Annotated in this window: 46 protein-coding genes, 1 tRNA gene and 3 pseudogenes (1 of these 50 only partly in view); 35 read left to right on the forward strand and 15 right to left on the reverse strand. The window is 64.6% G+C overall.

Annotated elements, in window-relative coordinates:
• Window positions 1–753: the 5' portion of a membrane dipeptidase gene (locus KZZ07_RS05260; RefSeq protein WP_219512696.1), read on the reverse strand. It extends 228 nt beyond the left edge of the window; only the first 753 of its 981 coding nucleotides appear in the window; the start codon lies at window positions 751–753; its stop codon lies off the left edge, out of view.
• A gap of 356 nt (window positions 754–1,109) precedes the next feature.
• Between KZZ07_RS05260 and KZZ07_RS05265 the strand changes: the two genes are divergently transcribed.
• From KZZ07_RS05265 to argF, 3 genes are all read left to right on the forward strand, one after another.
• Window positions 1,110–1,865 (forward strand): acyl-CoA desaturase, encoded by a 756-nt coding sequence (locus KZZ07_RS05265; protein ID WP_255564160.1) that lies wholly within the window; start codon window positions 1,110–1,112, stop codon window positions 1,863–1,865.
• Window positions 1,866–2,084: 219 nt separating this feature from the next.
• Window positions 2,085–3,266 (forward strand): aspartate aminotransferase family protein, encoded by a 1,182-nt coding sequence (locus tag KZZ07_RS05270; RefSeq protein WP_219512698.1) that lies wholly within the window; start codon window positions 2,085–2,087, stop codon window positions 3,264–3,266.
• A gap of 72 nt (window positions 3,267–3,338) precedes the next feature.
• Window positions 3,339–4,265, forward strand: a complete 927-nt coding sequence (argF, locus tag KZZ07_RS05275) for an ornithine carbamoyltransferase (protein WP_219512700.1) — start codon at window positions 3,339–3,341, stop codon at window positions 4,263–4,265.
• A gap of 68 nt (window positions 4,266–4,333) precedes the next feature.
• Here argF and hrpB read toward each other — a convergent pair whose 3' ends face one another.
• Window positions 4,334–6,793 carry an ATP-dependent helicase HrpB gene (gene hrpB, locus KZZ07_RS05280; protein ID WP_219512702.1) on the reverse strand — a complete coding sequence of 820 codons (2,460 nt, stop codon included), beginning with the start codon at window positions 6,791–6,793 and terminating at the stop codon, window positions 4,334–4,336.
• 111 nt (window positions 6,794–6,904) lie between these two features.
• Here hrpB and meaB point away from each other — a divergent pair, with 111 nt between their 5' ends.
• The 4 genes from meaB to KZZ07_RS05300 all read left to right on the forward strand — a co-directional run bounded on the left by meaB (window position 6,905) and on the right by KZZ07_RS05300 (window position 9,374).
• Window positions 6,905–7,885 carry a methylmalonyl Co-A mutase-associated GTPase MeaB gene (gene meaB, locus KZZ07_RS05285; protein WP_219512703.1) on the forward strand — a complete coding sequence of 327 codons (981 nt, stop codon included), beginning with the start codon at window positions 6,905–6,907 and terminating at the stop codon, window positions 7,883–7,885.
• Between the two features lie 213 nt (window positions 7,886–8,098).
• Window positions 8,099–8,386, forward strand: a complete 288-nt coding sequence (gene rpmB / locus KZZ07_RS05290; RefSeq protein ID WP_043136807.1) for a 50S ribosomal protein L28 — start codon at window positions 8,099–8,101, stop codon at window positions 8,384–8,386.
• 105 nt (window positions 8,387–8,491) lie between these two features.
• Complete coding sequence (locus tag KZZ07_RS05295; protein WP_219512704.1) at window positions 8,492–8,839, forward strand: hypothetical protein; 348 nt, start codon at window positions 8,492–8,494, stop codon at window positions 8,837–8,839.
• 43 nt (window positions 8,840–8,882) lie between these two features.
• Window positions 8,883–9,374 carry a copper chaperone PCu(A)C gene (locus tag KZZ07_RS05300; protein ID WP_219512705.1) on the forward strand — a complete coding sequence of 164 codons (492 nt, stop codon included), beginning with the start codon at window positions 8,883–8,885 and terminating at the stop codon, window positions 9,372–9,374.
• 32 nt (window positions 9,375–9,406) lie between these two features.
• Here KZZ07_RS05300 and KZZ07_RS05305 read toward each other — a convergent pair whose 3' ends face one another.
• The gene (locus KZZ07_RS05305) at window positions 9,407–10,105 is read right to left on the reverse strand and encodes an NAD-dependent deacylase (protein WP_219512706.1); all 699 of its coding nucleotides are present in this window, start codon (window positions 10,103–10,105) and stop codon (window positions 9,407–9,409) included.
• 46 nt (window positions 10,106–10,151) lie between these two features.
• On the opposite strand from KZZ07_RS05305, the gene KZZ07_RS05310 reads away from it, so the two are divergent.
• The gene (locus tag KZZ07_RS05310; protein ID WP_219512707.1) at window positions 10,152–10,601 is read left to right on the forward strand and encodes a low molecular weight protein-tyrosine-phosphatase; all 450 of its coding nucleotides are present in this window, start codon (window positions 10,152–10,154) and stop codon (window positions 10,599–10,601) included.
• On the opposite strand, the gene KZZ07_RS05315 is transcribed toward KZZ07_RS05310, so the two are convergent.
• Window positions 10,592–10,771 (reverse strand): CTP synthetase, encoded by a 180-nt coding sequence (locus KZZ07_RS05315; protein WP_219512708.1) that lies wholly within the window; start codon window positions 10,769–10,771, stop codon window positions 10,592–10,594. The two genes, KZZ07_RS05310 and KZZ07_RS05315, sit on opposite strands and share 10 nt — an antisense overlap.
• Window positions 10,772–10,911: 140 nt before the next feature.
• On the opposite strand from KZZ07_RS05315, the gene KZZ07_RS05320 reads away from it, so the two are divergent.
• The 3 genes from KZZ07_RS05320 to KZZ07_RS05330 all read left to right on the forward strand — a co-directional run bounded on the left by KZZ07_RS05320 (window position 10,912) and on the right by KZZ07_RS05330 (window position 12,545).
• On the forward strand, window positions 10,912–11,775 hold the full coding sequence (locus tag KZZ07_RS05320; protein ID WP_219512710.1) for a DUF1353 domain-containing protein: 864 nt from the start codon (window positions 10,912–10,914) through the stop codon (window positions 11,773–11,775).
• A gap of 92 nt (window positions 11,776–11,867) precedes the next feature.
• Entirely contained in the window at window positions 11,868–12,146 is a 279-nt protein-coding gene (locus tag KZZ07_RS05325; RefSeq protein WP_219512712.1) for a hypothetical protein, read from the forward strand.
• Window positions 12,147–12,236: 90 nt separating this feature from the next.
• Window positions 12,237–12,545 carry a c-type cytochrome gene (locus tag KZZ07_RS05330; RefSeq protein WP_219512714.1) on the forward strand — a complete coding sequence of 103 codons (309 nt, stop codon included), beginning with the start codon at window positions 12,237–12,239 and terminating at the stop codon, window positions 12,543–12,545.
• Between the two features lie 25 nt (window positions 12,546–12,570).
• Here the strand turns inward: KZZ07_RS05330 and KZZ07_RS05335 are convergent, their stop codons facing one another.
• Window positions 12,571–12,894: a hypothetical protein gene (locus KZZ07_RS05335; RefSeq protein ID WP_219512715.1), complete on the reverse strand. Its 324-nt coding sequence runs from the start codon at window positions 12,892–12,894 to the stop codon at window positions 12,571–12,573.
• A gap of 873 nt (window positions 12,895–13,767) precedes the next feature.
• The gene (gene lepA / locus KZZ07_RS05340) at window positions 13,768–15,573 is read right to left on the reverse strand and encodes a translation elongation factor 4 (RefSeq protein ID WP_219512717.1); all 1,806 of its coding nucleotides are present in this window, start codon (window positions 15,571–15,573) and stop codon (window positions 13,768–13,770) included.
• 103 nt (window positions 15,574–15,676) lie between these two features.
• Here lepA and KZZ07_RS05345 point away from each other — a divergent pair, with 103 nt between their 5' ends.
• Entirely contained in the window at window positions 15,677–16,954 is a 1,278-nt protein-coding gene (locus KZZ07_RS05345; RefSeq protein ID WP_219512719.1) for a hypothetical protein, read from the forward strand.
• A 50-nt stretch (window positions 16,955–17,004) separates the two neighbouring features.
• On the opposite strand, the gene KZZ07_RS05350 is transcribed toward KZZ07_RS05345, so the two are convergent.
• Window positions 17,005–17,625 carry a hypothetical protein gene (locus KZZ07_RS05350; protein WP_219512721.1) on the reverse strand — a complete coding sequence of 207 codons (621 nt, stop codon included), beginning with the start codon at window positions 17,623–17,625 and terminating at the stop codon, window positions 17,005–17,007.
• A gap of 196 nt (window positions 17,626–17,821) precedes the next feature.
• On the opposite strand from KZZ07_RS05350, the gene KZZ07_RS05355 reads away from it, so the two are divergent.
• Entirely contained in the window at window positions 17,822–18,013 is a 192-nt protein-coding gene (locus KZZ07_RS05355; RefSeq protein WP_219512723.1) for a hypothetical protein, read from the forward strand.
• A 62-nt stretch (window positions 18,014–18,075) separates the two neighbouring features.
• Window positions 18,076–19,743: a tetratricopeptide repeat-containing sulfotransferase family protein gene (locus tag KZZ07_RS05360; RefSeq protein WP_219512724.1), complete on the forward strand. Its 1,668-nt coding sequence runs from the start codon at window positions 18,076–18,078 to the stop codon at window positions 19,741–19,743.
• 450 nt (window positions 19,744–20,193) lie between these two features.
• Here the strand turns inward: KZZ07_RS05360 and cuyB are convergent, their stop codons facing one another.
• The 3 genes from cuyB to hisD are packed head-to-tail and all read right to left on the reverse strand — an operon-like array spanning window position 20,194 to window position 23,183.
• Window positions 20,194–20,859: a cysteate racemase gene (gene cuyB / locus KZZ07_RS05365; protein WP_219512725.1), complete on the reverse strand. Its 666-nt coding sequence runs from the start codon at window positions 20,857–20,859 to the stop codon at window positions 20,194–20,196.
• A complete protein-coding gene (gene cuyA / locus KZZ07_RS05370; protein ID WP_219512726.1) occupies window positions 20,856–21,866 on the reverse strand; it encodes a D-cysteate sulfo-lyase in 1,011 nt (336 codons plus the stop codon). Before cuyA ends, cuyB begins: the two co-directional genes overlap by 4 nt.
• Window positions 21,867–21,869: 3 nt before the next feature.
• Complete coding sequence (gene hisD / locus KZZ07_RS05375) at window positions 21,870–23,183, reverse strand: histidinol dehydrogenase (RefSeq protein ID WP_219512727.1); 1,314 nt, start codon at window positions 23,181–23,183, stop codon at window positions 21,870–21,872.
• A 65-nt stretch (window positions 23,184–23,248) separates the two neighbouring features.
• Here hisD and KZZ07_RS05380 point away from each other — a divergent pair, with 65 nt between their 5' ends.
• Window positions 23,249–24,214, forward strand: coding sequence for a LysR family transcriptional regulator (locus KZZ07_RS05380; RefSeq protein ID WP_219512728.1), 966 nt, complete (start codon window positions 23,249–23,251; stop codon window positions 24,212–24,214).
• A 147-nt stretch (window positions 24,215–24,361) separates the two neighbouring features.
• Here the strand turns inward: KZZ07_RS05380 and KZZ07_RS05385 are convergent, their stop codons facing one another.
• Genes KZZ07_RS05385 through KZZ07_RS05395 form a run of 3 tightly spaced genes read right to left on the reverse strand, consistent with a single transcriptional unit; the run spans window position 24,362 to window position 26,285 of the window.
• Window positions 24,362–25,126 (reverse strand): alpha/beta fold hydrolase, encoded by a 765-nt coding sequence (locus KZZ07_RS05385; protein ID WP_219512729.1) that lies wholly within the window; start codon window positions 25,124–25,126, stop codon window positions 24,362–24,364.
• A 46-nt stretch (window positions 25,127–25,172) separates the two neighbouring features.
• Window positions 25,173–25,886 carry an NUDIX hydrolase gene (locus KZZ07_RS05390; RefSeq protein WP_219512730.1) on the reverse strand — a complete coding sequence of 238 codons (714 nt, stop codon included), beginning with the start codon at window positions 25,884–25,886 and terminating at the stop codon, window positions 25,173–25,175.
• A 9-nt stretch (window positions 25,887–25,895) separates the two neighbouring features.
• Window positions 25,896–26,285 carry a DUF983 domain-containing protein gene (locus tag KZZ07_RS05395; protein WP_219512778.1) on the reverse strand — a complete coding sequence of 130 codons (390 nt, stop codon included), beginning with the start codon at window positions 26,283–26,285 and terminating at the stop codon, window positions 25,896–25,898.
• Window positions 26,286–26,504: 219 nt separating this feature from the next.
• Between KZZ07_RS05395 and KZZ07_RS05400 the strand changes: the two genes are divergently transcribed.
• From KZZ07_RS05400 to KZZ07_RS05415, 4 genes are all read left to right on the forward strand, one after another.
• Window positions 26,505–27,083: an EF-hand domain-containing protein gene (locus KZZ07_RS05400; protein ID WP_219512731.1), complete on the forward strand. Its 579-nt coding sequence runs from the start codon at window positions 26,505–26,507 to the stop codon at window positions 27,081–27,083.
• Between the two features lie 84 nt (window positions 27,084–27,167).
• Window positions 27,168–27,755, forward strand: a complete 588-nt coding sequence (locus tag KZZ07_RS05405) for an RNA polymerase sigma factor (protein WP_219512732.1) — start codon at window positions 27,168–27,170, stop codon at window positions 27,753–27,755.
• Window positions 27,748–28,152 carry a hypothetical protein gene (locus KZZ07_RS05410; protein WP_219512733.1) on the forward strand — a complete coding sequence of 135 codons (405 nt, stop codon included), beginning with the start codon at window positions 27,748–27,750 and terminating at the stop codon, window positions 28,150–28,152. The genes KZZ07_RS05405 and KZZ07_RS05410 overlap by 8 nt, the downstream gene beginning before the upstream one ends.
• A gap of 3 nt (window positions 28,153–28,155) precedes the next feature.
• Complete coding sequence (locus KZZ07_RS05415; RefSeq protein ID WP_219512734.1) at window positions 28,156–28,689, forward strand: periplasmic heavy metal sensor; 534 nt, start codon at window positions 28,156–28,158, stop codon at window positions 28,687–28,689.
• Between the two features lie 16 nt (window positions 28,690–28,705).
• Here KZZ07_RS05415 and KZZ07_RS05420 read toward each other — a convergent pair whose 3' ends face one another.
• Window positions 28,706–30,148: a diguanylate cyclase gene (locus KZZ07_RS05420; RefSeq protein WP_370631072.1), complete on the reverse strand. Its 1,443-nt coding sequence runs from the start codon at window positions 30,146–30,148 to the stop codon at window positions 28,706–28,708.
• 133 nt (window positions 30,149–30,281) lie between these two features.
• Between KZZ07_RS05420 and KZZ07_RS05425 the strand changes: the two genes are divergently transcribed.
• The 10 genes and pseudogenes from KZZ07_RS05425 to tnpC all read left to right on the forward strand — a co-directional run.
• Window positions 30,282–30,566 carry a DUF3572 domain-containing protein gene (locus KZZ07_RS05425; protein ID WP_219512736.1) on the forward strand — a complete coding sequence of 95 codons (285 nt, stop codon included), beginning with the start codon at window positions 30,282–30,284 and terminating at the stop codon, window positions 30,564–30,566.
• Window positions 30,563–31,270: an HAD family hydrolase gene (locus KZZ07_RS05430; RefSeq protein WP_219512737.1), complete on the forward strand. Its 708-nt coding sequence runs from the start codon at window positions 30,563–30,565 to the stop codon at window positions 31,268–31,270. Before KZZ07_RS05425 ends, KZZ07_RS05430 begins: the two co-directional genes overlap by 4 nt.
• Before the next feature lie 83 nt (window positions 31,271–31,353).
• Window positions 31,354–32,928 carry a trimethylamine methyltransferase family protein gene (locus tag KZZ07_RS05435; protein ID WP_219512738.1) on the forward strand — a complete coding sequence of 525 codons (1,575 nt, stop codon included), beginning with the start codon at window positions 31,354–31,356 and terminating at the stop codon, window positions 32,926–32,928.
• 113 nt (window positions 32,929–33,041) lie between these two features.
• Entirely contained in the window at window positions 33,042–33,644 is a 603-nt protein-coding gene (locus tag KZZ07_RS05440) for a heme NO-binding domain-containing protein (RefSeq protein WP_219512739.1), read from the forward strand.
• Entirely contained in the window at window positions 33,641–34,639 is a 999-nt protein-coding gene (locus KZZ07_RS05445; RefSeq protein ID WP_219512741.1) for a GGDEF domain-containing protein, read from the forward strand. Before KZZ07_RS05440 ends, KZZ07_RS05445 begins: the two co-directional genes overlap by 4 nt.
• 60 nt (window positions 34,640–34,699) lie before the next feature.
• A tRNA-Gln gene (locus KZZ07_RS05450) sits at window positions 34,700–34,774 on the forward strand.
• A 353-nt stretch (window positions 34,775–35,127) separates the two neighbouring features.
• Entirely contained in the window at window positions 35,128–35,550 is a 423-nt protein-coding gene (locus KZZ07_RS05455) for a hypothetical protein (protein WP_219512743.1), read from the forward strand.
• A 280-nt stretch (window positions 35,551–35,830) separates the two neighbouring features.
• A complete protein-coding gene (locus KZZ07_RS05460; protein WP_370631073.1) occupies window positions 35,831–36,145 on the forward strand; it encodes a transposase in 315 nt (104 codons plus the stop codon).
• Window positions 36,142–36,495: an IS66 family insertion sequence element accessory protein TnpB gene (gene tnpB / locus KZZ07_RS05465; RefSeq protein ID WP_219512745.1), complete on the forward strand. Its 354-nt coding sequence runs from the start codon at window positions 36,142–36,144 to the stop codon at window positions 36,493–36,495. The genes KZZ07_RS05460 and tnpB overlap by 4 nt, the downstream gene beginning before the upstream one ends.
• 101 nt (window positions 36,496–36,596) lie before the next feature.
• Window positions 36,597–37,625: pseudogene (tnpC, locus tag KZZ07_RS05470) on the forward strand (IS66 family transposase); the annotation flags it as partial.
• Between the two features lie 25 nt (window positions 37,626–37,650).
• On the opposite strand, the pseudogene KZZ07_RS27595 reads toward tnpC, so the two are convergent.
• Window positions 37,651–37,797 (reverse strand): annotated as a pseudogene (locus KZZ07_RS27595) (IS481 family transposase); the annotation flags it as partial.
• Here KZZ07_RS27595 and KZZ07_RS05475 point away from each other — a divergent pair.
• The 6 genes and pseudogenes from KZZ07_RS05475 to KZZ07_RS05500 all read left to right on the forward strand — a co-directional run.
• Window positions 37,796–38,083, forward strand: a pseudogene (locus KZZ07_RS05475) (IS3 family transposase); the annotation flags it as partial. The pseudogenes KZZ07_RS27595 and KZZ07_RS05475 overlap by 2 nt on opposite strands.
• A gap of 194 nt (window positions 38,084–38,277) precedes the next feature.
• Complete coding sequence (locus KZZ07_RS05480; RefSeq protein WP_219512747.1) at window positions 38,278–39,399, forward strand: aminodeoxychorismate synthase component I; 1,122 nt, start codon at window positions 38,278–38,280, stop codon at window positions 39,397–39,399.
• Complete coding sequence (locus KZZ07_RS05485) at window positions 39,357–40,004, forward strand: aminotransferase class IV family protein (protein ID WP_219512749.1); 648 nt, start codon at window positions 39,357–39,359, stop codon at window positions 40,002–40,004. Before KZZ07_RS05480 ends, KZZ07_RS05485 begins: the two co-directional genes overlap by 43 nt.
• A gap of 564 nt (window positions 40,005–40,568) precedes the next feature.
• Window positions 40,569–42,251: an NAD(P)H-dependent oxidoreductase subunit E gene (locus KZZ07_RS05490; RefSeq protein WP_219512751.1), complete on the forward strand. Its 1,683-nt coding sequence runs from the start codon at window positions 40,569–40,571 to the stop codon at window positions 42,249–42,251.
• A 3-nt stretch (window positions 42,252–42,254) separates the two neighbouring features.
• Window positions 42,255–45,032: a formate dehydrogenase subunit alpha gene (fdhF, locus tag KZZ07_RS05495; protein ID WP_219512752.1), complete on the forward strand. Its 2,778-nt coding sequence runs from the start codon at window positions 42,255–42,257 to the stop codon at window positions 45,030–45,032.
• A gap of 28 nt (window positions 45,033–45,060) precedes the next feature.
• The coding region (locus KZZ07_RS05500; protein WP_219512780.1) for a formate--tetrahydrofolate ligase at window positions 45,061–45,214 on the forward strand (154 nt) is incomplete at its 3' end.

Consider the following 45,214-nt stretch of genomic DNA (forward strand, 5'->3'; position numbering starts at 1 on the left):
GCTGTCCGGCTGATCCTGACACAGATCGCTGCCCATCCCGAGGTTTTCCGCCCCGTAGCGGTCGGCGGCCTCTGCCACCATCTCGCAGAACCCGGTGAGGGAACAGTTCGTACCGCCCGCCAGGTGATGAGGGTAGAGTGAAAACCCCAGCATCCCGCCGGAATTGGTCAGCGCGCGCAGCACCTCGTCAGACTTGTTGCGCAGGGCGGGATGCCACCAGCCGGGATTGGCGTGGGTGATGGCGATGGGGCGGGTGGAATGGTCGATCGCCTCCAGAGTCGAGCGTTCGGCGGAATGGCTCATGTCGATGACCAGGCCGACGCGGTTCATCTCTGCCACTACGGCGCGGCCCATGCGGGTCAGGCCGATATCCTCTTCCTCGTAACAGCCGGTCGCCAGCAGGGACTGGTTGTTGTAGGTCAGTTGCATGAAGCGCACGCCAAGCTGGTGCACGATCTCGACCAGGCCGATGTCGTCCTCGATGGGCGAGGGGTTCTGAAAGCCGAAGAAGACGGCGGTGCGGCCTGTCTCCTGCGCGTCGCGCACATGATCGGCAGTGGTGCCGCGCATGATGAGATCGGGAAAGCGTTCGAACCATCGGTTCCAGCGTTCCAGGTTCAGCACCATCTCGCGGAACGTCTCGTGGTAGGCGATGGTCACATGGATCGCGTCCACCCCGCCCGCGCGAAGCTGGCGAAAGACCTTTTCCGAGAAGCTGCAATACTGAAGGTTGTCGATGAGAGGCGCTGTCATGATGGCGACGCTAGCCGTGACCGCTGTGCCACGCAATGCCGTCTGCAATTGGAGATGCGTTGGGAACAGGGCATTTGACCTCGCGCCGATGCAATCCCCGACTTGCAGGGACGGGCGAGCCTGAGTGACCCTGCGGTGGTGCGACAACGGCAAGGGCGAACGGACAAGATGCAAATGGTGGTGCGGACTGGCCACGAGACGCCGACGATGCCGACAGATGTCGTGGCAAGCGAACGGGTCAGGCCCTTGCCTGAGACCGCCCCATGTGCCGGTCGCATCCACTGGGCCCCGTTCAAGTCGCTTTGGTGGTTTGCCAATGCCGCCGGCGGGCCGGCCGCTGTTACGCTGTTTCCCTCTTGGGCGGGTTCGCGGCCTTCCTGTTTCTGACGGTGGTCACGATCTGCGCGGGCCATTCCGTCGGCATGCATCGCCTGCTGATCCATCGCAGTTTCAAGGCGGCCCGGCCCCTGGAATACCTGCTGGTCTGGCTGGGCATTCTGGTCGGCATGGCCGGTCCCTTTGGCATGATCCGGGCGCACGACATGCGGGATTGGCACCAGCGGCAGTGGCGCTGCCCGCCGCACCCTTCGCACGGGGCCGGGCCGCTGCGCGACGCCTGGTGGCAATTGCATTGCGGCTATCGGCTGGATCACCCCCCGGTGTTCGAGATCGAGCCGGAGGTCCTTTCCGACCCCGTCTACCGTTGGATGGAGAGGACGTGGTGGGCACAGCAACTGCCCCTGGCGCTTGTCCTCTATGCAATGGGCGGCTGGTCCTGGGTGCTGTGGGGCGTGTCCCTTCGGGTCGTGGTATCGCTGACCGGACATTGGGCCATCGGCCATGCGGCCCACAGGGGCGGAGAGCAGACCTGGCGGATCGACGGTCTGCCGGTGCAGGGTTACAACCTGCCGGGTTTCGGCGCGCTCACCTTTGGTGAAAACTGGCAGGGGAACCACCATGCCTTTCCGCATTCGGCGCGGCTGGGCCTTGGTCGTGGACAGGCGGATCCGGGCTTTCGCCTGATCCAGGCACTGGCCCGGCTGGGCCTCGTCCATGACATCCGGTTGCCCGACAGCGCGCCGCCGCGTCCCGGTCTGCGGCATCTTGGGTGACGCGCGGACAGTATTGGGGCTTTCCTTTTTGCGTGGCTCGGTCTAACAGCGCGGCATGACGCACGCGACCCGAACCCGACGAGCCTGAGCTCACCGTTCCCCGCGCCCCGCATCGGGCGTGCCCACCTGCGTCTTTTCTCCCTTCAAAACATGGCCCTTCTTGACTTGGCCCCTCGGCCTTGCCACCAATCGGGCTTCCACACTTTCGAGGACTGCGACATGATCCCCTCCGTTCTGCCCACCTACAACCGCGCGCCCCTGCATTTCGTGAAGGGCGAGGGCTGCTGGCTGACAGAGGAAGACGGGCGCCGATTCCTGGACCTGGGCAGCGGCATCGCCGTCAACGCGCTGGGCCATGCGCATCCGGACCTGGTCAAGGCACTGACCGACCAGGCCGGCAAGCTCTGGCATGTCTCGAACCTCTACGAGATCCCAAACCAGCAGGCGCTGGCGGACAAGCTGGTTGAGACCAGCTTTGCCGACACGGTCTTTTTCACCAACTCCGGCACCGAGGCCTGCGAACTGGCGGTCAAGATGGCGCGGAAATACTGGTACGAAAAGGGCCAGCCGGAAAAGACCACGATCCTGACCTTCGAGGGCTGTTTCCACGGTCGCTCTTCGGCGGCCATCGCGGCCTCGGGGTCGGAGAAGATGGTCAAGGGGTTCGGACCGGTGCTGGGCGGGTTCAAGACCCTGCCCTGGGGCGATCACGACGCGCTGCACGCGGCCATCGACGAGACCGTGGGCGCAATCCTGATCGAGCCGGTGCAGGGCGAGGGCGGCATCCGCGTCCTGCCGGACCAGTGCCTGAAAGGACTGCGCGCGCTTTGCGACGAAAAGGGCGTGCTGCTGATCCTCGACGAGGTGCAGTGCGGCGTGGGCCGGACCGGACGGCTGTTCGCGCATGAATGGGCAGGGGTGGAGCCTGACATCATGATGGTCGCCAAGGGCATCGGCGGGGGTTTTCCGCTGGGCGCCGTGCTGGCCAAGGAAGAGGCTGCCTGCGGCATGACGGCCGGTACGCATGGGTCGACCTACGGCGGCAACCCGCTGGGCTGTGCCGTGGGCAAGGCGGTGCTGGACATCGTGTCCGAGCCGGAATTCCTGGACGGCGTGCGCGCCCGCGCCGGCCTGTTGCGGCAAAAGCTGGAAGGGCTGGTTGCGGCGCATCCGGATGTTTTCGAAGGCGTGCGTGGCAGCGGTCTGATGCTGGGTCTGAAATGCAAGCTGACGAACCTGGACGTGGTCAAGGCGGGCTATGACGCCGAGGTTATCACCGTCCCCGCCGCGGACAATATCGTGCGCCTGCTGCCGCCGCTGAACATCACCGAGGACGAGATCGGCGAGGCGCTGAACCGGCTTGACGCCGCCGCCTCTGCCGTCACCAAGCTCTCTGCCTGAAACAGCCTTCGGGCCGAAAGGACATCGGGGGTGGCGCCCGTCGCGCCCCCGGATTGCAAGAAGAACAATGATATGAACCATTTCCTGGATATCCACAAAACCGACAAGGCCGCGTTGCGGTCGATCATCGACCAGGCCAAGTCGATGAAATCCGCCCGTAATGGCCGGCCGAAGGCCGCGCCCGACGACGACCAGCCGCTTGCGGGCCGCATGGTGGCGCTGATCTTCGAAAAACCCTCGACCCGGACGCGCGTGTCCTTCGACGTAGGCGTACGCCAGCTGGGCGGGCAGAGCATGGTGCTGTCCGGCAGCGAAATGCAGCTGGGGCATGGCGAGACCATCGCGGACACCGCCCGTGTGCTGTCGCGCTACGTCGATCTGATCATGATCCGGACCTTTGACGAATCCGTGCTGGAAGAGATGGCGGACTATGCCAGCGTGCCGGTCATCAACGGGCTGACCGACCGGACCCATCCCTGCCAGATCATGGCGGACATCCAGACCTTTGAAGAGCACCGTGGCCCGATTGCGGGCAAGAAGGTTGTCTGGTGCGGTGATGGCAACAACGTCTGCGCCTCCTTCCTGCATGCCGCCGGTCAGTTCGGCTTTGATCTGACCTTTTCCGGCCCTGTGCAGCTGGACCCGGAAATGGAGTTTGTCGGCTGGGCGCGCAATGAGGGCGCGACCGTCACCATCGAGCGCGACCCGATGCGCGCGGTCGAGGGCGCCGACCTGATCGTCGCCGATACCTGGGTCTCGATGCACGACGCGCAGAGCGCCAAGGAACGGCGCCACAACATGCTGCGTCCCTACCAGGTCAACGCCAAGCTGATAGAAGCGGCCAAGCCGGACGCGTTGTTCATGCACTGCCTGCCCGCACACCGCGAAGAGGAAGTGACCTCCGAGGTCATGGACGGCCCGCATTCGGTGATCTGGGACGAGGCGGAAAACCGTCTGCACGCGCAGAAGGCGATCATGCGTTACTGCCTGGGGGCCTGAGGCGCGCCGTCAGGCGCCCCGACTGCCGCGCTGGCGCGCGTCAGCGGCCCACCCGCCAGCCACGCCTCTCATGTGCCGCGCGGTTTCGCCCGCAGCGTCGGATCGGCCACGGTCGGGTCCTCGGGCCAGGGATGCCTGGGGTAGCGCGCGCGCATGTCCTTGCGGACATCGGCGTAGGAGCCGGACCAGAAACCGGGCAGGTCCATCGTGGTCTGCACCGGGCGCTGAGCCGGCGACAAAAGCGTGATCCGCAGCGGGGTACGGCCCACCATCGGATGTGTTGTCTGGCCAAAGAGTTCCTGCAGGCGCAACTGGATTTCCGGATGTTCGCCGGAATAATCGATGGGCACCTTGCGCCCCAGCGGCGTGGTGAAATGCGCAGGTATGGCGGCGTCCAACGCCTGGGTCTGGGTCCAGTCCAGCTGCGCGCGCAGCGCCGGCAACAGGTCGAAGCGTTTCCAGTCGGCGGCGGTACGGACGCCCGCCAGGTAGGGCAGGAACCAGTCTTCGAGCGTTTCCATCAGGGCCTCGGGCGACATGTCGGGCAGGTCCTGCCCGGCGTCGCGCGCCAGCGCCACGCGCGCGGTGAAGCGTCGCGCGGCCTCCGACATGGGGATCCCGAGGTCGCGCACGCCGTCCAGCATGGCGTGCGCCACGACCTCGTCCGGGGCGTCTTTCCAGATGCGGTCATCCAGGGCGATGGCGCCCAGGCGTTCCTGCTGTCGGGCGATGACGCGGCGGTCGCGTTTGGACCATTCGCAGAGATCCTGCCATGCGATCCGGTCGGCAAAGAGTGCGCGAACCTCTGACAGCGAGATGGCGATGGCCTGTCGGATGCGCGCCTCGCGCGGGTTGCCATCGGTATCCGTGACGACGATCAGGCGTTCGCCCGCCAGCGGGTCGTGATCTTCCATGACCGCGCCCTTGCCACCGGAGAGCTGAAAACGGGCTGCCTCGCCCTTGCGGCGCAGCCCGATGCGATCCGGGTAGGCCAGAGCCGCCAGTTCCGCGTCGTTGAAATCCTGATATTTTCCAGTGGGTTTCTGACGGGTCCTGATGCTCTGCGAGAGGCGTTTTGCCTCTGTTCGGATGCGTTCCAGGGCGCCACGGTTGATCTGTTCGGGTCTTCGGTCCGAAAATCCGCGCGGATCGCGCAGCGCATCCAGGCGCAGGGCGAGGTCTGTGGATGCTCCTATGAGCGGATCGCGATCGGACAAGAGTGCAGCCAGATTTGCGGCTTTTGGGCCGCCCAGATTCATCATATGGGCAAGCCGGGGGTGCAGCGGCAATGTGGATAAGTTCCTGCCGTGCGCGGTGATCCGGTTTTCATCGTCCAGCGCGCCCAGGAATCTGAGCAGGGATTGCGCCTCGGCGAAGGCGCCGTCGGGTGGCGGCGTCAGAAATGGCATTTCCGTGGGTTCGGCGCCCCAGAGCGCGATTTCCAGCGCCAGCCCTGCCAGGTCGGCGGCTTCGATTTCTGCAGGAGGATAAGGGCTTAGCCCACCTTCCTCACCCCTCGTCCACAGCCGGTAGGCTATCCCGGGTGCGACACGGCCCGCGCGACCGGCACGCTGGGTCGCCTCGGCGCGGGTAACGCGTTCGGTGACCAGCCGGGACATACCCGAGCCGGGGTCGAACCGCGCCCGGCGGGCCTTGCCGCCGTCCACGACCACGCGGATATCCTCGATCGTCAGCGAGGTTTCGGCAATCGAAGTCGCCAGAACGAGCTTGCGTCCGGACGTTTCGGGGCGGATGGCGGCCCGCTGTGCGGCGAGGTCCATCGCGCCGAAGAGCGGGCGCAGATGCGTGTCCTTGGGAAGGCGCGGTTTCAGCAACGCCTCGGTGCGACGGATTTCCCCCTCGCCGGGCAGGAAGGCCAGGATGCCGCCCTCGGTCTCGCCATGGGCCTGCAGGATCAGGTCGGCCATTGCCTGGTCGAATCTCTGTCGCTTGGGCAGGGGCTGCGGCAGCCAGCGGGTGTCGACCGGATGGCTGCGGCCTTCGGAAGTCACGACAGGAGCCTGCATGAGGTCGGCTACGGGGTGCGCATCCAGCGTGGCGGACATGGCCAGCAGGATCAGGTCATCGCGCAGCGCGCCCGCGATTTCCAGGCAAAGCGCCAGTCCCAGGTCGGCGTTCAGGGACCGCTCGTGGAATTCGTCGAACAGTACGGCGCCAATGCCGGTCAATTCCGGGTCGGACTGGATCATGCGGGTGAGGATGCCTTCGGTGACAACCTCGATCCGGGTGGATTTCGAGGCCTTCGACTCGCCCCGGATGCGGTAGCCGACGGTCTGGCCCGGCTCTTCGCCCAGCTGCTCCGCCAGCCGTTGCGCGGCGGCGCGCGCGGCAAGGCGGCGGGGTTCCAGCATGACGATCTTGCCGGACGTCAAATTGGCGTCGAGCATCGCCAGCGGCACGCGCGTCGTCTTGCCCGCCCCCGGGGGGGCTTGCAGCACCGCGCGGGAGTGGTCACGCAGGGCAGAGATGAGCCCGGGCAGGGCCTCGTCGATGGGCAGTCTGGTCATGGGCCGCGTTATGGGCGAGCGCGGGGCGCTTGGAAAGTGGGCGGCGTGCCAGAGGCCCAAGAGCGACGTTGCGGCTCTGGACTTTTCCACGCGGGCGCGGGAAATGGGCACATGGATATCGAGGATCTCAAGACCCGCATCCTGGCGGGCGAACGGCGGGCGCTGGCGCGCGCCATCACGCTGGTGGAAAGCGGGCGGCCGGATCACCGTGCGCAGGCCCTTGCGCTGCTTGAGGCGCTGAAGGGACATGATCGCGAGGCGCTGCGCGTCGGCCTGTCGGGCACGCCCGGTGTTGGCAAGTCCACCTTTATCGAGGCTTTTGGCATGATGCTGACGGCGCAGGGGCTCAAGGTCGCCGTGCTGGCCGTTGATCCCAGTTCCGCGCGCTCTGGCGGCTCGATCCTGGGGGACAAGACCAGGATGGAGCGCTTGAGTCGGGACAAGAACGCCTTTATCCGGCCCTCTCCTTCGCAGTCGCAACTGGGCGGTGTTGCCCGGCGCACGCGTGAGGCGATCGATCTCTGCGAGGCGGCTGGATTCGACGTGGTGCTGATCGAGACCGTGGGTGTCGGCCAGTCCGAGACCATGGTGGCGGAGATGTCCGACCTTTTCCTGCTGCTGCTGGCGCCCGCCGGTGGCGACGAGTTGCAGGGGGTCAAGCGCGGTATCATGGAGATGGCCGACATCCTGCTGGTCAACAAGGCCGATGGCGATCTCAAGACAACTGCCGTGCGGACATGTGCGGACTACGCCGGTGCGCTGCGCCTGTTGCGCAAGCGTCCGCAGGATCCCGAGGGCTTTCCAAAGGCGATGACTGTCTCGGCGCTGGAGGATTCGGGCCTTGAGACTGCCTGGGAAGAGATGCAGTCCCTCGCCGAATGGCGGCGTGAGACGGGGCATTTTGCAGGCCGTCGCGCCGAACAGGCGCGATTCTGGTTCGAGGCCGAAGTGCGAGAGCGCCTGTTGGCCCGGCTGAAGCGGGAGCCGGTCAAGGGCGCGATGGAGGCGCTTGCGCGCGAGGTCGAGGCAGGCGGACAGACGCCCTCGGCCGCTGCAGAAGAGCTGTTGCGCGACTACCTGCAGATGGGATGAGGCCAGGAGACGAAAGGCGTAGAACAGGGACTTGACGAAGCCCGCGCATCTGCATATGCACCGTCAGACCAGATTCCGGGCGCCCCCCGAATAACCAAAACGGGCGGCGCCCTTTGATATTGGCAGGGTCCTCGGTTCGGTTGAACCGGGGTATGCTGCAAGGATGAGACCGGCGGGGCAGAGGCCTTGCCACCAGTGGATGAGGACGAAGCGATGTCGCGTGTCTGCGAACTGACCGGCAAGGGCCCGATGGTGGGCAACAATGTGAGCCACGCCAACAACAAGACCAAACGGCGTTATCTCCCGAACCTGAACGACGTGACCCTGCAGTCCGAGACGCTGGGCCGCGGGATCAAGCTGCGCATCACCGCGCATGCGCTGCGTTCGGTCGACCACCGTGGCGGCCTGGACAAATTCCTGGCCAAAGCGAAAGACGTCGAGCTTTCGGATCGCGCCCTGAAGGTCAAGAAAGAGATCATGAAGGCACAGGCAGAGGCCTGAAGCTTTCCTGAGGGACAGTGAAGACAGCCCCGTGGCTCAGGCCACGGGGCTGTTTCCTTTTGTCGCTTTGGAGTGCCTGTTCAAGGTGGCTATATCACCGGAACGATGCAGAAACTCCGTCCCTTCATAGGCGTCTTGCTGGCGATGACCCTGGCCCTCACGGGCCTGTCGGCAGCCTATGCGCGCGGGCAGGCGGACCCGGCGGGGAGCATCGTGATCTGTCGCGGTCTGACCGTCGTGACGGTTCTCGTGGACGCGGACGGTCAACCGGTCGAGCCTCCGCATATCTGCCCGGATGCGGCAACGGTGCTGTTCGTCGAGACCGGTGCCACCACGTTGCCGCCTGCCGTTGCGCTGACCTGGCGCAGGATCGACTGGAGCGAGCCGGAAGCGATTCTATCCAGCCGGGCGAAGACCCAGGCGCGGGCACGGGGACCTCCGTCCTTTCTCTGACAGACAGATCACATCACTGACAGAGATTCCCGAGGATATGGAAATGACCCTGAAAACCCTCTTTGCCGGCGCCTGCGCGCTGGCCCTTGCCACGCCCGCTTTTGCCGATATCGTCATCCAGGACCCTTACGCCCGCAGCTCTGGCCCGCTGGCCAAGGCCGGTGCCGCCTTCATGATGATCGAAAACACCGGCGCGGAAGATGACCGGCTGGTTGCTGCCAAGTCCGACATCGCCGTGCGGGTCGAATTGCACACGCACAAGGACATGGGCGAAGGCGTGATGCGCATGATGAAGGTCGAGGAAGGCTTTCCCGTGCCCGCCGGTGGCGCGCATATGCTGCAACGTGGCGGCGATCACGTCATGTTCATGGGGCTGAAAGGCCCGATGGAACAGGGCAAGACCGTCACCGTGACCCTGACCTTTGAAAAGGCCGGCGACATGGTTGTCGAAATCCCCGTCGACCTTGAACGGCAGCCGATGCAAGGGATGAGCCCAGGAATGGGCCATGGCGCCGGAATGGGCGCCAGCAACTGAACATGTGACCGGGGCAGGCCTGTGGGCCTGCCCTACACCTGACGGGCCAGCAGACTATCCACCCAAGGTGGCACGACCTCTGTCGCCTTGCCCATGTGGTGCCGTGTAAAGGCCCGTGACACCTCTGTCCGTTCCAGGTTCAGTTCCACGGTCTCCGCTCCGGCGAGGGCTGCTTCGACGACGAAACCTGCCGCCGGATAGACTTGGCCAGAGGTGCCGATCGCGGCGAAAATCGCGCAGCCCTGCAGGTGTTCTGCTATCTCGTCCATGTGATAGGGGATCTCGCCGAACCAGACCACGTCCGGCCGCGTTGCGGGCGCGGCGCAGGCAGGGCAGGGGTCCTTGGGCTGCATCATTTCGGGTGCGGTCCAGCGATGTCCACAGGCGGCGCAGAGCGCCCCGGCCAGGGTGCCGTGCATGTGGATCGCTTCGCCTCCCGCGCTTTCGTGCAGCCCATCCACGTTCTGTGTGACCAGCACCACCTCGCCGGGCCAATACTGTTGCAGGCGGGCCAGTGCCTCGTGGGCGGCATTGGGGGTGGCGCTGGCGGAGTGTTGGCGACGGGCGTTGTAGAATTCGTGGACTAGGGCGGGGTTGCGGGCAAACCCCTCGGGTGTGGCCACGTCCTCGATCCGGTGCCTTGCCCAGAGTCCGTCTTCGTCGCGGAAGGTACCCAGCCCGCTTTCCGCCGACAGCCCGGCGCCGGTCAGGATGACGATCTTGCCGGTCATGTTCTCAGTCCTTGCCCTGTTTCCCACGGCTCGCTAGGACCGTGACATGTCCCATCGTATCCTCTTTGTCTGCCTCGGCAACATCTGCCGGTCGCCCTCCGCCGAAGCGGTGGTCCGGACACGGGCAGAGGCGCGGGGTATGGCGTTGGAGCTGGACAGTGCGGGAACCGGGCGCTGGCATATCGGAGAGCCGCCCTATGCCGCGATGCAACAGGCGGCGCGTCTGCGCGGCTATGATCTGTCGGCCCTGCGTGCACGCCAAGTCACGCCGCGCGACTTCTCGCGTTTCGACCTGATCGTCGCCATGGACGGGCAGAACCTTCAGGATCTGCGCGACATAGCACCGGTGACGGGCGGGGCAGAATTGTGCCTGATGACGGACTACGCCCCGTCCCTCGGGACAGACGAGGTGCCGGACCCCTATTATACAGGCGACTTCGAGGGCACGCTGGACCTGATCGAGCGCTGTGCCGAAGGGCTGTTGGATCAGTTGTAAAGCTGACGGGCCACCAGCCAGGACACCGGCGCGGCGACGACGAACCCGGCGATGGCGGCTGCGACGATTGGGTAAAGCGTGACCTGCCCCGCAACCAGGGCGACAATGATGAAGGTCCCTGCCAGGGACGTCGAAATCAGGGAATATAGAAGGCTGGCGAGGCGAAGCATGGAGCCCTCCGGACGTGCTTGATTTCGCGACATATATCCGTATTCGAATGCGTAATCCTTGATCTGGGTCAGGCGCCGCTTGATTGGGATGGACGACTCTCGTAGTTTCGCGCCATCGAATTTGACCCAATGGATAGACCATGCGCAAACTTGCCTTTCTGTCGGCCTGTGCCCTCGCCTTGGCGGGATGCGACCCGACGACCTACATTGCCCAGAGCAGCCGCGCCGAAGCGCCCGAGATTTCCTGTCTGACCCAGCCGCAGGGGGGCTGCAGCTTTAGCCAATCGCCGCTGCGGGTTCTGGATGAGCCGGTTGAACTGCCGCGACGCCCCTACAAGTTCTTCCCGACCGCCGACCCGCTGAATTTCGTCGATGCGCAGGGCAAATCCTGGAACGCCCCGCCGCGAACTCTGACCGATGGCGCCTCGATCCCCAAGATTTTCATCAGCATCGTCGGTGATCCGACCTCGCCCGAGTATATCAATGCCGCGGCTGTGCATGACGCCTATTGCGGTGTCGGCAACGAGCGGGGACCGATGTATCACCGTGCGAACTGGGAAGACGTGCACGTCATGTTCTATGACGGTCTGATCGTCGGCGGCACGCCAGAGATCCGCGCCAAGATCATGTTCGCCGCGGTCTGGTTGGGAGGTCCACGCTGGGCAGATCCGACGGGCGCGGTCGTCTCGACGCAGGGGCAGGGCGCGGCGCGTGGGCGGGCTTTCTACAATCCGCTCGACGCGGTCCCGGTCTGGGAGAAGCAGGGCGCGATGCGCAAGGCCAAGCGCTATATCGAGCGCAACCGCCCGCCGCTGCCACGGCTGATCGCCTATCTGCGCCGACTTGAGAACGAGATGGTGCGCAACCAGATGCCCGACCCGGAGGATGAGTTCCAGCGATACGACGAGGAAGGGTTCTCCTATGATTTCTTCCTGGATGACCCGGGCATGGGTTATGACTATCCGGAAGTGATCGACCCGGCGCTTGGCGTCAACGGAACCTGAGCGTTTCGGCCTCCCTGCCTGATCCGGATCAAGGTCGCCTGCGCGGCCCTGGTCTATTCTGTCGCGAATGTGCGACGATCAGGGAGGAGCATATGATCACGCTGGACGATATCGAGGACATGACCTGCCTCACGCGCGAGGAGATCGAAGCGGTGGCCGAGCATGACCATCTGCCGGATGTCAGCGCCTCCTGCCTTGCCGAATACACGATGCACCAGCATCACGGCGCCGCGAAGGTGCAGCAGATGATTTGCGAGGACATCCGCGAGGCGCTGCACCGGGGGGACAAGGCGCACGCCAAGGAGCTCTACGGCGTGCTGCACCACTTTCTGAAAGAGCATCCCGACGCGGCGCGCGGCGCCTCGTCCTAGGGCGTCAATGGCCCTGCATTGATCCGTGTCATACCGCCCGGCGGCGCTTGCCCTCAGGGTGGGGGTCTATTGGCAAGGGGAGGAAGAGCCATGAGACGGATGTTGGCCATGATCGCCGCCACGGGCCTGGCGCTGCCGGTGGCGGCGCAGGACGTGGACTTGGGCCGCGAGATTGCCGAGGAACACTGCGTGCGCTGCCATGACATCGAGGATGGCGGCGCCATGAAGACCTACCCGCCCAGCTTCGATTCGATCTCGATCTTCCGGTCCGAGGAGCAGATCCGCGCGCGGGTGATCTTTCCCGACCTCCACAGCTCGATGCCCCAGTGGTGGACCTTTCTGACCATGAAACAGGTGGCGGACGTGGTGGCCTATATCTCGTCGCTGGAAGGGGGCTGAGGTCGTTCCAGGGGGCTTTGCCCCGTCAGGGTCCAGGGCAGATATAGACGATGGTCAGCCCCGGCCCGTCGAGCGATAGCGTATAGCTGGTGCCGACCTCGCCCCGGAACGCCGTGGGCTGCGGCTCGCTGCTGGGCGCGGGGCCGGGCAGGCTTTGCCCCGTGCTGGCATGGATCACGACCTGCCCGGGACCAAGGTTGTAGAGCGTCCAAGTATGCGTGGGCGCTAGCAACGGGATGCGCTGGTCGGGGCTTTTCAGATCATGCCCGATACACTCCCCCGGTTCCTGCGCGGCCAGCGGGCCGGGCAGGGCAAGAGTCAGCAGGGCGAGTCGAAGGGGCAGTCGCATGAGGCCGGGACATTAGGGGTTTGCGCGCCCGGGGCAAAGGGGGATTCGGATAGGTCGAGAGGTCCCGGGGCAGGCCGGGGACGGAGTTGGCAGTGGCGGGCGGTGTGGCACACTGGAGAGGTGCGTTGAGACTCAGCCCGCTAAGCGGGAGTCCCTTATTTAGCGAGATCAACCGCCGCGGGGCCGAAGTCGGGCAGTCCGCCAACATGATGCCCGCTCAAAATCGGGCTCAGGCACAATACCCTTCAGTCCAGTTGTTTTAGCGATCTGTCACGTCATTGTGGGCGGCTATGGATACCTGAGTCCGACAGTTGAAAACAGCGTACATACAGGGTATTTCAGCTTGCCTTCTCGACTGCAGAGGGCCTAGTTTTTCACGGTTAGAAGGCATGACTGGAGGAGCGGCCGCTTGAGTGGAAATATTGGGGGTGATTGTAAGGTCGTCTTGAGGAAGGCCAAGTTGGGTTCAATGGTGGTCAATACTATCTTGTTTGGTTTTGTTCATGCCTATCTGTTGTATAAGGTGGTTTTTGATATTGAGTTCCAGGATCATAGGATGTATCAAGTTTCTTTGATCATTGTTTTTATTGGCGGGCCAGTCGCGTTTATATATGAGATTTTAATGCTAAAGAGTCGATTGGAGAGGTTGTACAGTAAAAACTGAATTGGCGAATGTTTTTCGCGTCGATGCTTTATTCCAAAATTGACGAACGACCAGTTTCGTAATCGTACAATGCTTCAATACGAGTTCCGAGGTGGAAACGAGCCCTGATCTGTTCGTCAACCGGCACGGCTTGCAACACCCCACCATGTGGGCACGCGGAACCTGCTTCGCAGAACCCGCTTTCGCCCACCGTCACTAAAAATGGACGATTACTCGTCCATCTTAAGTGCTGAGATAAACGCCTCCTGCGGGATCTCCACCTTCCCGAACTGGCGCATCTTCTTCTTGCCGGCCTTCTGCTTCTCAAGCAATTTCTTCTTCCGGGTGGCGTCCCCGCCGTAGCATTTCGCCGTCACGTCCTTGCGCAGGGCAGACAGCGTCTCGCGCGCGATGACCTTGCCGCCGATGGCCGCCTGGATCGGGATCTTGAACATCTGGCGCGGGATCAGGTCCTTGAGCTTGGCGCACATGGCGCGCCCGCGCATCTCTGCCCGGTCACGGTGCACCATCATCGAGAGCGCGTCCACCGGCTCATCGTTCACGAGGATCTGCATCTTGACGAGGTTGTCCTCTCGGTAGTCCGTGATCTCGTAATCAAAGCTGGCATAGCCCTTGGTCACGGACTTCAGCCGGTCGTAGAAGTCAAAGACCACCTCGTTCAGCGGCAGGTCGTAGACCGCCATCGCCCGCCCGCCGACATAGGTCAGGTCTTGCTGCAACCCGCGCCGGTCCTGGCAAAGCTTCAGCACGTCGCCCAGGAACTCGTCCGGCACCAGGATCGTCGCCTTGATGCGCGGTTCCTCGATGTGTTCCACCTTCGAGGGGTCGGGCATGTCGGCGGGGTTGTGCAGGTCGACCCGTTCCCCGTCGCGCATGAAGACGTGGTAGACGACCGAAGGCGCGGTGGTGATCAGCTCGATGTCATATTCACGCTCGATCCGGTCGCGGATGACCTCGAGGTGCAACAGCCCGAGAAAGCCGCAGCGGAAGCCGAAGCCAAGCGCGGCGGAGGTTTCCATCTCGTAGGAGAAGCTGGCGTCGTTCAGGGCCAGTTTCTCGATCGCGTCGCGCAGGTCCTCGAACTCGGAACTGTCGACCGGGAAGAGGCCGCAGAAGACCACGGGGATCGAGGGTTTGAAGCCCGGCAGCGGTTCGGCGCAGGGCTTCTTGTCATGGGTGATCGTGTCGCCGACCTTGGTGTCGCGCACCTGCTTGATGGAGCCGGTGAAAAAGCCGATCTCGCCCGGTCCCAACTCCTTGACGTCCTGCATCGCGGGGCGGAAGACGCCCAGCTTGTCGACGCCGTACTTGCCGCCGGTGCGCATCATGCGGATGTTGTCGCCCTTTTTCAGGGTGCCGTCCATGATGCGGATCAGGACGACGACACCGAGGTAGGGGTCATACCACGAATCCACCAGCATCGCCTTGAGCGGCGCATCGGGATCGCCACCGTGGGGCGGCGGCAGGCGCTTGACGATGGCCTCGAGCACGTCGGGGATGCCCAGCCCGGTCTTGGCCGAGATCAGGCAGGCGTCGCTGGCGTCGATGCCGATCACATCCTCGATCTGTTCGGCCACACGCTCGGGCTCGGCGGCGGGCAGATCGACCTTGTTCAGGACCGGGATGATCTCATGGTCGGCGTCGATGGCGGTATAGACATTGGCCAGCGTCTGCGCCTCGACCCCTTGGCTTGCATCGACCACCAGCAGAGAGCCTTCGACCGCGCGCATCGAGCGGGAGACCTCATAGGCAAAGTCGACGTGCCCGGGGGTGTCGATGAGGTTCAGGATATAGGTGTGGCCGTCCTGCGCCGGGTAGTCGATGCGGACTGTGTTGGCCTTGATGGTGATGCCGCGTTCCCGCTCGATATCCATGGCGTCCAGCATCTGGGCCTTCATGTCGCGTTCGGCGACGGTGCCGGTAAGCTGGATCAGCCGGTCGGCCAGGGTGGATTTCCCGTGGTCGATGTGGGCGACGATGGAGAAGTTGCGGATGCGGGACAGGGGTGTGCTCATGTCCTGCGATATGCTGTGGATGAGGGGTTTGGTCAAGTGGGGATGGGGTTGAGAGGCGGGTAAGGCTGTGTACTGTGGGGGCGGGCAGGACGGCACGGGTGACATGGAGTTCGAGGACCACGAAGGATTGGAGCGCTGGCTGAAATCCCAGAGCCACGAAGTCTGTGTCGCAATAGCCGCGCGTGCGGCGCTCCGTGCGCTTCGCGGGATCTTTGCGGATCGGTTTTGGAAAGGCGATGAACCCGCGCGAAATGCGCAAGAACGCCTTGCTTTGATCAGCCATCGGTGCTGCGCAATTGCATGCACCGCCACGGTTTTTCCTGGTGACGAATTGCAGGCCTTCGCAGCCACAGCTGCAAAAGCAGCTTTCAAAGCGTCGAGCCGGGTCAAAAAGTTCAGTGCTAAGACCGTAAAGGCGAGGAATGTCGCATACGAGGCGGAGGTTGCGGACAATGCCGGCAACGCCGCGTGTTTTGCATCACATTGCTATGCGCATCCCTTGGAGGCCGCACATGCTGCGGCCTCTGCAGTGGCGTTTTCGGACGAGTTCGAACTTGCAGGCATGGACGCGGGACTGCCGGTGGGCATGATCTTGCAGCAGCCGCTTTGGTATGACTCCGCTTATTCAGAAGCGCTTTTGCCGTCGGATCTTGGTTCCCCGATTTATGACCGCGACCCACGTTTTGATTTCTTCAGGCGCTGGTACGACAGTATGGTGCGCGGCGCGCCGCTGGACTGGGAGTTGCAGCGCCGCGTGGCGCTGATCCCGCAGGAGACCTGGGAGGCCGGTGCGGATGCCGTGGCCGAGGCTATTGCGGAGATTGAAAAGGCTTGGAAAGCCGAGCAGCAAGGCGTCGAGCCTCGTAGGCCGGAATTCGAGCCGCGCCAAGTTACCCACCTCTTTGAAAACAAGATCATCGTTTCGGCAGGCATGTCGTCCCTCTCGTCTACCATCCGGCAGGAGTTTGAACGGTTCCGGGCGGAAACCGGCTTGAACGAAACGCCAGAGATGTTTGCGCCGCTGGAGGCCTTGCCTCACCGATTGGACCGGATTTCTGAGATACTCACCATGCTGGAGCGGTCCGATGCGACGGAGCAGGCTCTGCGTGAGGAAATTGGCCGGTTGAATGCGCAGGTTGCAGAGCTTGAAAAGGAATTGGCCAAGGCGAAGGCGGATTGCGAGGCTTTGCAGAAGTCGTCTTGGGCCAAAATTGCCAAGGTCACTATCGCCGGAACTGGCCTGTTCGGATCACTAGTGACGGCGCTTTGGGTGGTTTCGGGCGACGAAGTCGGAGCCAAACAGAGGCTGGAGAATCTTCAGGAATACCGTGAGGCGTGGGATTCCTTGTTCGGAAATACTCAACCGCCGTCAGCGCCTTAATTGGCCGGCCGGCGGGGTGAACCCCGCCCTACAGCCTTGGCAGCGGCGGCTCAGAAATCCCGTCGGAACGGCTCGTTCGCGGCCCAGGCGGCGCGGTCCATCACGTAAGGCGTCTCGCCGAAGTCCACGGCCCAAGTGTCGATAATGAATTCCTGACCTGTGTCCTTCTGAAAGATCGAGGCCACCGTATGGGTCCAGAACTCGCGCGTCATGAAGCCGATCGTGACGCGTTGGCCGGGGCGGTGGAACCGCAGGTCCCCGGCATCGTCCAGCATCTTGAGATAGACGGCGGTGTTCACCATCTCGTCGACGCAGTCCTGCGCCTTGACGCCCATCTGCAGGGTCGATCCGGCCCTGTCGCTGTCATACCCGGTCTTGCGCCCCACCATGACTTCCAGTCGGCGCAGGGTCTCGGCTAGGGCGCGGCGCTCGGCACCGGCGTTTCGCGGGCGGCTGCGCAGAGGGGTTCTGACGCTGGACCATTCGGCGGGGCTCAGCGACACCGCAACGCGTTTCCGGCAATTGTGGCTGCCGCAGACATGGAAGGCGGCGGGCGTGGGGTTGGCAACCCCGAAGCTCTGCCGCGCGCGGTCGAGGCCGCCGCCATCGACGTCGCAGCCGGCCAGTCCGAATGTGCCCAGGAAGCAGGCCAGTAAAGCCCTTCGCCGCATTGTCGCAGGTCCTTCGTTTTCGGCGGTTCCTTGGCAAATGCACCCCCCGGGGGCAACTCTGCCCGGCCCGAGTGGCGCGCGGATGATGAGAAACGGCAACAGAATGCAGGCGCGCAACGGAGCCTCTGGCGGAATTCCGGACTGTGTTGGTGTGTTTCGCGCCTCTAGGGTCATCACAGTTGATTGGAGATGTTTGATGACCCGTACCCTTGCCTTCGCCCTCCTTGTCCTTGCCGGCCTGTTCACCGATGTGGCCGAGGCCGCGCCCGACGCGCGCAAGACCGCAGATCGAAGCGCCCAGATCGACGGGTTTGCCGGGGCTTCGGGGACGGGCAAGACCGTCGCAGGCGGCTTTGCCAGTGACGGCGGCCTTGGCGGGACGCGCTGATCCCGGAAACCCGATGTTTACCTCGCCCGGCCTAGGGTGCCCCAGGCAAAAAGGGGCAGGCGATGGCAAAGGTCGAGGCGGTCCTGGCGCGGGCCAGGTCACATGAACGCAAGGGCGACACGGCAGGGGCACGTGCGCTTTGCCGTGACGTACTGTTGCGCTATCCCGGCAACGCGCGGGCGCGGGCCTTGATCGCGCGCCTGCCAGAGGCCGCGCCCTCGCAAGAGCTGTTGGAAAAACTGGTCGAGGCGCACAAGGACGGCGAAACGCTTCTTGTGGCCGAACAGGCGGCGCGCCTGCTGCCGATCTATCCCGAGAGTTATGTTCTCTGGCAGATCCACGGGGGTGTCCTGCTGGAACTGGGGGCCTACGCCCAGGCGGAAACCTCTTTGGCCCGCGCGGCAGAGCTGCGCCCGGACCTGGCGGAGGCGCGGATCAATCATTCGGTCGCTCTGCGCGCGGTTGGCCGCGTGGATGCGGCCGAGGCGGAGGCGCGCGCCGCGCTGCGGTTGTCGCCGGGCCATGCTGGCGCGACGATGGAACTGGCGGCGGTACTGGCGGAGAGGGGCGATCTGCCGGAGGCTGCCAGCCTGTGCCGGGAGGTGATCGCACAGGCTCCGCAGGTTGCCGTCGCGCACAACATCCTGGGCGTCTCCGCCTATGAGGAAGGCCGCTTTGATGAGGCGCAGGCCTGTTACACGCGAGCGATCGACAGTGCGCCGGGGTTTGCCGAGGCGCATCGCAACCTGGCCGGGCTGAAGCATTGGCAGGAAGAGGATGCGCAACTGGCGCAGATGCTGGCTTTGCATGAGGATCCGGCACAATCGCCGATGGACCGGGCGCGGATCTGTTTCGGGCTGTTCCATGTCTTTGACAAGCTGGGCCAGCCAGAGCGGGCCTGGCCCTACCTGGAACAGGGGAATGCCCTGCGCAAGGCGCTGATGGGATACGACATTTCGCAGGATCAGGCGCTGTTCGAACGGTTGGGCACACTGGATGCAATGCCGTTGGAGGATGTCGCACCCGCGCCGGTCGTGCCGATCTTCATCCTGGGCATGCCGCGATCCGGGACGACCCTCACGGAGCAGATCGTCTCATCCCATGCCCAGGTTGCGGGCGCTGGCGAACTCTCGCTCTTCGCGGACCTGGCGCGGGATTTCCTTTCGGGCGCGCCGGTCACGGAGGAGGCTTTGCAGGACCTGCGCAGGGGCTACCTGCAGGGGCTGGCGGCGGTGGGCGGTGGGGCGCGGTACGTGACCGACAAGATGCCGCACAACTTCTGCTTCCTGCGGTTGATCTGCGCCGCCCTGCCGGAGGCGCGGATCGTGCATGTGGTGCGGGACGCGCCCTCGGTCTGCTGGTCGAACCTGCGCCAGTATTTCACCGCGCAGTCGCTGGGTTATTGCTATGACCTTGAGGACGTGGTGGCCTATTACGGGCTGTACCGCGACTGGACGGATCGGTGTGAGGTCGAGTGGCCCGGCAGGGTGCGGCCGCTGGACCATGCCGCGCTGACCGCCGACCCCGAGGCCGAGACGCGGGCGCTGATCGCGGACCTTGGGCTGGAGTGGGATGCCGCCTGCCTTGCGCCGCAGGACAATCGCCGCCGTGTGCACACCGCCTCGGCGGGGCAGGTGCGGCAGGCGGTCTACAAGGCAGAGCCCGATGCCTGGGCGCCCTATGCGCCCTGGGTCGGCAAAGCCTTTGCCCGGCTGCGCGTTGATTCTTGAAGCTTATCCCTGTTTGACGCATGATGCGCCCGAGGGCAGTGCCGGGGAAGACGGAAAATCCGCGTCCGGGCAACGAGAGACAGGTGAGATGAAGCAAGCAGTTATTCTGGCTGCCTGCCTTGGGCTGGCAGCCTGCGGTGGCGGAACAGCATCTAAACGCAGTTACGGGGCAGCGCCGCAAATGCGCATCAGTTCGGGGCCGATCGCCGATGCCTGCGTCGCGGCGGGCCGGCAGGGGGCGACGCGACGTCTGTGCGGGTGTGTGCAAGGGGTCGCGGACCGGGAGCTTTCGGTTTCGGACCAACGGCTGGCGGTCGGGTTCTTTTCAGATCCACATCGTGCGCAGGAAATCCGCCAATCGGACAATCCCCGGCACGAGGTATTCTGGAAAAAATACAAGGCCTTCGCCGCCCGCGCCGAACAGGTTTGCCGCGGGCAGTAGACTGCCCGTCATCCGGATTGGGCGTGTCCCAGGATTTGCCCGACCAGGCAGTCCAGGCTGTCCGTCCAGGCCAGGTCCCGTGGCAGCAGGGGGGCGGCCAGTGACAGTTCGGTGCAGGCGATCAGGATGTGATCGGTGCGCTCCTGCAGGCGCCGGGCCTCTTCGGTCAGCTCTGGAAGAATCTGGTCCGGCGAAGCGCCGGCCTTGATCGCGCGGATCATCTCCAGCAGTGGCGCGTCGTCAGGCGGCGCGGTGAAGGGGGCGTCCAGGTAGGCATCGAAAATGCCGGTTAACCGCGTTGCCGGAGAGGCCAGAATGCCGATGCGTCCCTTGCCTTCCAGCGTCTGCGCGGTGGCGGCCAGCATGTCGAGAAACGGCAGATCGGTGGCCGCGCGGATACCGGCGGCATAGTGATGCGCGGTATTGCAGGGCATGGCGAGCGCGGTGGCCCCAGCGGCGGACAGATCGCGGGCCATGTCCTGCAGCACGGGCAGGGGCGAGGGGCCCGTGCCCTCGACCAGCGCAGCGATGCGCGAGGGGACGCCCGGGTTCTGATGCACGATCACGGGCACATGGTCCGCGTCATCCTGCGCCGGCACCGCGTCCAGCAGTTTCTGCATCAGCAGGATGGTGGCCTGCGGCCCCATCCCGCCCAGAATGCCGACCGGCCTCATGCGCGGGATTTCACGTCGAAGGCATGGGTATAGCCGGTCAGGCCAATGGCGCCGCCGGTGTGCAGGAAGACCACGCGCTCATTGCTCCTGAAATGGCCCTTGCGGATGAGGTCGACCAGCCCCGCCGCACCCTTGGCGGAATAGACCGGGTCCAGCAGGATGGCCTCGTGCCGGGCAAAGAGATCGATGGCCTCCAGGGTGCTGTCTGCCGGGATGCCGTAGCCGTCGCCGACGTAATCCGTGTTGGCCACCACGTCCTCGCGCGCCACGACGCCAGGACAGCCCAGTTTTTCGGCTGTCTTCACAGCGAGGTTATAGACGTTTTCCTCTTGTTTCGGTTTGGGCGCACGCACGCCGATGCCCAAAAGCGGGATACCGGCGTTCATCGCCCGGAGCCCGGTGATCAACCCGGCCTGCGTCCCGGCAGAGCCGGTGGCGTGGACGATGTGATCGACGTTCAGCCCGGTTTCGACAAACTGGTTCAGCATTTCCAGCGCACAGTTGACATAGCCAAGGGCGCCCGTCGCGTTCGACCCGCCGCCGGGGATCGTGTAGGCGCGCTTGCCATGCGCGCGCATGGTCTCGGCCACGGCCTCCATTTCGGCGTTCATGTCCAGGTCTGGCCCGCGATGCTCGATCGAGGCGCCATGCAGCACGTCCAGCAACACGTTGCCATTGTAGCGGTAATTCTCGTGGTTGTAGCCGGTGCGGTCCTCCAGCAGGATATGGCATTCCATCCCCAGTTTCGCCGCCGCCGCCGCCGTCTGGCGGGCATGGTTGGACTGCGTCGCACCCTGGGTCAGGACGATATCGGCGCGCTGATCCAGCGCCTCGGCCATGAGGAACTCCAGCTTGCGGGTCTTGTTGCCGCCAGTCGACAGGCCGGTGCAATCGTCGCGCTTTATCCAGATTTCCGGGCCGCCGAGGAATTCGGTCAGACGCGGAAGCGGTTCCAGCGGCGTGGGCAGATGGGCAAGGCGGACACGGGGGAATTTGGCGAGGTTCATCTTTCAACTTTCGTTTGCGGCACAGGCGCGTGGGGACAGGTTTGCGAGGCGAGCCTCTGCCGTCAAGGCGTGTCCGGTCATGCCTTCGGCCCGCGAGATGACAGAGGTGGCATGGGCCAGGGCGGGCAGGGCCTCGTCCTGGGCACGTTGCCAGGTGACGGTTTTCAGGAACTTGTGGACCGAAAGCCCGCCAGTGTAGCGGGCGGCGCCGCCGGTGGGCAGGACATGGTTGGGGCCAGAGGCCTTGTCGCCAAAGGCCACGGTGGTCTCGGCCCCCAGGAACAGTGAGCCGTAGCTGGAGAGGCGCGCCTGCCACCAGGGCAGATCGGCGCATTGGACATGCAGGTGCTCGGGGGCATAGCGGTCGGACTCTGAGGCCATCTCCTCGCGGTTGGAGCAGAGGATGATTTCGCCCATCGCCTCCCAGGCGTCGCGGGCGGCGCGGGCATTTTCGCCGCCAAGGCGGGCGCAGGTCTGCGGCATGATCTCTGCCACGCGGGTGGCCAGCGGTTCATGATCCGTCACCAGCCAGCAGGGAGAGGTGGGGCCATGTTCGGCCTGCCCGGCGAGGTCCAGCGCGACCAGGTCCGGGTCCGCAGTGGCATCGGCCAGGATCAGCACGTCGGTCGGCCCGGCGAACATGTCGATGCCGACCGGGCCGAACAGCTGGCGCTTCGCCTCGGCGACATAGGCGTTTCCGGGGCCTGCCAGCACGTCAGCGGGGGGCGTTCCGAACAGACCATAGGCCATCGCGGCGATCCCCTGCACGCCGCCGAGGGTCAGGATCGTGTCGGCCCCGGCAAGCTGCATGGCATAGAGCGTCGCCGGGTCGATCCCAAGCGCAGCGCCCTCGGCGTCGCGCCGCGGCGGGGCACAAGCCGTCACATGGGGCACACCGGCGGCGCGGGCGGTCGCGATGGTCATCAGCGCCGAGGCGATATGCGCGTAACGTCCGCCGGGGACGTAGCAGCCGGCTGCCGCGACAGGCAGGCTTTTCTGACCGGCGGTCAGGCCGGGGTGCAGGTCGATCTCGAAATCCTGGACGGAGGCGCGCTGCGCCTCGGCAAAGCGGCGGATGTTGTCATGGGCATAGGTCAGCGCCTGCTTCAGCGCACCGGGCACCTGGCGGGCGGCCTGTTGCAAGGCCTCCTGCGGCACGACAATCTCATCGGTCCAGTTGTCGAGGCGGCTGGCATAGTCACGCGCGACCTCTTCGCCGCCGCTTTTCAGGCGGGCCAGCATGATTTGCACGGTGTCGGAAATTTCCGCCATCGAGGCGGGGGGCAGGCCGGGGGCGGATTTGATCAGGCGGGACATGCGTTTTCCTTGACGTCAGCGGACAGGTTCACAAAAACGGAAACTGTGGCCTCGGAGATTCTGCGATGTTGATGAAAGGCGTGACGTTGCGCGGGCTCGAGGTATTCGAGGCGCTGGCGGAAAGTGGCTCGGTCGCCAAGGCGGCCGAGGTGACGGGGCTCAGCCAGCCGGCGGTCAGCCAGCAGATGCGCAACCTCGAAGGCGCGCTGGGCGTGGACCTTGTGGATCACGGGCGCCGCCCGATGCGGCTGACCCCGGCGGGCCGGTCCTTCCTGGGGCGGACGCAGGCCGTGCTGCGACAGTTGCGACTGGCACAGAACGAACTGACGGTGATGGATCTCACCCACCTCAGCACGCTGAGCCTTGGGGTGATCGACGATTTCGACAACGATCTGACGCCGCGCCTTGTCACCATCCTGGCCGAGAGCATGACGCGCTGCCGGTTCAAGCTGATCACCGCGCCCAGCCATGAAATCTCGGAAGAGATCAAGGCACGCCGCCTGCATCTCGCCATCGCCGCAAGCAGCGGCGAGGTGATGGAGGGAATCGTGGAATATCCTTTGGTTCGAGATCCTTACATCCTTGTTTGCGCCCGCGGAGCGGTCGAGGCGGCGGGCGGGGTCGAGGCGATGATGCAGGCGCTGCCGATCCTGCGCTACGATCGCGCACAGCTGATCGGGCGCCAGATCGAAGCCCATCTGGCCCGGCAGAAGCTGGAATTCGCCGAGAGATTCGAGATCGGGGCGCACTTGTCCCTGATGACGCTGGTGGCGCGTGGCATGGGATGGGCGATCACCACGCCGTTGGGATACATGCGTGCCGGGCGCTACCACGACCAGATGGAAGCGCATCCCGTGCCCTTCAAACCCTTCTCGCGCACCATTTCCCTGTTTGCCGGAACGGACTGGGCGGACCGGGTGCCGCGCGACGTGGCGCGCACCATGCGGATGCTGGTGGGCGACATGGTCATCGCCCCCGCGCTGGCGCAGCTGCCTTGGCTTGAAGGCGAGTTGAGAGTGATGGAAAGCTGACGGCGCGCGGCAAGGGCGCGCGAACAGCAGTTTGACCTGTCGCATGGCAACAGATTGCCCCAAGGGCATGCCCTGTCCACGGGGCAATCGTCTGTTTTCGGAAGGAAATGCCGCAGTTTCGGGAATCGTGAAACTGTCGTGAGCCGGCTACCCTTCGACGTGATCCACGAAAGCCCGCACCGACGCCTCGAACCCACGCGGGTCCTCGGCGTGCAGCCAATGCCCCGCCTTGGGGATCTTGGCAAACCGTGCCTTGGGGAAAAGGTCGCGAATGCGCGGGCGGTGTTCGGCCTGCACATAGTCGGACTGACCGCCCGACAGGAATAGGGTCGGCCCCTCGTAGCGCCCCTCGATCTCGGGAAAGCCGAGGATCCTGGGCATTTCCCAGGCCAGCGTGTCCAGGTTCAACTTCCACCGCTTGTTCTGCACGTCCAGAGACTGGGTAAAGAAACTCTGCAGGGTTTTGTCATCGATAGTCTGCGCGAGCTGCTCTACCGCGTCCGAGCGTTTCTCGACCCGGGACAGGTCAACCGCACGCATGGCTTCGATGAACTGGATCTGGCTGTGGGTATAGGCAACGGGCGCGATGTCGGCGACCAGGAGAGAGGCCAGTTTCTCCGGATGTTGCAGCGCCAGGACCATCGCCGCCTTGCCGCCCATCGAATGGCCGACCACATGCGCGCGGCCGCCGTGGGCGTCGATCAGCTCTGCCAGGTCCCCGGCCAGATCTGGATAACTGTGGGTTTCGGTCCGGGGGCTGTCGCCGTGGTTGCGCATGTCCGGCGTCAGCACGTGCCAACGGTCGGACAGGCGCTTGGCGATCACACCCCAGTTGCGCCCCGAGCCATAGAGCCCGTGGACGATGACAAGGGGCGTGCCGCCCGGTGTGCCGTAAGAAAGCGTGTTCAACATGGCCAACACTTACGATGCGCCGTGGCCGAGGGCCAGTGGCGGCGCGTCAGTCGCGCATTTCCGTGCCGTGCAGGCGCAGGAACAGGCTTTCCTCATCGTCGTTTCGGAAAAAGGGGACGGAATCGGGAGGTGTTTGGTCCGTTGCACGTGCCGCGACCTCTGCCAGCACAACCTCTGTGATGAAAGGCATGTCATAGTTGCGGATCTCGTCCACGGCGATCCACTGCAGGTGCGACAGCTCATCGGCGGCGGCGTCGAAATCATCCGGGTCCGAGGCGAGTTCGTCCGCGTCGAGCAGGAAGAAACGTGCATCGAAGCGGCGCGGCCGTCCCGGAGGGGTGATGGCACGAAAGATGAATTGCAGCGGCTCGGCCGAGGGCCGGTGCCCGGTGCCGGCGAACTCCAGCCAGTCCTCGGGGATCGAATCGGGCCAGGGGGCCGGAACGCCAAGGATCTGGCCGGTTTCCTCCCACAGCTCTCGCACGGCGGCCACGGCCAGCGCGCGGGCCATGTCGGGCGTGGCATCCTCGCTCAACCGTGCGGCGCAGAGCGGCGGCAAAGCCCTGGCCAGCGGGATCTGCGCATCCTGTGCATCCACCGCGCCGCCGGGAAAGACGAACTTGTTGGGCATGAAAGCGGCCTTTGCGCCGCGCTGTCCCATCAGGACGCGCGGGCGCGTGGCCCTGTCACGCAGGACAACCACCGTGGCCGCATCACGGATCGCGGTCTTGTCGATCGTCTTGGTCGTCGTTTCAGTCATCTGCGTCCCTCAGCTTGGGGGCGCAAAACCATGCATCCCGCGTGCCCACTGGAAGGCCACGATCGCCCCTTTCAATCGGGGCAGAAGATAGAGCGAGAGCGCGACGCAGCCAACGCCAAAGATCGTGAACAGGACCAGCGGCTCGGGGCGCCAGGTGGTAAAGACAAAGAGCAGCAAGGGCGCCATCAGGTGCCCGACGATCAGGATCGTCAGGTATGCCGGGCCATCGTCCGCCCGGTGGTGATGCAATTCCTGGCGGCAGACCGGGCAATGATCGCGCACGGTCAGGTAGCCCGACAACAGCGGGCCATTGCCGCAGTTGGGGCAGCGTCGTCTCCAGCCCCGCCAGAGCGTCGGCCACAGGGTATCTTTTTCCGGAGTGTCCGGCATGTCGTCCATCTCGGTTTTCAACGTTTCCGCCTTTCAGAATGGGGGCGGCGGAAGCGCGGCGGAAGGGTGCATAACGTCATTGCGTCCGGATGTCACAGATCACGGCAGCGTGAAGGGAGAGCGGCATTTTTTGCGACGGAAAAGCATCGTTGGGCCGTGATAGCCTGCAGAGACGCCCGGAGAGCGGGCGGCTTGGACACCCGAGACTAACTCTGGAAGGACAAGGAAATGAAAACGACTGCACTCTGGATCACGGGCGCAATGGTTGTGGCGCTGGGCACCGCTGGTGTGGCCTCGGCCAAAGGTATGGGCTTTGGCGACCGCGGGCCGCGCGGCGCCTTCATGCAGGAGATGTTCGCCGAGATCGACGCCGATGGCGACGGCAAGGTGACAAAGGAAGAGTTCGAGTCTTTCAAGACCGCACGGTTCGAGGCTGCGGACACGGATGGTGACGGCAAGCTGTCGCGCGACGAGATCACGGCGGCCCGCGATGCCCGTCGCGCCGCGCGGATGCAGGCGATGGTCGAGAGGCTGGACCAAGATGGCGATGGCCTGCTGAGCGCCGATGAACTGGCCGCGGGCCCGGCCCGGCGCGCGCCCCAAGACATGTTCGACCGCATGGACGCGGATGACGATGGCGCGCTGACGCTGGAAGAGATCGAAAAGTCGCGCGGTGCGTTCCAGCGCGGCGGCATGCCCCGCTTTGGCCACAAGGACCGCGCGCACGGCTACCGTGGGGGCCATGGTCATCACGGCGGCATGGGCTTTCCGTTCTTTGGCAGCCCGGACATGTCGGACGACAGCTGAGTGAAGTGACCGGGCGGCGCGTGCCGCCGCCCGGACCGTTGCACACGGCGATCTGCCGGGATAGCGCGGAACGATGGACGGGACATGCCTTTCGAAGCCATGAGTGCGGCAGCCGACGAAGACCTGCTGGCGGATTACGCCGCCGGCGACGCCAGCGCGGCGCGGGTTCTGACCCAGCGCCTTGCGCCGCGTGTCTTCTCGCACGCCATGCGCATGCTGGGCGGCGACCGGGCCGAGGCCGAGGATGTGGCGCAGGAAGCGCTCTTGCGGCTGTGGCGGGCGGCGCCGGGTTGGCGGAGGGGTGAGGCCAAGGTCTCGACCTGGCTGTACCGTGTGACGGCGAACCTCTGCATCGACCGCATCCGGCGGCGGCGCGGCGGGACGGATCTCGACTCGGTGCCCGAACCTGTGGACGAGGCCCCCTCGGCGGCAGAGGGCCTGCAGCAGCGGGCGCGGGCCGAGGCGCTGCAGGGGGCGCTGGACACCTTGCCAGAGCGGCAGCGGCAGGCGGTGATCCTGCGCCATATCGAGGGGCTGCCCAACCCCGAGATTGCCGAAATCATGGACATCGGGCCACGCGCGGTCGAGAGTCTGGTGGCGCGGGGCAAACGGGCATTGGAGGCGGCGCTGATCGGGCGCCGCGCAGAACTGGGATATGAAGACGATGACTGAGCGCAAGGATAATCGGGACGATTCCTTTCTGCCCTTGGACGGGCAGGACGACGATGCGCTGGGGCTGTTTTTCGCCGCGGCGCGCGCCGAACCGCCGCAACTCGGCGGTGATTTCCTGGCCCGGATCGAGGCGCAGGCGCTGGCCGAGCAGCCGCGCTCTGCGGCCCCGATACCTGTGCTCCCGTCGCGCAGGCCGGGCCGGTTGGCCCAATTGCGCGAGGCGCTGGGCGGCTGGGTCGGCGTGACCGGGCTGGCGACCGCCTGCGCGGCGGGGATCCTGATCGGGATCAGCTCGCCGGACAGCCTGTCGGTCTTCTGGGGGGGCGATGCCGCCGGGCTGGGCACTCTGGGTGTCGATCCGCTGAGCGGGTTCGACCTTGCGTTGATGGAAGGGTAGGCAATGGCGTCGGACAAGGAAATCACGGCCCGTCCCGGGCGTTGGCTGCGTGTCCTGCTGTTTGTGTCGCTGGCGCTCAACCTGCTGGTGATTGGCGCGGCGGTGGGTCTGTTCCTCAACGGGCCGCCGGCGCTGCGTGGTGACCGCAGTGACCCGGTGTTGCCCTACACGCGCGCCTTCGACGAGGATCAGCGGCGCGAGTTGCGCCGTGGGCTGTGGCGGGCAATGCGCAAGGATGCCGGTGCCATGCGGGCAGGATATCTTGCGGACTACCAGCGTGGCCTGGACCTGTTGCGGCAGGACCCGTTCGACCATGCCGCCCTGGCCGCGCTGCTGGCGGACCAGGCGGCCCGCGGCGCCGAAGTGAGGATGCGCGGTCAGGAAGTCCTGATGAATTACCTGGTCGAGATGACCCCGGAGCAGCGTCGCGCCTACGCCGACCGGCTCGAAGCCGAGCTTGAGCGGATGCGCAACCGAGGTCATGGACGGGACAACGGCGGGGAAGGACACCACGCGCCGAAACCGCCGCGCGACTGAGCGCGGCGCGTTTTCGTCAGGTCAGTCCGGCGCGCCGCGCCTCGGCTTCCTTGTCGTCCTTTGCAGAAAGCGGTTTGGCCAGCGGCGTGGCCCCTCGCGTCGGCAGAGCCCGGACCGTGTCCGCCATCACCACCGTGTTGCGGCCCTTGTGCTTGGCCGCGTAAAGCGCCTCGTCCGCGCGTTCGATCAGCTCCAGCGGGCTGGAGTCGTGGCCGGGGCGGCCGACCGCAACGCCGATCGACAGCGTGACGGTCAGTTGCTTGCCGTCGGGCAGGGTCACGGGGTGCCGCGACATGATCCGGCAGAGCCGTTCCGCGGTGCGCTTGGCGGCGGTGCGGTCGGTGTCGGGCATGGCGACCAGGAACTCTTCGCCTCCCCAGCGCGAGATCAGATCGGCGGCGCGCAGGTTGTCCTTTAGCCGCTGGGCCAGAGTGACAAGGACCGCGTCCCCGGCACCGTGACCGTGGCTGTCATTGACCTGCTTGAAGAAATCGAGATCCGCCAGCAACAGGGCATAGGGGCGTTTCTGCCCCGCCGCCCGGTCTGCCAGCCGCGACAGATGCGGCACCGCGTAGCGACGGTTGTAGAGCCCGGTGAGTGGGTCGCAGACGGCCGCGCGCAGCCCGTCGCGCATGTTGGCGCGCAGCCGGTCGTTGGTGCGCTTGCGTTCGATCTGTTTTTTCAGCCGGATGGCCAGTTCGTCGAGGTCCAGACCCGAGCTGAGCAGGTCGTTCGCCCCCATGTCGAGCGCGCTGGCGGCCTCGCGTTGCTGGTTGGGCTGGGCAATGTAGATCAACGCAGAATGGCGGGTGTGACGGCTGGCGCGCAGTTGCGGCAGCAGCGTCAGAGCCTCGCCGGAGCTGCCCGGCGCTTCGGCGACAACAACGACATCCGGTGCACGGGCGTGCTCGCGCAGCGCATCCTCGGGGTCGACCACCTCGATCCGGTCGGGAATGCGTGCGGCCAGCCCTTCGCTCAGGGCCTTCGTCTCGGGCAGGTTCGGAGGAGAGACCAGGCGGACAAGGCCCGGCGTCACAAAAGCAGACCCATGTTCGGCGAGGCCAAGGGCGCGCTGTGTGTCGTCGCGCAACTGCAGCTCTGCCTCTGCGTCCCGGGCGCGCAGAAGAGAACGCAGCCGTGCCAGCATCACGAGGTCGTCGACAGGCCGGGTCAGCACATCGTCGGCGCCCGCCGCAAGCGAGGCCAGTCGTTCGCCGGGATTGTCCGCGCCATGCAGGATCACCACGGGAATGCGCACGCTGGTCGGCAACTTGTTGATTTCCGCGCAGAGCGCGAGGCCGGTCATGTCGGGCAGGTCGGCGGCGGTAATCACCAGATCCGGCGAGAGTTTTCGCAGCAAGGCCAGTGCGGTGCCGCCTCTGTCGGCCTGAATCACATCGTAGTAGGCGGCGGATAGTTTGACACGCAGGATGATGCGGTTCGTTGGAACCGAATCCACTATCAATATCCTTCCGGTCATCTTTCGATACCCCCGCATATGCAGGTTAGCCGCAGTCAGCCGCGCTTGCACTTTTCTTTCCGCTCAGCTTTGATGACTATTGGTTAAGAAACCCTTTCGGAGAGAGATCAAAATGGATCTGTCGCGGGAAGCCGCCGAAACCGTCGGCTTGCAAGCGGTGGCCTGGCTGGCCGGAAATGACGAGTTGCTGCCGGTCTTCCTGGGCGCGACCGGGGCCTCGCAGGAGGACTTTCGAGAGGGATTGCAAGACCCGGTCTTTCAGGGATCGGTGCTTGATTTCCTCCTGATGGATGATGCCTGGGTCATGGCCTTCTGCGAAGAAGTAGGCCTTCGGCCGCAGGACCCTATGGCCGCGCGGATGGCCCTGCCGGGCGGGGAAACGGTGCACTGGACATGACATTTACCGCGATCGAGGCGGTGCTCTTCGACAAGGATGGCACCCTTTTCGATTTTGCAGAAACCTGGAACGCCTTCGCTGCGCGCCTGATCCTGAGGCTTGCCGACGGGGATGACCTGCGACGGCACGGGTTGGCGCGCGCTTTGATGTTCGATCTCGCGACGGGCAGTTTCCTGCCGGGCAGCCCGGTGATTGCGGGAACCAACCGCGAGGTGGCCGAACTGATCGCACCCATCCTGCCCGAACGCGGGATCGAAGAGCTCGAATCGCTGATCATCGCCGAGGCGGCGGAGGCCCCCTTGAGCGAGGCCGTGGCGCTGGTGCCATATCTCGCTGGGCTGGCGGCACGTGGGCTCAGCCTGGGTGTGATGACCAACGACAGCGAATCCGTGGCGCGCGCGCACCTGCGTGCCGCCGGGATCGAGGGGATGTTCGATTTCGTCGCCGGGGCCGACAGCGGCCATGGCGCCAAGCCTTCGCCCGGTCCATTGCTGGCCTTTGCCACGGCAATGGGTCATGCGCCGGACCAGGTGGTCATGGTCGGCGACAGCCTGCATGACCTTGCCGCCGGTCGCGCGGCCGGCATGTGGACGGCGGGTGTGCTGACCGGCATGGCGGATGCGGACACGCTGGCGCCGATGGCCGACGTGGTCCTGCCCGATATCGGGCATCTTCCGGACTGGCTCTCTGCGCGCGGAACCTGAAAGCGACCAATTTCGTCGGTTTTGCGAAGGAAGGCGCGTCGCTGGCGCTGTGTGATGGGTGGCACCAGACACGGAGAGTCACCATGCCGGATGCCGCTGACGCTACCCTGACCGCCCGAAAACGCCACCGGACCGGGGGGCGCGCGGGCAACCGGCGCCGCGGTGGTGCGGCGGTTGAACAGATGCCCTGGCGTCTGCCCGTCAACATCGATCGCCCGACGGAACCGCTGGCAGAGGAAGGTGTGGAACGCCTGCACCATGCGACCATGCGTATCCTCGAGGAAATCGGGATCGAGTTCCTTCACCCCGAAGCGGTCGAGATCCTGCGCGCCGCGGGCTGCACCGTCCAGGGCGAGAACGTACGCATCGGGCGTGACATGGTCATGGAGCTGGTCGCCAAGGCCCCGGCGAAGTTTACACTCATGCCGCGCAACCCGGACCGCCGCCTGACGATCGGTGACGGGCATATCCTGTTCGGCAACGTTTCGTCACCGCCAAACTACTATGACCTGGAGATCGGCAAGAAGGTTTCCGGCACGCGTCAGCAATGCGCCAACCTGCTCAAGCTGACGCAGTATTTCAACTGCATCCACTTCGCGGGCGGTTACCCGGTTGAGCCGGTGGATGTCCATGCCAGCGTGCGGCACCTTGACGTCGTCTTTGACAAGCTGACGCTGACCGACAAGGTCATGCACGCCTATTCGCTGGGCAAGGAGCGGGTCGAGGACGTGATGGAGATGGTCCGCATCAGCCAGGGCATCAGCCACGAGGAGTTCGAGGCGGTTCCGAGGATGTACACCAACATCAACTCCACCTCGCCGCTGAAGCACGATTATCCGATGATGGACGGCTGGATGCGCATGGCACGGCGCGGGCAGGGGCTGGTGGTAACCCCCTTTACGCTCGCCGGTGCGATGGCGCCGGTGACGATGGCGGGTGCTGTGGCGCAATCGCTGGCCGAGGGGCTGGCGGCGGTGGTTCTGGCGCAGATCATCAACCCTGGTGTTCCCTGCGTGATCGGGACCTTCACCTCGAACGTCGACATGAAGACCGGGGCGCCGGCCTTCGGCACCCCGGAGTACATGCGAGCCACCCAGATGACCGGCCAGATGGCGCGTTTCTACGGGTTGCCGATGCGGTCGTCCGGGGTCTGCGCGGCCAACGTGCCGGACGGGCAGGCGATGTGGGAGACCGAGCATTCGCTCTGGGCGGCGGTGCAGTCGGGCACGAACATGGTCTATCACGCGGCTGGCTGGCTGGAGGGCGGGCTGGTTGCCAGCCCCGAGAAATTCATCATGGACTGCGAGGTGCTGCAGCAGATCCAGCGCTACCTCGAACCCGAGATCTGCGATGTCTCGGATGATGCGCTAGCGGTGGAAACGATCCGCGAAGTGGGCCCCAATGGCCATTTCTTCGGGGTCGATCACACGCAGGAACGCTACGAGACCGCCTTTTACCAACCCTTCCTGTCGGATTGGAAGAACTTCGAGGCCTGGGAGGCGGCTGGCGCCGTCTGGACGGCCGAGCGCGCGCATACGCTGTTCAAACGCATCATGGACGAGTTCGAGGCCCCACCGCTGGACGTGGCGATCCGCGAGGAACTGGAGGACTTCGTCGCGCGCCGCAAGGCAGAGGGCGGGGCGCCGACGGACTTCTGAGACCGGGTTTGGGGCCGCAGGGGTCTCTTGCGGAAATCCGGGCAATTGTACCTGTTTCCGGATTCTTAATCGCTGACCGCCATGCTCTGACCAAGGCGTTGAGGTATGGCAAGATGCATGGGTTGATCCTGCGGACCTTCCAGGTCTTTGTGGAGGATACATATGGCCCCGGGATATGGGCCAAAATTGCCTCGAAGGCGGGCCTTGAGGTGCCCGACTTCGAGGCGATGCTGAACTATGCGCCCGAAATCTACAGCGCATTGATCGGTGCGGCGGAAACCGTTCTGGACAAGCCCGCCGAGGCGATCTGGGAGGACGTGGGCACCTACCTTGTCTCGCATCCCAACAGTGAGGGCCTGCGCCGCCTGTTGCGCTTTGGTGGCGTCGATTTCATCGAGTTCCTGCATTCCCTGGACGATCTTCCTGACCGGGCTCGCCTGGTGGTCGCCGACCTTGTCCTGCCCGAGCTGGAATTGACGGACAACGGCAGCACCCAGTTCAAGCTGCGGGTGGGCGATGGCCTGCCCGGGTTCGGCTACGTCATGATGGGGGTCCTGCGGGCGATGGCCGATGACTACGGCGCGCTGGTTCTGCTGGATACCGAAAGCGGGCATCGAGGCGAACAATACCTGATGGTGACGGTCATCGAAACGGCCTATGCCGAGGGTCGGGAATTCGAACTGGCGGCCAGCGGCAGCGGGGGCGGCGAAGGATGAGCATGCTTCCCGAGGAAATCCTGCACCTGATCTGCCCGATGCACCTGCTTTTGGAGCCTTCGGGCCATATTCGCCAGGCCGGTCCGACCCTGCACAAGATCAGCCCAGATCCGCTGGAAGGCGCACCTTTCCTCGAGGTGTTCGAGGTTTTTCGGCCCCGCGCCGTGACCTGCATGAAACAGCTGCTGCAAACCGAGGGCCGCAAGATCCGTTTGCGGCTGCGCGGTGGTGTTCGCACGCAGCTTTATGGCGTGCTGGTGGCCGACGGGCAGGGCGGCGCGGTGGTCAACCTGTCGTTCGGCATCCACGTGATGAGCGCGGTGCGCGACTATGCCCTGACCAGTTCGGATTTTGCGCCCACGGATCTCGCGGTCGAGATGCTCTACCTTGTCGAGGCGAAATCCGCCGCCATGGATGCCTCCCGAAACCTGAACACCCGGCTTCAGGGCGCGATGGTCGCCGCCGAAGAGCGCGCCTTTACGGATACCCTGACCGGGTTGCGCAACCGACGTGCGCTGGACACGGTGCTGGAGCGATTCAAACGCGGACGAGAGCCCTTTTCCCTGATGCATATCGACCTGGATTTCTTCAAACAGGTCAACGACACCCTGGGGCATGCAGCCGGGGATCTCGTGTTGCGGCATGTGGCGCGCATCATGACAGAGGTGATCCGCAAGGAGGATACCGCCTTCCGTGTCGGCGGGGACGAGTTCCTGATTGTTTTCGCCGGTTTGATGCAAGCCGAACGCCTTGGCGAAATTGCCGCTGATCTTGTCCACCGCATCGAGGAACCTGTGACTTACGACAGGCAGGTGTGCCGCGTTTCCGCCAGTATCGGCATCGCTATCGGCACCGGCGGTATCGACAATCCCGATGAGTTGCTGGAGCAGGCAGACATGGCGCTTTATGCTTCCAAACGCGCGGGGCGCGCGCAGTTCCACTTCTTCGGAGAGGCCCCAGCAGAGGGTGGTCCGGCGCAGATGGCGGGCAAGTGAAATTCCTGAAACTTTGGTCTTGATCCCGCTGAAACCTCATCGTAAGTAGCGCGCCACGGTTGGGGTGTAGCCAAGTGGTAAGGCAACGGTTTTTGGTACCGCGTACCGTAGGTTCGAATCCTACCACCCCAGCCAAGATTAAAGCCCTGCCAAACTGGCGGGGCTTTTTCTTTTTCAACGGTTTCATCGGATTACGGGACCGTTTGCGATGCCCGTATTGGCTGCACGCCGACAATCCCGCACCATTTCCGGCAACAAAAACCGCAACATTGCGTGGGGATATGGCTGCCCGAATTATATCGTTTCCCGATCAGATGGCCAAAGCTTCCGTGGAGTTTTCCGGCGGGCCGAATCCGCGCCCGTCGATCTGGCCGCGGCTTGGGGATTGGGTTTCGATGACCCCGGCCATTGGCATCACCGCTGCTGCATGGGGTCGGTGATCTACAGTCTCGCCCGGTCAGTGCTGGCTGGCCGGTGAGGTGAATTCTGTGGGCATCGTGAACGACCGGGGCCGGTATTGCAGGGTCAAACGTGTCCCCAAACGCTTTGCCGGGCTGGTGTGCGGCGCCAATGGCAAGCCGGTCAGTCAGGTGCGGCAGGCGCTGCACACGGACAGCCTTCAAAAGGCCAGGGTCAAGGCGGCGCGGCTCGCCGAATGGGAGGCAATGCCCGCAGGGGACTCGGGCAGCGCCCGCAGGCATTGCAAGACCGAGCGGAAGCTCGCACAGGCCCGGGGCATTTCCTTCCACCCCGTCGAAGACCTGACGGCGGGCGATATCACCATTCTGGTCAACCGTATGCTCACCCTTGCCGAACATGGCCGTCTGACCGCCTCGCCTGCCGTCACCGGCGCGGTGCTGGGCACCGTGCCAAAGGTCATGCCGACGCTACCCGAGGTTCTGAATGAGTAATCCGAACTGACCAAGACCCGCCACCTCAAGAAATCCGATGCGCAGCGGCACAAGTGGACGCTGCCACCAGAGCGGGCGGTGCGCAATTTTCTTGACGTGACTTCGCTCGGGACAGGCAGAGCAATCGTAACCGCTGTTCCGCTTCCACCTTTCTGTCGCCTTGTTGATCTGAGATCGGCTTGTTGGAGGATGAACGAGAGGGAGTTTCTCCGTGGAGACTACGTTGGAGGTTCTCACTGGCCGGCGCGGTGTCCGCCGCAGTCGCAAGTGACCGAATGAGGTGAAGGCGCGGATCGTGGCGGAGACGCTGGCGCCTGGTGCCACGGTCAACGAAGTTGCTGCCCGGCATGGCCTGAAGGCGAACCATTTGTCGTCGTGGCGGACGATGGCGCGACAAGGCAAGCTCGTGCTGCCCGCCCCGGAGGAGGAGATGCAATTTGCCGGGCTGGTGGTTTCCGATCCCGAGCCGTCCGGGCCTGCCGCGGCAACTGCCGGGCCCGAGATCATCATGGGGCCGGTGACGATCGGCCTCGAGACCGGCGCCCCGGCGGAACGGATCGCGGCGGTCGCGCGTGCGCTGACAGGACCGGCATGATCTTCCCGTCGAACCGGGTGCGGATCCTGGTGGCGACGAAACCGGTCGATTTCCGCAAGGGGCATGACGGGCTGGCGGCGCTGGTGAAGACCGAGCTGCGCAAGGCCCCCTTTACCGGGACCGTCTTCGTGTTCCGCGCAAAGCGGGCGGATCGGCTGAAGCTGCTCTATTGGGGCGGTCCCGGGCGGATCATGGCCTGCAAACGCCTGGAGGAGCACAGCGTCACCTGGCCTGCCATCCGGGACGGGCTGATGACGCTCAGCCATGCCCAGTTCGAGGCGCTGTTTGCCGGCCTCGACTGGCGCCGTGTCCGGGCAATCTCGGCACGGACCCCGGAGGCCGTCGAATAGCTGCGGCAGATGACTCGGAAGGTGCTTTGCGGAAGCATGGGCGGCTGGTTCTGGTAGACGGTAGCCACGTTGTCCGCCGCCGACCTTCCCGATGACATTGCCGTCCCAAATATGCCTGCCGCTCCTGCATCGATGGTGTGGTGCAGGCTCCGGCGCCGGCACGCCTGATCCCCGGCGGGTTGCCGACCGAGGCAACCATCGCGCATGTGCTGGTCAGCGAGTATGCCGATCACTTGCCCCTGTATAGGCAGGCGCAGATCTACAGCCGCCAAGGCATCGACCTCGACCGCTCACCCCTGGCCGACTGGGTCGGGCGGGTGGCCTTCGAACTGTGCCCTGTCTTCGATGTGCTGATCGCTGACCTGAAGCGGTCGACCAAGCTGTTCATGCCCTCTCGGCAGATTGCTTCGCAATCGCCTGCCGGGGAACAGACGAGACCCGGGCCCCGGTGCTGGATCCTGGGCGGCGCAAGACCAAGACCGGTTACTTCTGGGCGCTGGCTCGCGACGACCGGCCATGGGGCGGAGATGACCCGCCGGGCGTGGCCTTCACCTATGCGCCGGGTCGTGGCGGCGGCCATGCCGAACGGATACTGGACCGCTTCGGCGGCATCCTGCGGGTCCCCTCCCAGCAGATTTGCTTTGCAAATCGCCTGCCGGGCAATGGATGGCTATGCTGGCGACAACCGGCTGATCGCGCCCGACCGCGTCGGTCCCGAAATGCGGCTGGCCTATTGCCGGGCTCACGCGCGTCGAAAACTGGTCGAGATCACCCGCACCGGTTCTGCGCCGATTGCCGAAGGTGGGGTGAAGCGCATCGGCGAACTCTATCGCATCGAGGCCGAAATCCGGGGCAGTGATCCTGTGGCCTGCCACGCCGCGAGACAGGAACACTCCGCACCGATCACCGCCGAGCTGGAAGCAGGGCTCAACCATCACCGTGCCCGTGTCGCGTCGAAATCGCCCTTGGGCGAGGCGCTGGAATACATCGCCAAATACTGGGACGGCCTCTGTCTGTTCCTGACCGATGGACGGGTCGAGCTGGACAGCAATGCCGTGGAACGGACAATCCGCCCCATTGCACTGAACCGGAAGAACGCACGCTTCGCCGGACATGATGCCGGGGCTCAAGCACGTGCTCCAGAAACTCCCAGGTCGAGGGCTGCAGGGCATAGAGACAGTCGTTCAGCGGGAAGAGCATGTGGCGCCGAAAGGCAACAACCAGTGCCTCCTCGGCCTCGTTGAGAACGGAGGACCGGGGTTCCTTGAGCCCAGTCTTCAAATCCTCGACCGTCTCGCGCTTTCACCACACGGACAGAGGCGGCCGATATTGCTTGCATGACTATCGGAAACTACTGCGCCAGCATGGCTTCAAAGTATTGATGAGCGGAAAAGGCAATTGCCATGCCATCGCCGCTGTTGAAACGGCCTTCAGGCCCCTCAAGGCCGGGTTGATCCGGCGCTGGTCATGGGAAACGCGGCAGGCCGAAACGGCGATCTTCGAATACGTCAACGGTTTCTACAATCCCCGACGCCGAGACTCTGCATCGGGCTGGAAAAGCCCCGTTGCCTTCGAACGGAAGGTGGCCAAAACGAGCACTTGGGGCGGCACGAAAGCGGGACAGGTCCAAAACCAAGGCCCTTCAAAACAACCGATGACGACAGCGCTTTCCTGCCGTTACAGCTCTGGTCGGATTTCCCTTGGGTGAAACAAATTGAACCAAGGGCGTTCCTGTTGTAACGCTCCCGACTCTGACAATGGGTCTTCCGGGCAGGGCGCGCGATGCAAATACGGTTCGATTTTGGCCCCGGCGTTGCGGCGGCAGAATTTGCACAGCCGTCACGCCTGATCCGTGCCGACTGGGCAGAGGACGTGCCGGCCGCACTGGTAGACCTGGATGCTGCGCGCAACGCGGGCCATTGGCTGGCCGGCTATGCCAGCTATGAACTTGGCTATGCGCTGGAACCGCGCCTTGCCGAACGGATGCCGGACATGCGGCGCATGCCGCTTTTGTGCTTCGGCGTCTATCCGGCCCCCGGACCGGCGCCAGCGTCTGCGGCAGGAGATTTTAGCCTGGGGGCCTTCCAGCCCGGTTGGGATGCCGCACGGTATGCAAGTGCCTTCGCGCAGGTTCACGACTGGATCGGTTCCGGGGATATCTACCAGGCGAACCTGACCTTCCCGCTTTGCGCTCCGTTTTCCGGTGATCTGCGGGGGCTCTATGGTGCGCTTGCAGCCCGTCAGCCGGTGTCGCACGGTGCGCTGATCTTGCAGACGGACGGTCCGGCCATTCTGTCGCGCTCGCCCGAGTTGTTTTTCCGTGTCGACGGGACTGGCCGCATCGCGACGCGCCCGATGAAGGGAACCGCGCCACGAGGCCGAACGTCAAAAGAGGACGCGGACCTGCGCGGTTGGCTGGCCGCAGACGAAAAGACCCTGGCCGAAAATCTCATGATCGTGGATCTCTTGCGCAATGACCTGTCGCGCGTCGCGCTGCCTGGAACCGTGTCGGTGCCGGAACTGTTCAAGGTGGAAACCTACGAGACCGTGCACCAGATGGTCAGCCAGATCGAGGCGCGGCTGGCGCCCGGGACCGAACTGTCCGACATCTTTCGGGCTCTGTTTCCTTGCGGGTCGATCACCGGCGCGCCCAAGATCCGCGCGATGGAAGTCATCAGCGATCTGGAGACGGCCCCGCGCGAGGCCTATTGCGGGGCCATCGGCTGGGCCGCGCCGGACGGTCGATCGGAATTCAACGTGGCGATCCGGACCCTGCTGGTCGAGAAGGGCAAGGCGGTGCTGAATGTCGGCGGCGGCCTTGTCTGGGACAGCCGCGCAGACAGTGAATACGAGGAGGCGCTGTGGAAGAGCCGTTTCGCGACGTTCCAGCAGGAACCGGCCTGATCGAAACCATGCTGTGGCAGCCGGGGCAGGGCGTGACTCTGGCGCGTCGGCACCGTGACAGGATGTGCCTTTCGGCTCGCAAGCTGGGGTTTCATTTCGATCCCGGGTCGTTTGACGCTGCCCTGGCAGAGATAGCCGGAGAGGGGCCTTTGCGGGTGCGTGTTCTGTTGCGCGGCGATGGGCGAATCGAGACGACCACCGCGCCCCTGCCACCGCCTGCCGGGATCTGGCGCATTGCCATCGCGCCAGAAACGCTCGAGTCGACAGACCCCTGGTTGCAGGTGAAATCCACCCGCCGGCGGCTCTACGATGATGTGCGCGCGGCTCTTCCCGAAGGCGTGGACGAGGCGATCTTTCTCAATGAGAAAGGGCATGTCTGCGAGGGGACGATTACCAACGTGACTGTCCGGCAAGGTGATCACTGGGTGACGCCGCCACTGTCGGACGGGGTATTGCCCGGTGTCATGCGGGCGCACCTGCTGTCCACGGGCCAGCTGCGGGTCGGGAGCGTGACGCCGGAAGACCTGCGGACCGCTACGGGTTTGCGGATGTGCAACGCCTTGCGCGGCCAGATCGAGGCGGAGCTGGTGGACTGGCCCAGTTGATCCGGTCAGCGCACAAGCCCGGAGACTGGTATCGCCCGGCCTGTCCGCGATGTCGGGGCCAAGTCGATTCTCCAGCCTGATTCCCGGCGGGTTCGAATTGCGGACAACGGGGCGTTTTCCCCTGTGATCGCGCGGCAGGGGCGGCCATTCCTACCGGTGTAGGTGGGGGCACAGCCGCTACATCGGGACGTGTCCCGGAATTTCACTGGCATTGTCGAGACGGCGCTGCGGATCGACCCGTCTCTGTCGCCGTTCCAAGGCTGCTGCTGACCTGGGCAGGCTTCGGAAGATGGAGACGGAACGGGCGGGTTGTGTTGTCCCGACAAGCCCAAGACCTTGGACCATGCGTCTGATTCAGAACGTAAAATCTATGATTTCTCTGGGGAGGCGCCCCTTTCGGAACGATGCCCGCACCGCCCGGATCTGTCGTGCGAATGGCGCTACTCAATCCTCGTTTGCAGTGCCCGAATCCCTCCGCAACCAAAATTTGGTGTTGACCGTGGGTAAAATAAATTGATTATTGGGAAAGTATTGAAGGTCTAAAAACCGAGAGGATCGTGGATCATGTCGCTCGATGACGTGGGTATCTGGAAGACAGGCCGAGGCAAAGGGCGCCACACGCCGAAAGGCCGTCAGTACGATGACGAAGCGCTGGCCGAGGTTCGCTCTCTTCTGGGGGATGCGCCGCGTCGGCGTGACCTGCTGATCGAGCATCTGCACCGGATTCAGGACAGCTTTGGGCATCTTTCGGCCCGGCATCTGCGCGCGCTGGCCGAGGAAATGCGCCTGAGCATGGCCGAGGTCTACGAGGTCGCGACCTTTTATGCGCATTTCGACGTCATCAAGGAAAACGAAACCCCGCCGCCCGCGCTGACGATCCGCGTCTGCGATTCACTGTCCTGCGAACTGGCGGGTGCGGAACAGCTACGCGCAGCTCTGGAAGAGGGCATGGACCCGGCTGAGGTTCGTGTGCTGCGGGCGCCCTGCATGGGGCGCTGCGACACGGCCCCGGTTCTGGAACTGGGGCACAACCACATCGATCACGCCACGCCGGAAAAGGTGAAGGCGGCGATTGCCGAAGGCGAAACCCACGCCCACGTTCCCGACTACCAGACGCTGGACGCCTACCGGGCTGACGGTGGCTACAAGGCGCTGGCCGAGTTGCGCGAGGGCGGCGACTGGGAAGCGGTGCAGGACAAGGTCCTGTCCGCCGGTCTGCGCGGTCTCGGCGGCGCGGGTTTCCCCTCGGGCAAGAAGTGGGGTTTCGTGCGCGCCAACCCGGGGCCGCGCTATCTGGCGGTCAACGGGGACGAGGGCGAACCGGGGACCTTCAAGGACCGCTATTACCTTGAGCGCACGCCGCATCTGTTCCTCGAGGGGATGCTGATCGCGGCCTGGGCCGTCGAGGCCGAGACCTGTTTCATCTACATGCGCGACGAATACCCCGCCGTGCTGGAAATCCTCCGCCGCGAAATCGCGGCGCTGGAAGAGGCGGGCATTGTCGCGCCCGGATGTATCGACCTGCGCCGCGGCGCGGGCGCCTATATCTGCGGCGAAGAAAGCGCGATGATCGAATCGATCGAGGGCAAGCGCGGCATCCCGCGCCACCGTCCGCCCTTTGTCGCCCAGGTCGGTGTCTTTGATCGGCCGACCCTGGTTCACAACGTCGAGACCCTGAAGTGGGTGGCCCGAATCCTGCGCGAAGGGCCGGAGGTTCTGAACTCTGTCGAAAAGAACGGCCGCAAGGGGCTGCGCAGCTACTCGGTCTCCGGCCGTGTGAAAAATCCCGGTGTCCACCTTTTGCCCGCCGGGTCGGCCATCACCGACATCATCGAGGCGGCTGGTGGCATGCTGGATGGGCACAGCTTCAAAGCGTACCAGCCCGGCGGTCCGTCCTCCGGCCTGTTGCCCGCCTCGCTGAACGATGTGCCGCTGGATTTCGATACACTGCAGCCGCACGGCTCGTTCATCGGGTCTGCTGCCGTTGTTGTCCTGTCGGACAAGGACAGTGCACGGGACGCGGCGCTGAACATGCTGCGGTTCTTCGAGGACGAAAGCTGTGGCCAGTGCACCCCCTGCCGCGCGGGCTGTGAGAAGGCGGTCAAGCTGATGCAGGCCGACCGCTGGGACCAGAGCCTGCTCGAAGAACTGAGCCAGACGATGGTCGATGCCTCGATCTGCGGCCTTGGACAGGCCGCCCCGAACCCGATCCGCCTGACAATCAAGCATTTTCCCGACGAGGTCTGAGCGATGAGCGAGACAATCACCTTCAAGCTGGACGGCCAGGACGTCACCGCCGAAAAGGGGATGACGATCTGGGAAGTGGCCAATGGCCGCGGTCTGAAGATCCCGCACCTCTGCCACAAGCCCGCGCCGGGCTATCGCCCCGATGGCAACTGCCGCGCCTGCATGGTCGAGATCGAGGGCGAGCGCACGCTGGCCGCCTCCTGCATCCGCGAGCCGCAAGACGGCATGGTGGTCAACACCGCCACGCCGCGCGCTGAAAGCGCCCGCAGCCTGGTCATGGAACTGCTGGTGGCGGACCAGCCTGTGCGCGAAGAGGCGCATGACCGGTCATCGCATCTCTGGGAAATGGCGGACATCAACGGTGTCGACGCAAGCCGCTTTCCCAAGCTCGAAGAGGGCCGCATCCCGCTGCTGGACGACAGCCACGTCGCGATGAGCGTCAACCTGGATGCCTGTATCCAATGCGGTCTTTGCGTGCGGGCCTGCCGCGAAGTGCAGGTCAACGACGTGATCGGCATGGCCGGGCGTGGCCACGATGCCTATCCGACCTTCGATTTCGCCGACCCGATGGGGGCCTCGACCTGCGTGGCCTGCGGTGAATGCGTTCAGGCCTGCCCGACCGGCGCCTTGATGCCCTCAACCGTGGTCGACGAGGCTCAGCATGGCGACAGCGCGGACTATGACAGCGAAACCGAAAGCGTCTGCCCCTTCTGTGGCGTCGGCTGCAAGGTCTCGCTCAAGGTCAAGGACGGCAAGGTCAAATACGTCGAGGGCATCAACGGTCCTGCGAACGAGGGCCGCCTTTGCGTCAAGGGCCGCTTTGGTTTCGACTACATCCACCACCCGCACCGGCTGACCAAACCGCTGATCCGCCGAGAGGATGCGCCGCCCAAGGGTCTGAACGTCGATCCCGGCAACCTGATGACCCATTTCCGCGAAGCCTCGTGGGAAGAGGCGATGCAGGCCGCCGCCGGTGGTCTGGCCAATCTGCGACAGGCGCATGGCGGGCAGTCGGTGGCGGGCTTCGGCAGCGCCAAGTGCACCAACGAAGAGGCCTACCTGTTCCAGAAGCTGATCCGGCAGGGTTTCAAGCACAACAACGTCGACCACTGCACGCGGCTGTGCCACGCCTCCTCTGTTTCGGCCCTGATCGAAAACGTCGGGTCCGGCGCCGTGACGGCCACCTTCAATGAGGTCGAGAACGCGGACGTTGCAATCATCATCGGCGCCAACCCGCTGGAAAATCACCCCGTCGCCGCGACCTATTTCAAGCAGTTCGCAAAGCGCGGCGGCAAGCTGATCGTGATGGACCCGCGCGGGCAGGGGCTGAAACGCCATGCCTACCAGATGGTGCAGTTCCGCCCGGGGGCCGATGTCAGCCTGCTGAACGCGATCATGAACGTGATCGTCGAAGAGGGGCTTTACGACCAGCAGTACATCGAGGCCTTCACCGAGAACTGGGAGGCCGAGAAAGAACACCTCAAGGCCTTCACCCCCGAGGCGATGGAGGCGATCTGCGGTATTGCGCCGGACGTGATCCGCGACGTGGCCCGCACCTTTGCCGGTGCCAAGGCGGGGATGATCTTCTGGGGCATGGGCGTCAGCCAGCACATCCACGGCACCGACAACTCGCGTTGCCTCATCAGCCTGGCGCTGATGACCGGCCATGTCGGTCGTCCGGGAACCGGCCTGCACCCGCTGCGCGGTCAGAACAACGTGCAGGGCGCCTCTGATGCGGGCCTGATCCCGATGTTCGTGCCCGACTATCGCTCGGTCGAGGATGACGCGGTTCGGGAAGACATCTTTGGCGTCTGGGGCCGGGACGAGGATTGGTCCAACAAGAAGGGCCTGACCGTGACCGAGATCGTCGATCAGGTCTACGCGGGCAACATCAAGGGCATGTATATCCAGGGTGAAAACCCGGCCATGTCCGACCCGGACGTGGACCACGCCCGCGAGGCCTTTGCCAAGCTGGAACACCTGGTGGTGCAGGACATCTTCTTGACCGAGACGGCCAACTTCGCCGATGTGATCCTGCCCGCCTCGGCGCTCTATGAAAAGAACGGCACCGTCAGCAACACCAACCGGCAAGTGCAGCGCGTGCGCCCGGCAGTGGCCCCTCCGGGCGAGGCGCGCGAGGACTGGGCGATCACCGTAGAGCTGGCGCAGCGCCTTGGCCTGCCCTGGGAGTATTCCGACGTTTCCGAGGTCTTTGCAGAGATGAAGCTGGTGATGACGTCACTGGACAACATCACCTGGGACCGGCTGGAAACCGAAACCGTGACCTATCCTTCGCTCAGCCCGACCGATCCGGGGCAGGCGGTGGTCTTTGGCGACGGTTTCCCGCGCCCCGAAGGCCGGGCAAAGTTCACCCCCGCCGCGGTCATTCCGCCGGATGAGGCGCCGGACGCGGCCTACCCTATGATCATGACCACGGGCCGCCAACTGGAACACTGGCACACCGGGTCGATGACACGACGCGCCAGTGTCCTGGACGCGGTGGAACCCGAAGCGAACTGTTCGTTGCACCCCAGAACGCTGCGCTCGCTTGGCGTGACACCGGGCGAGATGATCCGCCTGACCACCCGGCGGGGCAGCATCGAGATCATGGCGCGGGCCGACCGCGCCGTGTCCGAGGACATGGTTTTCGTCCCCTTCGCCTACGTCGAGGCGGCGGCGAACGTCCTGACCAACCCGGCGATCGACCCCTACGGCAAGATCCCGGAGTTCAAGTTCTCGGCCGTGAGGGTCGAGGCCTTGGCAAAAACCGCAGCCGAGTAATCCAAGCTCCAACCCACAGGGACTTAACATGGCACATAAAACGGATATCGAAATCGCCCGCGAGGCCAACAAGAAACCGATCCAGGAGATTGGCGACGGTCTGGGCATTCCGGGTGAGCACCTGCTGCCCTACGGTCACGACAAGGCCAAGGTGAGCCAGGATTTCATCAATTCGGTGCAGG

It is taken from the genome of Mameliella sp. CS4, assembly GCF_019392335.1.
Classification (GTDB): domain Bacteria; phylum Pseudomonadota; class Alphaproteobacteria; order Rhodobacterales; family Rhodobacteraceae; genus Antarctobacter.

Bases quoted from the DNA above. Each gene is read 5' to 3' on its own strand.
- KZZ07_RS05270 (WP_219512698.1), top strand. From the start codon at position 2,085: ATGATCCCCTCCGTTCTGCCCACCTACAACCGCGCGCCCCTGCATTTC.
- argF (WP_219512700.1), top strand. From the start codon at position 3,339: ATGAACCATTTCCTGGATATCCACAAAACCGACAAGGCCGCGTTGCGG.
- hrpB (WP_219512702.1), bottom strand. From the start codon at position 6,793: ATGACCAGACTGCCCATCGACGAGGCCCTGCCCGGGCTCATCTCTGCC.
- meaB (WP_219512703.1), top strand. From the start codon at position 6,905: ATGGATATCGAGGATCTCAAGACCCGCATCCTGGCGGGCGAACGGCGG.
- rpmB (WP_043136807.1), top strand. From the start codon at position 8,099: ATGTCGCGTGTCTGCGAACTGACCGGCAAGGGCCCGATGGTGGGCAAC.
- KZZ07_RS05295 (WP_219512704.1), top strand. From the start codon at position 8,492: ATGCAGAAACTCCGTCCCTTCATAGGCGTCTTGCTGGCGATGACCCTG.
- KZZ07_RS05300 (WP_219512705.1), top strand. From the start codon at position 8,883: ATGACCCTGAAAACCCTCTTTGCCGGCGCCTGCGCGCTGGCCCTTGCC.
- KZZ07_RS05305 (WP_219512706.1), bottom strand. From the start codon at position 10,105: ATGACCGGCAAGATCGTCATCCTGACCGGCGCCGGGCTGTCGGCGGAA.
- KZZ07_RS05310 (WP_219512707.1), top strand. From the start codon at position 10,152: ATGTCCCATCGTATCCTCTTTGTCTGCCTCGGCAACATCTGCCGGTCG.
- KZZ07_RS05315 (WP_219512708.1), bottom strand. From the start codon at position 10,771: ATGCTTCGCCTCGCCAGCCTTCTATATTCCCTGATTTCGACGTCCCTG.
- KZZ07_RS05320 (WP_219512710.1), top strand. From the start codon at position 10,912: ATGCGCAAACTTGCCTTTCTGTCGGCCTGTGCCCTCGCCTTGGCGGGA.
- KZZ07_RS05325 (WP_219512712.1), top strand. From the start codon at position 11,868: ATGATCACGCTGGACGATATCGAGGACATGACCTGCCTCACGCGCGAG.
- KZZ07_RS05330 (WP_219512714.1), top strand. From the start codon at position 12,237: ATGAGACGGATGTTGGCCATGATCGCCGCCACGGGCCTGGCGCTGCCG.
- KZZ07_RS05335 (WP_219512715.1), bottom strand. From the start codon at position 12,894: ATGCGACTGCCCCTTCGACTCGCCCTGCTGACTCTTGCCCTGCCCGGC.
- lepA (WP_219512717.1), bottom strand. From the start codon at position 15,573: ATGAGCACACCCCTGTCCCGCATCCGCAACTTCTCCATCGTCGCCCAC.
- KZZ07_RS05345 (WP_219512719.1), top strand. From the start codon at position 15,677: ATGGAGTTCGAGGACCACGAAGGATTGGAGCGCTGGCTGAAATCCCAG.
- KZZ07_RS05350 (WP_219512721.1), bottom strand. From the start codon at position 17,625: ATGCGGCGAAGGGCTTTACTGGCCTGCTTCCTGGGCACATTCGGACTG.
- KZZ07_RS05355 (WP_219512723.1), top strand. From the start codon at position 17,822: ATGACCCGTACCCTTGCCTTCGCCCTCCTTGTCCTTGCCGGCCTGTTC.
- KZZ07_RS05360 (WP_219512724.1), top strand. From the start codon at position 18,076: ATGGCAAAGGTCGAGGCGGTCCTGGCGCGGGCCAGGTCACATGAACGC.
- cuyB (WP_219512725.1), bottom strand. From the start codon at position 20,859: ATGAGGCCGGTCGGCATTCTGGGCGGGATGGGGCCGCAGGCCACCATC.
- cuyA (WP_219512726.1), bottom strand. From the start codon at position 21,866: ATGAACCTCGCCAAATTCCCCCGTGTCCGCCTTGCCCATCTGCCCACG.
- hisD (WP_219512727.1), bottom strand. From the start codon at position 23,183: ATGTCCCGCCTGATCAAATCCGCCCCCGGCCTGCCCCCCGCCTCGATG.
- KZZ07_RS05380 (WP_219512728.1), top strand. From the start codon at position 23,249: ATGTTGATGAAAGGCGTGACGTTGCGCGGGCTCGAGGTATTCGAGGCG.
- KZZ07_RS05385 (WP_219512729.1), bottom strand. From the start codon at position 25,126: ATGTTGAACACGCTTTCTTACGGCACACCGGGCGGCACGCCCCTTGTC.
- KZZ07_RS05390 (WP_219512730.1), bottom strand. From the start codon at position 25,886: ATGACTGAAACGACGACCAAGACGATCGACAAGACCGCGATCCGTGAT.
- KZZ07_RS05395 (WP_219512778.1), bottom strand. From the start codon at position 26,285: ATGGACGACATGCCGGACACTCCGGAAAAAGATACCCTGTGGCCGACG.
- KZZ07_RS05400 (WP_219512731.1), top strand. From the start codon at position 26,505: ATGAAAACGACTGCACTCTGGATCACGGGCGCAATGGTTGTGGCGCTG.
- KZZ07_RS05405 (WP_219512732.1), top strand. From the start codon at position 27,168: ATGCCTTTCGAAGCCATGAGTGCGGCAGCCGACGAAGACCTGCTGGCG.
- KZZ07_RS05410 (WP_219512733.1), top strand. From the start codon at position 27,748: ATGACTGAGCGCAAGGATAATCGGGACGATTCCTTTCTGCCCTTGGAC.
- KZZ07_RS05415 (WP_219512734.1), top strand. From the start codon at position 28,156: ATGGCGTCGGACAAGGAAATCACGGCCCGTCCCGGGCGTTGGCTGCGT.
- KZZ07_RS05425 (WP_219512736.1), top strand. From the start codon at position 30,282: ATGGATCTGTCGCGGGAAGCCGCCGAAACCGTCGGCTTGCAAGCGGTG.
- KZZ07_RS05430 (WP_219512737.1), top strand. From the start codon at position 30,563: ATGACATTTACCGCGATCGAGGCGGTGCTCTTCGACAAGGATGGCACC.
- KZZ07_RS05435 (WP_219512738.1), top strand. From the start codon at position 31,354: ATGCCGGATGCCGCTGACGCTACCCTGACCGCCCGAAAACGCCACCGG.
- KZZ07_RS05440 (WP_219512739.1), top strand. From the start codon at position 33,042: ATGCATGGGTTGATCCTGCGGACCTTCCAGGTCTTTGTGGAGGATACA.
- KZZ07_RS05445 (WP_219512741.1), top strand. From the start codon at position 33,641: ATGAGCATGCTTCCCGAGGAAATCCTGCACCTGATCTGCCCGATGCAC.
- tnpB (WP_219512745.1), top strand. From the start codon at position 36,142: ATGATCTTCCCGTCGAACCGGGTGCGGATCCTGGTGGCGACGAAACCG.
- KZZ07_RS05480 (WP_219512747.1), top strand. From the start codon at position 38,278: ATGCAAATACGGTTCGATTTTGGCCCCGGCGTTGCGGCGGCAGAATTT.
- KZZ07_RS05490 (WP_219512751.1), top strand. From the start codon at position 40,569: ATGTCGCTCGATGACGTGGGTATCTGGAAGACAGGCCGAGGCAAAGGG.
- fdhF (WP_219512752.1), top strand. From the start codon at position 42,255: ATGAGCGAGACAATCACCTTCAAGCTGGACGGCCAGGACGTCACCGCC.